The sequence below is a fragment of the Sphingobium trunci genome (genome assembly GCF_022664535.1).
In the GTDB taxonomy this organism is placed as follows: Bacteria; Pseudomonadota; Alphaproteobacteria; order Sphingomonadales; family Sphingomonadaceae; genus Sphingobium.
This window is the reverse complement of sequence record NZ_JAKUJY010000011.1, coordinates 57,672-115,342: the sequence shown is the minus strand read 5'-3', so window position 1 is coordinate 115,342 and position 57,671 is coordinate 57,672. Positions and strand designations below refer to the sequence as shown.

At 65.3% G+C, this 57,671-nt stretch carries 48 protein-coding genes and 1 riboswitch (2 of these 49 cut by a window edge); of the genes, 21 read left to right on the top strand and 27 right to left on the bottom strand.

Annotation, left to right across the window (positions count from 1 at the left end):
* Positions 1-821 carry the 3' portion of an NAD(P)/FAD-dependent oxidoreductase gene (locus tag MJ601_RS11980; protein WP_242126661.1) on the top strand. 493 nt of this gene lie to the left of the window's left edge, so only the last 821 of its 1,314 coding nucleotides appear in the window; its start codon lies off the left edge, out of view; its stop codon occupies positions 819-821.
* A gap of 82 nt (positions 822-903) precedes the next feature.
* Here the strand turns inward: MJ601_RS11980 and MJ601_RS11975 are convergent, their stop codons facing one another.
* Genes MJ601_RS11975 through MJ601_RS11965 form a run of 3 tightly spaced genes read right to left on the bottom strand, consistent with a single transcriptional unit; the run spans position 904 to position 3,331 of the window.
* Complete coding sequence (locus tag MJ601_RS11975) at positions 904-1,488, bottom strand: HutD/Ves family protein (RefSeq protein ID WP_242126659.1); 585 nt, start codon at positions 1,486-1,488, stop codon at positions 904-906.
* On the bottom strand, positions 1,485-3,167 hold the full coding sequence (gene hutU, locus MJ601_RS11970) for a urocanate hydratase (protein ID WP_242126657.1): 1,683 nt from the start codon (positions 3,165-3,167) through the stop codon (positions 1,485-1,487). Before hutU (MJ601_RS11970) ends, MJ601_RS11975 begins: the two co-directional genes overlap by 4 nt.
* On the bottom strand, positions 3,164-3,331 hold the full coding sequence (locus MJ601_RS11965) for a hypothetical protein (RefSeq protein WP_242126655.1): 168 nt from the start codon (positions 3,329-3,331) through the stop codon (positions 3,164-3,166). Before MJ601_RS11965 ends, hutU (MJ601_RS11970) begins: the two co-directional genes overlap by 4 nt.
* Before the next feature lie 261 nt (positions 3,332-3,592).
* On the opposite strand from MJ601_RS11965, the gene hutC (MJ601_RS11960) reads away from it, so the two are divergent.
* From hutC (MJ601_RS11960) to MJ601_RS11940, 5 genes are all read left to right on the top strand, one after another.
* Positions 3,593-4,309: a histidine utilization transcriptional repressor HutC gene (gene hutC / locus MJ601_RS11960; RefSeq protein WP_242126652.1), complete on the top strand. Its 717-nt coding sequence runs from the start codon at positions 3,593-3,595 to the stop codon at positions 4,307-4,309.
* 130 nt (positions 4,310-4,439) lie between these two features.
* The gene (locus MJ601_RS11955) at positions 4,440-4,952 is read left to right on the top strand and encodes a thioredoxin family protein (RefSeq protein WP_242126651.1); all 513 of its coding nucleotides are present in this window, start codon (positions 4,440-4,442) and stop codon (positions 4,950-4,952) included.
* 74 nt (positions 4,953-5,026) lie between these two features.
* Positions 5,027-5,212: a hypothetical protein gene (locus tag MJ601_RS11950; RefSeq protein WP_242126648.1), complete on the top strand. Its 186-nt coding sequence runs from the start codon at positions 5,027-5,029 to the stop codon at positions 5,210-5,212.
* A 33-nt stretch (positions 5,213-5,245) separates the two neighbouring features.
* On the top strand, positions 5,246-6,643 hold the full coding sequence (locus MJ601_RS11945; RefSeq protein WP_242126645.1) for an FAD-binding oxidoreductase: 1,398 nt from the start codon (positions 5,246-5,248) through the stop codon (positions 6,641-6,643).
* Positions 6,644-7,091: 448 nt separating this feature from the next.
* Positions 7,092-10,658, top strand: coding sequence for a cadherin domain-containing protein (locus MJ601_RS11940; protein ID WP_242126643.1), 3,567 nt, complete (start codon positions 7,092-7,094; stop codon positions 10,656-10,658).
* Positions 10,659-10,837: 179 nt separating this feature from the next.
* Here MJ601_RS11940 and MJ601_RS11935 read toward each other — a convergent pair whose 3' ends face one another.
* The 8 genes from MJ601_RS11935 to MJ601_RS11900 form a co-directional block, all read right to left on the bottom strand.
* Entirely contained in the window at positions 10,838-11,872 is a 1,035-nt protein-coding gene (locus MJ601_RS11935) for a GNAT family N-acetyltransferase (protein WP_242126641.1), read from the bottom strand.
* Positions 11,869-12,471 carry a nucleotidyltransferase family protein gene (locus MJ601_RS11930; protein ID WP_242126639.1) on the bottom strand — a complete coding sequence of 201 codons (603 nt, stop codon included), beginning with the start codon at positions 12,469-12,471 and terminating at the stop codon, positions 11,869-11,871. Before MJ601_RS11930 ends, MJ601_RS11935 begins: the two co-directional genes overlap by 4 nt.
* Complete coding sequence (locus MJ601_RS11925; RefSeq protein ID WP_242126637.1) at positions 12,468-13,190, bottom strand: 2-phosphosulfolactate phosphatase; 723 nt, start codon at positions 13,188-13,190, stop codon at positions 12,468-12,470. Before MJ601_RS11925 ends, MJ601_RS11930 begins: the two co-directional genes overlap by 4 nt.
* A 5-nt stretch (positions 13,191-13,195) precedes the next feature.
* Positions 13,196-13,969, bottom strand: coding sequence for a class I SAM-dependent methyltransferase (locus MJ601_RS11920; protein ID WP_242126635.1), 774 nt, complete (start codon positions 13,967-13,969; stop codon positions 13,196-13,198).
* Positions 13,966-14,727, bottom strand: a complete 762-nt coding sequence (locus MJ601_RS11915) for a tyrosine-protein phosphatase (protein WP_281061276.1) — start codon at positions 14,725-14,727, stop codon at positions 13,966-13,968. The genes MJ601_RS11920 and MJ601_RS11915 overlap by 4 nt, the downstream gene beginning before the upstream one ends.
* Before the next feature lie 120 nt (positions 14,728-14,847).
* Entirely contained in the window at positions 14,848-17,373 is a 2,526-nt protein-coding gene (locus tag MJ601_RS11910) for a TonB-dependent receptor plug domain-containing protein (protein ID WP_242126631.1), read from the bottom strand.
* 87 nt (positions 17,374-17,460) lie between these two features.
* Positions 17,461-18,471, bottom strand: coding sequence for an ABC transporter substrate-binding protein (locus MJ601_RS11905; RefSeq protein ID WP_242126629.1), 1,011 nt, complete (start codon positions 18,469-18,471; stop codon positions 17,461-17,463).
* 60 nt (positions 18,472-18,531) lie between these two features.
* The gene (locus MJ601_RS11900; RefSeq protein ID WP_242126627.1) at positions 18,532-19,395 is read right to left on the bottom strand and encodes a TauD/TfdA dioxygenase family protein; all 864 of its coding nucleotides are present in this window, start codon (positions 19,393-19,395) and stop codon (positions 18,532-18,534) included.
* A 256-nt stretch (positions 19,396-19,651) separates the two neighbouring features.
* Here MJ601_RS11900 and MJ601_RS11895 point away from each other — a divergent pair, with 256 nt between their 5' ends.
* Both MJ601_RS11895 and MJ601_RS11890 read left to right on the top strand, forming a co-directional pair.
* Positions 19,652-21,082 carry a DUF1800 domain-containing protein gene (locus MJ601_RS11895; RefSeq protein WP_242126625.1) on the top strand — a complete coding sequence of 477 codons (1,431 nt, stop codon included), beginning with the start codon at positions 19,652-19,654 and terminating at the stop codon, positions 21,080-21,082.
* A gap of 2 nt (positions 21,083-21,084) precedes the next feature.
* The gene (locus MJ601_RS11890; RefSeq protein ID WP_242126623.1) at positions 21,085-22,239 is read left to right on the top strand and encodes a DUF1501 domain-containing protein; all 1,155 of its coding nucleotides are present in this window, start codon (positions 21,085-21,087) and stop codon (positions 22,237-22,239) included.
* Between the two features lie 49 nt (positions 22,240-22,288).
* Here MJ601_RS11890 and MJ601_RS11885 read toward each other — a convergent pair whose 3' ends face one another.
* Positions 22,289-23,863, bottom strand: coding sequence for an ABC-F family ATP-binding cassette domain-containing protein (locus MJ601_RS11885; protein WP_242126620.1), 1,575 nt, complete (start codon positions 23,861-23,863; stop codon positions 22,289-22,291).
* A gap of 327 nt (positions 23,864-24,190) precedes the next feature.
* Between MJ601_RS11885 and MJ601_RS11880 the strand changes: the two genes are divergently transcribed.
* Positions 24,191-25,846 carry a class I adenylate-forming enzyme family protein gene (locus MJ601_RS11880; protein WP_242126618.1) on the top strand — a complete coding sequence of 552 codons (1,656 nt, stop codon included), beginning with the start codon at positions 24,191-24,193 and terminating at the stop codon, positions 25,844-25,846.
* Between the two features lie 147 nt (positions 25,847-25,993).
* A complete protein-coding gene (locus tag MJ601_RS11875) occupies positions 25,994-26,734 on the top strand; it encodes a dienelactone hydrolase family protein (protein ID WP_242126616.1) in 741 nt (246 codons plus the stop codon).
* Positions 26,735-26,801: 67 nt separating this feature from the next.
* On the opposite strand, the gene MJ601_RS11870 is transcribed toward MJ601_RS11875, so the two are convergent.
* Both MJ601_RS11870 and MJ601_RS11865 read right to left on the bottom strand, forming a co-directional pair.
* Positions 26,802-28,397 (bottom strand): ShlB/FhaC/HecB family hemolysin secretion/activation protein, encoded by a 1,596-nt coding sequence (locus MJ601_RS11870; protein ID WP_242126614.1) that lies wholly within the window; start codon positions 28,395-28,397, stop codon positions 26,802-26,804.
* Positions 28,398-28,472: 75 nt separating this feature from the next.
* Positions 28,473-29,597, bottom strand: coding sequence for a hypothetical protein (locus MJ601_RS11865; protein WP_242126612.1), 1,125 nt, complete (start codon positions 29,595-29,597; stop codon positions 28,473-28,475).
* 146 nt (positions 29,598-29,743) lie between these two features.
* A riboswitch (cyclic di-GMP riboswitch) is annotated at positions 29,744-29,821 on the bottom strand.
* Between the two features lie 561 nt (positions 29,822-30,382).
* On the opposite strand from MJ601_RS11865, the gene MJ601_RS11860 reads away from it, so the two are divergent.
* Both MJ601_RS11860 and MJ601_RS11855 read left to right on the top strand, forming a co-directional pair.
* Positions 30,383-31,285 (top strand): metallophosphoesterase, encoded by a 903-nt coding sequence (locus MJ601_RS11860; protein WP_242126610.1) that lies wholly within the window; start codon positions 30,383-30,385, stop codon positions 31,283-31,285.
* Positions 31,286-31,385: 100 nt separating this feature from the next.
* A complete protein-coding gene (locus MJ601_RS11855; protein WP_242126608.1) occupies positions 31,386-31,859 on the top strand; it encodes a CYTH domain-containing protein in 474 nt (157 codons plus the stop codon).
* A 66-nt stretch (positions 31,860-31,925) separates the two neighbouring features.
* On the opposite strand, the gene MJ601_RS11850 is transcribed toward MJ601_RS11855, so the two are convergent.
* Genes MJ601_RS11850 through MJ601_RS11835 form a run of 4 tightly spaced genes read right to left on the bottom strand, consistent with a single transcriptional unit; the run spans position 31,926 to position 34,707 of the window.
* Positions 31,926-32,303: a VOC family protein gene (locus tag MJ601_RS11850; protein WP_242126606.1), complete on the bottom strand. Its 378-nt coding sequence runs from the start codon at positions 32,301-32,303 to the stop codon at positions 31,926-31,928.
* Positions 32,304-32,355: 52 nt separating this feature from the next.
* On the bottom strand, positions 32,356-32,997 hold the full coding sequence (locus tag MJ601_RS11845) for a glutathione S-transferase family protein (RefSeq protein WP_242126604.1): 642 nt from the start codon (positions 32,995-32,997) through the stop codon (positions 32,356-32,358).
* Between the two features lie 25 nt (positions 32,998-33,022).
* Entirely contained in the window at positions 33,023-34,057 is a 1,035-nt protein-coding gene (locus tag MJ601_RS11840) for an aldo/keto reductase (protein WP_242126602.1), read from the bottom strand.
* Positions 34,054-34,707, bottom strand: coding sequence for a TetR/AcrR family transcriptional regulator (locus MJ601_RS11835; RefSeq protein ID WP_242126600.1), 654 nt, complete (start codon positions 34,705-34,707; stop codon positions 34,054-34,056). The genes MJ601_RS11840 and MJ601_RS11835 overlap by 4 nt, the downstream gene beginning before the upstream one ends.
* A 192-nt stretch (positions 34,708-34,899) precedes the next feature.
* Between MJ601_RS11835 and MJ601_RS11830 the strand changes: the two genes are divergently transcribed.
* The 4 genes from MJ601_RS11830 (at position 34,900) to MJ601_RS11815 (ending at position 38,752) form a co-directional block, all read left to right on the top strand.
* Positions 34,900-35,925: a zinc-dependent alcohol dehydrogenase gene (locus MJ601_RS11830; protein ID WP_242126598.1), complete on the top strand. Its 1,026-nt coding sequence runs from the start codon at positions 34,900-34,902 to the stop codon at positions 35,923-35,925.
* A 167-nt stretch (positions 35,926-36,092) separates the two neighbouring features.
* Positions 36,093-36,839 (top strand): FadR/GntR family transcriptional regulator, encoded by a 747-nt coding sequence (locus tag MJ601_RS11825; protein ID WP_348635579.1) that lies wholly within the window; start codon positions 36,093-36,095, stop codon positions 36,837-36,839.
* Positions 36,840-36,963: 124 nt separating this feature from the next.
* Entirely contained in the window at positions 36,964-37,911 is a 948-nt protein-coding gene (locus tag MJ601_RS11820; RefSeq protein ID WP_348635576.1) for a 2-hydroxyacid dehydrogenase, read from the top strand.
* The gene (locus MJ601_RS11815; protein ID WP_348635575.1) at positions 37,901-38,752 is read left to right on the top strand and encodes a kinase; all 852 of its coding nucleotides are present in this window, start codon (positions 37,901-37,903) and stop codon (positions 38,750-38,752) included. The genes MJ601_RS11820 and MJ601_RS11815 overlap by 11 nt, the downstream gene beginning before the upstream one ends.
* 55 nt (positions 38,753-38,807) lie before the next feature.
* Here MJ601_RS11815 and hppD read toward each other — a convergent pair whose 3' ends face one another.
* From hppD to hutI, 6 genes are all read right to left on the bottom strand, one after another.
* The gene (gene hppD, locus MJ601_RS11810; protein ID WP_242126594.1) at positions 38,808-39,842 is read right to left on the bottom strand and encodes a 4-hydroxyphenylpyruvate dioxygenase; all 1,035 of its coding nucleotides are present in this window, start codon (positions 39,840-39,842) and stop codon (positions 38,808-38,810) included.
* Positions 39,843-39,890: 48 nt separating this feature from the next.
* On the bottom strand, positions 39,891-40,754 hold the full coding sequence (gene phhA, locus MJ601_RS11805) for a phenylalanine 4-monooxygenase (RefSeq protein WP_242126592.1): 864 nt from the start codon (positions 40,752-40,754) through the stop codon (positions 39,891-39,893).
* A 106-nt stretch (positions 40,755-40,860) separates the two neighbouring features.
* Complete coding sequence (gene hutU / locus MJ601_RS11800) at positions 40,861-42,528, bottom strand: urocanate hydratase (RefSeq protein ID WP_242126590.1); 1,668 nt, start codon at positions 42,526-42,528, stop codon at positions 40,861-40,863.
* Positions 42,529-42,633: 105 nt separating this feature from the next.
* Positions 42,634-43,443 carry an N-formylglutamate deformylase gene (gene hutG / locus MJ601_RS11795; protein ID WP_242126589.1) on the bottom strand — a complete coding sequence of 270 codons (810 nt, stop codon included), beginning with the start codon at positions 43,441-43,443 and terminating at the stop codon, positions 42,634-42,636.
* Complete coding sequence (gene hutH, locus MJ601_RS11790; RefSeq protein ID WP_242126588.1) at positions 43,440-44,972, bottom strand: histidine ammonia-lyase; 1,533 nt, start codon at positions 44,970-44,972, stop codon at positions 43,440-43,442. The genes hutG and hutH overlap by 4 nt, the downstream gene beginning before the upstream one ends.
* Entirely contained in the window at positions 44,969-46,174 is a 1,206-nt protein-coding gene (gene hutI, locus MJ601_RS11785) for an imidazolonepropionase (protein ID WP_491572912.1), read from the bottom strand. The genes hutH and hutI overlap by 4 nt, the downstream gene beginning before the upstream one ends.
* Positions 46,175-46,253: 79 nt before the next feature.
* Between hutI and MJ601_RS11780 the strand changes: the two genes are divergently transcribed.
* The 4 genes from MJ601_RS11780 (at position 46,254) to MJ601_RS11765 (ending at position 48,912) form a co-directional block, all read left to right on the top strand.
* Positions 46,254-47,588, top strand: a complete 1,335-nt coding sequence (locus tag MJ601_RS11780) for a formimidoylglutamate deiminase (protein ID WP_242126586.1) — start codon at positions 46,254-46,256, stop codon at positions 47,586-47,588.
* Positions 47,585-48,298 (top strand): histidine utilization transcriptional repressor HutC, encoded by a 714-nt coding sequence (gene hutC / locus MJ601_RS11775; RefSeq protein WP_281061274.1) that lies wholly within the window; start codon positions 47,585-47,587, stop codon positions 48,296-48,298. Before MJ601_RS11780 ends, hutC (MJ601_RS11775) begins: the two co-directional genes overlap by 4 nt.
* Positions 48,299-48,383: 85 nt before the next feature.
* Entirely contained in the window at positions 48,384-48,629 is a 246-nt protein-coding gene (locus MJ601_RS11770) for a type II toxin-antitoxin system ParD family antitoxin (RefSeq protein WP_242126585.1), read from the top strand.
* Positions 48,622-48,912 (top strand): type II toxin-antitoxin system RelE/ParE family toxin, encoded by a 291-nt coding sequence (locus MJ601_RS11765; protein WP_242126584.1) that lies wholly within the window; start codon positions 48,622-48,624, stop codon positions 48,910-48,912. The genes MJ601_RS11770 and MJ601_RS11765 overlap by 8 nt, the downstream gene beginning before the upstream one ends.
* Before the next feature lie 184 nt (positions 48,913-49,096).
* Here MJ601_RS11765 and MJ601_RS11760 read toward each other — a convergent pair whose 3' ends face one another.
* From MJ601_RS11760 to MJ601_RS11750, 3 genes are all read right to left on the bottom strand, one after another.
* Positions 49,097-50,374 carry a chloride channel protein gene (locus MJ601_RS11760; protein WP_491572911.1) on the bottom strand — a complete coding sequence of 426 codons (1,278 nt, stop codon included), beginning with the start codon at positions 50,372-50,374 and terminating at the stop codon, positions 49,097-49,099.
* A 241-nt stretch (positions 50,375-50,615) separates the two neighbouring features.
* On the bottom strand, positions 50,616-54,011 hold the full coding sequence (locus MJ601_RS11755; protein ID WP_242126582.1) for an acyl-[ACP]--phospholipid O-acyltransferase: 3,396 nt from the start codon (positions 54,009-54,011) through the stop codon (positions 50,616-50,618).
* Positions 54,012-54,053: 42 nt separating this feature from the next.
* Positions 54,054-57,005, bottom strand: coding sequence for a DUF2339 domain-containing protein (locus MJ601_RS11750; protein WP_242126581.1), 2,952 nt, complete (start codon positions 57,003-57,005; stop codon positions 54,054-54,056).
* A 108-nt stretch (positions 57,006-57,113) separates the two neighbouring features.
* Between MJ601_RS11750 and MJ601_RS11745 the strand changes: the two genes are divergently transcribed.
* Positions 57,114-57,671 carry the 5' portion of a TetR/AcrR family transcriptional regulator gene (locus MJ601_RS11745; RefSeq protein ID WP_242126580.1) on the top strand. The gene runs 42 nt beyond the window's last position, so the window shows 558 of its 600 coding nt (coding positions 1-558); its start codon is at positions 57,114-57,116; the stop codon falls past the right edge of the window.

Below are 57,671 nucleotides of genomic sequence, written 5' to 3'. Positions count from 1 at the left end.
CCATGGCGGCGCGCAAACGGGGGGCGCGGATCTTCACGGGCTGCGCGGCACGCGGGATCGAGACGGGCGGCGGCCGCGTCCTGACGGTGGTGACGGAACGGGGGGCCATCGCCTGTAACAATGTGGTCGTCGCTGGTGGCGCATGGACCCGGTTGCTGCTGCGCGATCTGGGCATCGACATTCCGCAGCTTCAGGTCCGGGCGACCGTTGCACGGACGCAGGCGTTGGCTGGCGGGCCAGAATGCTGCTTCTGGGACAATGTCATCGGTCTGCGCAAGCGCGCGGACGGGGGTTACACGCTGGCCAACGGTCTGGCCAATGTCGCGCCGGTCACGCCGGATTCCTTTCGTTTCTTCCGGGAATATTGGCCTTTGCTGGCAATGGAATGGCGCCATCTGCGCCTGCGGCCCGACCCGCGCCTGCTGACCGGCTGGACTCGTGGCCCGGTCCCGCTCGACCGGCCTTCGCCCTATGAGGCGTGCCGGGTGCTCGACCCCAAGCCCGATCTCCGCTTCGTCCGGGCCAGCCTGGCGGAATTGCGCCGCCGCTTTCCTGCGCTGGCCAAGGCGCGGCTGGAGCAGGTCTGGGCGGGCATGATCGATGCCATGCCGGATACCGTGCCGGTCATTTCGCCGGTGCCGGGTCTCTCCGGCCTGATCGTCGCCACGGGCTTTTCCGGGCATGGTTTCGGCATCGGGCCAGGCGCGGGCTGGCTCGTGGCCGATCTGTTGTGCGGGGCACGGCCGCTGGTCGATCCCGCCCCGTTTCGCATCGGCCGCTATACCGACGGCTCCAATCCGCGCCCGCTGTTCGGGGTGTGACGGAATCCCGGCGTCAGGCCGGGCGATCTAGAGCGATTTCCAGTCAGATGGCATCATCTGACGGTTCAGAAATCGCGGCAAATCAAAAGAATAGAGCGACAAGGACCAGCCGGGCGATATCGGTGCCCGCTGTCACAGTGCAGCACAGGCCGCCGTCGGTCATCACCGCGTCCAGGGGCGCAAGAACGCGGTCTTCGCCCGATGTCACAATCGTCAGGCCGTCCAGCGCGATCAGGACGACGACCCCCGCATGGTCCGGTTCCAGCGAAGTTCCCGGCCTGGCAAGGACCCGTTCGACCGTCGCGCGCGCCTTGCCGCGCCGGACCATGACGTTAAGGTCTCGCACCGGCCCGTCCAGCGGTGCACCGGAAACGGGCGCGTCCGCCGCGAAGGCGAAAGGTCGGCTGCGGTCGTCCAGAATGACCGGGGCGGCCTGTGCCTCGAAGGCCAGGGCCAGTTCGCCCTCGATCACGGTCAGCACCCGGTCCACCCCGTCGAAGCGCGAGAATGGTCCCGCTTCGGCGACTTCGGCGATACTGATTCGCCAGTCGAAGTCTTCCATGCCGGCACCGGGCGGGAAGGCGACGACTTCGCTGGTGACGCCGCCTCCATTCTTCCAGCGCTGGGGACGGCGGTCGGCCGCCCTCAGCACGGCGATCGCGCTCATCCGAGGATGCCGGGCAGGTCCAGGCCCTTTTCGCGAGCGCAATCGAGGGCGATCTCATAGCCCGCATCGGCATGGCGCATGACGCCCGTGGCGGGATCGTTCCACAGCACGCGTTCCAGCCGCGCCGCCGCGTCGGGCGTGCCGTCGGCGACGATGACCATGCCCGAATGCTGCGAATAGCCCATGCCGACGCCGCCACCATGATGCAGCGATACCCAGGTCGCGCCGCTGGCCGTATTGAGCAGGGCATTGAGCAGCGGCCAGTCGGACACGGCGTCCGATCCGTCCTTCATCGCCTCGGTCTCGCGGTTGGGGCTGGCGACCGAGCCGGAATCGAGATGGTCGCGGCCGATCACGACCGGAGCCTTGAGCTCTCCCGAAGCGACCATCGCGTTGAAGGCGAGGCCCAGCCGGTGGCGGTCGCCCAGGCCCACCCAGCAGATGCGCGCGGGCAGGCCCTGGAAATGGATGCGCTCGCGCGCCATGTCGAGCCAGCGGTGCAGGTGCGGATCGTCCGGAATCAGTTCCTTGACCTTCGCGTCGGTCCGGTAGATGTCCTCCGGATCGCCCGACAGCGCGGCCCAGCGGAACGGCCCGATGCCCCGGCAGAATAGCGGGCGGATATAGGCGGGCACGAAGCCGGGGAACGCGAAGGCATCGCTCACGTCTTCATCGAAGGCCATCTGGCGGATATTGTTGCCATAGTCGGTGGTCGGCACGCCCATTTTCTGGAAATCGAGCATGGCCTGCACATGCACGGCCATGCTGGCCTTGGCGGCCCTGCTGACGGCATCGGGCTCCCGCTCGCGCCGGTCCATCCATTCGGCGACGCTCCAGCCGATGGGGAGATAGCCGTTGACCGGATCGTGCGCGCTCGTCTGGTCGGTCAGCAGGTCCGGCCTGATGCCACGCCGGACCATTTCCGGCAGGATTTCGGCGGCATTGCCGAGCAGGCCGACGGAAATGACCTTTTTCGCGGCGCAGGCCTCTTCGATCATGGCCATCGCCTCGTCGAGCGTTTCGGCGGCATGATCCAGATAGCCGGTACGCAGGCGCATCTCGATGCGGCTGCGCTGGCATTCGATGGCCAGGCAGGCGGCGCCCGCCATCACGCTGGCCAGCGGCTGCGCGCCGCCCATGCCGCCAAGTCCGGCGGTCAGCAGCCACCTGCCCGAAAGGTCGCCGCCATAATGCTGGCGGCCCATCTCGACGAAGGTTTCATAGGTGCCCTGAACGATGCCCTGGCTGCCGATGTAGATCCATGAACCGGCCGTCATCTGGCCGTACATGGCCAGACCCTTCCGATCGAGTTCGTTGAAATGTTCCCAGGTCGCCCACCTGGGTACAAGGTTGGAGTTTGCGATCAATACGCGCGGAGCGTCTGCGTGGGTGCGAAACACGCCCACGGGCTTGCCCGACTGGACCAGTAGCGTCTGGTCCGCCTCCAGCCGTTCCAGCACCTCGACGATCCTGTCGTAGCTCTTCCAGTCGCGCGCGGCGCGACCGATGCCGCCATATACTACCAGCTCCTCGGGGCGCTCGGCGACGTCGGGGTGCAGATTGTTCATCAGCATCCGGAGCGGCGCCTCGGTCAGCCAGCTCTTCGCGCTCAGTTCAGTGCCGATCAAGGGCTTCGTAACCCGGCTGTTGTCGATACGGGGATTGTCGATCGTGATCATGGCTGTCCTTCCGCAAAGTCGAGGCGTGTAGAGAAAATGTCGCGCAGGACGACTTGCAGGGGCGAGGCCAAGACCGGGTTGAATGCACTGTCGCTTCCCTCTGCCGTCAACAGGCGGGCGTCGGTCCACATCGTATCAAGGTGCAAGGCCGGCGCCGGGTTCATGACCACATCATTGCATCGATGGGCAATTATGTATAGACATTTATTGCTGTTCTGTCGCTGCCTGGGGGAACGCCATGCCTCCCGCCATGGCCGCGCTGCATTTCCGGGCCGCCTTGCCGGCCGACGTCTGGATATCCGCGGCGAGGTCCAGTGGGATCGATTGTGTCTGGCGGCGCGCGGGAAGGGGCGTTAGCAGGGACGCCATCATACGCGCGAAGACATTCTGGCGCGTTATCACCGCATTATACCAGGGTTGTTCTGATGACCTCTTTGCCGCTGCATGAGCGTATTCGAACCGATATCGAGTCACGCATTCTTTCCGGAGAGCTCAAGCCCGGCGACAAGATACCGTCGGAAAAGGAATTGATGAGCCGGTACGGCTGCGCGCGGATGACCGTGAACAAGGCCTTGTCGGCTTTGAACGCCGCTGGCCTGCTAGACCGGCGCAAGCGTGCCGGCTCCTACGTCGCGCGCCCGCGCACGGTGGCCATGATGCTCGACGTGCCCGACTTGCCGACCGAACTGGCACGGCGTGGACAGATCTACGGCTTCCGGCTCCTGGACCGCCGCATTTCCGACACCCGTCGGTGGCGGGAGATCGGCAAGAAGATCGGGTGCGAAGGCCGCGTTCTCGTCACCCACGGTGTTCATTTCGCCGACGATGTTCCCGTCGCCTATGAAGAACGACTTGTCAGCCTTGCAGCCGTGCCGGAAATCGAATCGCAGGACTTTGCCAACGAGCCTCCTGGTTCGTGGCTGCTGCGCCACATTCCCTGGACGGAAGCAGAAAATTGCATCGGCGCCACCGGCGCCAATGCCGTAACCGCGCGGGCACTGAAAGTCTCGATCGGCACTCCCTGCCTGAGCGTCGAACGACGCACTTGGCGCGCGGCCGAATGCATTACCTTCGTGCGGCAGTTATACATCGCAGGTAGCTACGAGTTGATAGCGCGCTTCGGTTCGACCGGGAGAGGTTGAGATCCCTGTGCATGTCCGGGCGGCGACGCAGCAGAATGGCTTATGAGTGCGGCGCTGCGATCATGCAGGGGAACTCATAACCGCCGTCCCGCCCTTTCCTTTAAGCTCTGGAAAATATCGGGAGTTTCGGATGAGAATTGCTGCTGTTCTGGGCGCGGGCCTGACCATGGCGCTGTTGGCCGCCTCTCCCTTGTCTGGCGCCCGCGCGCCGCGCGTCTCGGTCGCCACCCTCGATCAGCTTCGTCAGCCTTTACCCCTGCCCTATGATGCGAATGCGGATGCGGATCGTCAAATCGCGGCGGCCAGGGCGCGGGCAAAGGCTGCGGGCAAGAAGCTGTTGATCGATCTGGGCGGCAACTGGTGTCCCGATTGCCGCGTACTCGCCGGCATCTTCGCCTTGCCGGAGGTGGAGGCCTTTCTGCGGCGCCATTATGTGGTCGTCACCGTGGATATCGGCCGCTTCGACAAGAACCAGCAGATTCCGCGGCGATATGGGATAGAGAGGCTGAAAGGCGTTCCGGCCGTTCTGGTGGTCGATCCGAACAGCGACCGCCTGCTGAATGACGGTCATCTGTTCGCTTTGGCCGATGCACGCCACATGACGCCGCAGGCGCTGGCGGACTGGCTGGCGCAATGGGTCTGACCAGGCGGATCGCCTATTGCCCTGTCTGGTCGCGATGATAGCCTTGTCGGGCGATTCTCCATGGAGGCCAGGCCATGACCATCGACGAACGACTGAATGCCTTGAAGCGTGGAATGAAGGCGGCGCTGAATGACGATGTCCGCTATGCCGTGGCGGAAAAGATCCGCGACCTTGGCTATATTGATTTTCAGGACTTCTTCCGCGCACGCCCCGTTCCGGCGCATGTGGACGTGGTCGAGCAGGCGCTCGGGCTGCGCTGATACCGGCGGCTTGCGAGGCTGGGGGCGCTGCTGATGGCGTCGATCGGGGTCGATGGAACAGGGTTCGCGCCAACGGCGACGCGCGCGTTGGAAATCCTGCTGGGCGATCGCTTCACGACGGCCCGCGCGGTGCGCGACCAATATGGGCGCGGCGAATCCTATCCGCATCTGCTATCCCCCGACGCGGCGGCCTTTCCCGTTTCGACGGAGGAGGTGGGCAGGATTGCCGCCATATGTCACGCCCATCGCATCCCGATGGTACCGAGCGGGGCGGGCACCTCGCTGGAAGGTCACATCACCGCGCCGCTGGGCGGTCTCGGCATCAACCTGTCCCGGATGGATCGCATCGTGGCGGTCAACGAGGCGGATCTGGACTGCGTGGTCGAAGCGGGCGTGACGCGCGAGCAGCTCAACCAGCATCTGCGCGCCTCCGGGCTCTTCTTCCCGATTGATCCCGGGGCGAATGCCAGCCTTGGCGGCATGGCCTCCACCCGGGCGTCGGGCACCAATGCCGTGCGTTATGGCACGATGGCGCATAATGTGCTGGGCCTGACCGTAATCCAGCCTGACGGGAGGATGATCCGCACTGGCGGCCGGGCGCGCAAATCCGCCGCGGGTTATGATCTCACCCGCCTTTATGTAGGGTCGGAGGGAACGCTGGGAATCATTACCGAGGTCCGGCTCCGGCTTTATGGCATGGCCGAGACCATGGTGGCGGCGACCTGCGCCTTCGACACGCTGGCAGGGGCGGTGGAAAGCGTCATCCAACTGGTCCAGATCGGCGTCCCGGTAGCACGGGTGGAATTGCTGGACGACGCGCAGGTGAGGGCGTGCAACCTTTATTCGGGTCTGGCGATGCCGGAAAAGCCCCACCTCTTCTTTGAGTTTCACGGGAGCAAACTGGCGACGCAGGAACAGGCGGAAACGGCCCAGGCGATCGCCAGCGAGCATGGCGGGTCGGGCTTTGAATGGGCAGTGGCGACGGAAGATCGCAATCGCCTGTGGAAGGCGCGGCACAATGCCTATTTCGCGTCGGTCGCGTTGCGGCCGGGGGCGGAGGTCTGGACCTCCGACGTCTGCGTTCCCGTCTCTCACCTGGCCGATGCGGTGCTGGCGGTGCGCGCCGACATCGACCGTAACGGCCTTGTGGCGCCCATCGTCGGCCATGTGGGCGATGGTAATTTCCACGTCCTCTTCGCGATCGACCCGGCCGATCCGTCCGAGCGGGATCGGGCCGAAACAGTCTATGCCGCGATGATCGATCGGGCGATCGCGGTTGGTGGCAGTTGTACCGGGGAACATGGTATCGGCATGGTCAAGCGCAAGCATCTGATAGCCGAACATGGTGCGGATGCGGTGGAGACCATGCGCCTTCTCAAGCAGGCGCTCGATCCGCTGGCTCTCATGAACCCTGGCAAGATATTTCTCTGAGCCGATATTGGGACTTTTGTTCCGAAAGTTCTGTATATATACTTCGGTATAGAACATTTGATTATGTTCGCTTGCCAATTGTTAATTATTTTTAATGATAACCCTTGATTCAAAGCCTACCAATTTTTCCGGATTCATGTGATCACTATAAAGCTGAGTCCGGATAAACTGAAAGAGCCGGAGTCGTTCTGCAGAGGGCCGGGACGGCATCCCTGCAGGCATGAAACCGGTCTTTTGGATTGTCCGTGATGTCCACCAAGGCAAATATCATGCTGTAATGTTCAGTGTGAAATTTCCTTCGCGGCATTAGTGGAAACATGGCTCATTCCATATCAAATCGATCCCGGTCGTTTGGTTATAAATAAAAAATCATATCTGCCGTTCCAATGGCAGGCCGGTCGCAAGCTTATGATGTGCATTTTCATGTTCATAAGTTTGGGGAAGTGCCATGTACATTGGACACGCGATCACACTGGACGGTTCTCTCAACGACTGGCTCAGCTCTGACAGGATAGATGACGGCAGTGTTGCCGGATACCAGGTCTATTCCACGGTCAATAATGGGGATTTCGTCTTTGCCCTGAGCTCTCCAGTGGCGATGGGCGCCGGCACGACCATCTGGCTCAATACGGATGGAAAGGCGTCCACCGGCTTCCAGGTCTTCGGAGCACCCACCGGTGCCGAATATAATATCAGCGTCGATGCGAACGGCCAACTCAGCCTCTATACGGGCGCGCAGGCGCAAACCCTGGTGCAGGCCAATTTGCAGGAAGTCTGGTCCGCCGACAGGACGGTGGTGGAATTCCGCCTGCCAGCCTCGCTGGTGGGCAATCCCCAAGTCATGTACACCGCCTATGACTTCAACAATCAGACATATCTGCCGACCAATTATTTTTCGGGACAGGAATTCGCCGTTTTCAACGCGAGCACGGCCCCGTCCGCTTCGACACAGCGCATCGGCATCGTCTATTCGGCCACGACCGCGGCCAATTATTTCAGCACGACGGCCTATTCCCAGCTTTTCATGTCGGCGCAGGAACAGGCGCAGCAGGCCGGCGTCGCCTATGACATATTGACGGAATCCGACCTGACCAACCTCAGCAAGCTGGCGCAGTACAAGGCGCTGGTTTTCCCTGATTTTCGCAATGTTCAGGCGTCCCAGGTGGAGTCCATCACCCACACATTGCAGGCCGCGAGCAAGCTTTACGGCGTCAGCCTGATCGCCTCTGGCGAGTTCATGACGGACGATGCCAATAATCAGCCGCTGACGGGCGATCCCTATCTCCAGATGAAGACGCTGTTCGATGCGACGCGCGTGACCGGCGGCACCGGCAATGTCACGATCACGGCGACGGACCCCAACCAGACGGTTCTGACCGGCTATGGCAATGGACAACTGATCAACAGCTATACCAATGTGGGCTGGAACGCCTTTGCCAGCGTCAGCGGCACCGGACAGCAGATCGCCACCGAAACCATCAACGGCACCAGCTATGCGGCGGCGCTCGCGACCCAGACCGGGGCGCGCAATGTGCTGTTTTCCAGCGACGGCGTCATGGCGGACGCCAATATGCTGCAAAAGGCGATCGATTATGCGGTCAACGGCACCGGCATGTCGGTGGGCCTGCACCTGACGCGCGACAGGGGCATCGTCGCCGCGCGCGTCGACATGGACCAGAGCCAGGAAGTCGCCGACGTCAGCCCCGGCAACGGCCAACCGGGCATCTACGACAAGCTGGTGCCGATATTGAGCCAATGGAAGGCCCAATATGATTTCGTCGGCACTTTCTTCGTCAACATCGGCAATAATCCGCCCGACCAAAAGACGAACTGGAACGTCTCGCTGCCCTATTACAAGGCGATCGCCGCGATGGGCAGCGAGATCGGCAACCACAGCTATACCCATCCGGAAGATACCAATACGCTGACGGCTTCCCAGCTTCAGTTCGAATTCGGCCAGAGTACGGCGTTGCTCAACCAGAAACTGGCGACCGTCGGCGTCGGCCCGATCCAGGGCATCGCGGTGCCCGGCGCGCCGGAAACATTGGCTACCGCCGAAGCGATCATGCAATATGCGCCCAGCTATTTGACCGGCGGCTATGCGGGCCAGGGAGCGGGCTATCCCAATGCGTTCGGTTATCTGACGCCAGCCGATCAGAGCAAAGTCTATTTCGCGCCCAATACCGTTTTCGATTTCACGCTGATCGAATTCCAGAAATTGACGGTTGCCCAGGCGGAGGCGGAATGGGCAGCGGAATATAACAAGCTCATCACCAATGCGGGCACGCCCGTGATCGTGTGGCCCTGGCATGATTATGGCGCGGCGGCGTGGGACACGAGCGGAACCGGCCAGCCCAGCCCCTATACGACGGACATGTACACGCAATGGATCGCCCGGTCGGCCAATGACGGCATGGAATTCGCCACGATGGGCGACCTGGCGCAGCGGATCACCGCGCTGAATGCGGCGAATGTGACGCAATCGGTCAATGGCAACATCATCACCGCCACCGTCACCGGCAGCAATCTCGGCAATCTTTCGCTCGACGTCGACCGGCAGGGATCGTTGGTGATCCAGAAGGTCAATGGCTGGTACGCCTATGACAGCAGCAAGGTGTTCATGCCCCAGAATGGCGGCATCTTTACGATCACCATGGGCGCGGCGCCGGACGATGTGACACACATTACCGAACTGCCGATGCGCGCCGTGCTGATGAGTCTCGCCGGGGACGGCCATAATCTCAGCTTCTCGGTGCAGGGCGAAGGGGATGTGGTCGTCGATCTCGCCTCTACGGACATGAACGGTGTCGTCGTCAGCGGCGCCAGCGTCGTCAGCCAGGTCGGCGACGTCATGACCCTGGACCTTGGCGCCAACGGGCTGCACAATGTGACGCTGACCTATTCGCATGGCCTGGCCATCACGTCCAATGGCGGCGGCGACAGCGCCGCGATTGCCGTGCCGGAAAACAGCACTGCCGTCACGACGGTCACCGCGGTCGATACCGTTGCCAACGCCGTTCTGTCCTATTCCATCACGGGCGGCGCGGATGGGGCCAAATTCGCCATCGACAGCCATAGCGGCGTCCTGACCTTCCTTGCGGCGCCCAATTATGAAGCGCCGACCGATGTGGGCACGAACAATGTCTATGACGTGATCGTGGCGGCTTCCGACGGGACCGCGACCGACAGCCAGGCGATCGCGGTGACGGTCACCAATGTCAATGAGCCACCGGTCATCACGTCCAACGGCGGGGGAGCGACGGCGCAGATCCAGATGAACGAGAATCTGAGCAGCGTCACCACCGTCAAGGCGACGGACCCGGATGCGGGGGATCATGTCGTCTATTCCATCGGCAGCTCCCCTGATGGAGCTCTTTTCTCCATCGATGCCGCAACCGGCGCGCTCGCCTTCATTACGCCGCCGGACTATGAGAATCCGACCGACTCCAATCACGATAATGTCTATCAGCTGCGGGTCTACGCCACCGATGCGTCCGGCCTTCAGGATTACCAGGATATCTCGGTTTCGATCCTGAATGTGAAAGGCATCACCCTCACCGCCGGCAAGTACGGCTCCACCCTCACCGGAACGAACGAGGAGGATGTGTTGAAAGGGGGCGCGGGGGTCGACACGATCAACGGACTGGGCGGCAACGACCTGATTACCGGGGGAGGCTCCGGCGATATTCTGACCGGCGGACTGGGCGCCGACAGCTTCATCTACAATGCCATCAGCGACAGCACGCCAAGGGCGATGGACCTCATCACGGATTTCCAGGACGGCATCGACAGGATCAACCTGTCAGCCGTCGATGCCAATTCCACATTGCGCGGCTTGCAGCACTTTACCTTTATCGACCAGGCGAACTTCACCGCTCCGGGACAGCTTCATTTCCATAGCGACGGCATCAACACGTTCATCGAAGGGAACACCGACAGCAATCCGCTCACCACCGAATTCAGGATCGAACTCCTGGGGGTCCATATGTTGAGCGCGAGCGACTTCATTCTTTAGGACGTAAATTCATGAAGGGCGCGTTCGCGTTTCTGGAGCAAGAAGACGACCCCCCTGTGAGGGTTTTTTGAATATCCGTATGATCCTTTGCTCCGTTTCCTGCTGGGCATCTTTGGCCAAATCCGCAGGGCGCAGCCGGGACATGAGCAATCAAGGCAAGGGTTGGCGCAAATATCTGGTCAAACGGACAAGCTCTGCAGCCGTCCGCTCGCCAAGTGCCAGATCACATTCTGAGCCACAGGAAGCGCAAGCGCCTCATTCTTCGGCAGACCAAGATATTCCCCTCTTATGATCCTGCTCAACAGGCCATGCGAAATGACAACCACTCTTCCCTCAATTTCGGAAAGCCAGCTTCGTACACGGTTGACGACGGCGTCATATGATTCGCCATCGGGAGAACGGAAAAACCAGTCGAACGCCGATGTGCCATCAAGCAGGCCCGGCCAACCCTCCTCGATGTCGATCTCCGTCAGTCCGTTCCATGAACCGATGGAAACTTCCTGCAACCGGGTGTCCCAGCGCGTCTGCGGGTAGGTGGCGAACGATGTCACGTGCAAGCATGTCTCGCGGGCGCGACCCAACGGACTGGCATATACCGCATCTGCATATGGGATCAGGCTGGCCAGTCGCCGCCCTGCGGCCTTGGCCTGCTCAATGCCTCTCGCCGTCAAGGCGGAGTCCAATAGGCCCTGGAAACGTCCGCTGGCATTCCATTCCGTCTCGCCATGCCTCAGCAAGTAGATTTGCGGGCGACTGTCTCGCATGACATGTTGTCGTGGCGTCGCGGCATAATATTTGACCGGCATGCCATTCACCGGGTGGAGGTCGTCCCCCAGAAATCTCAATCCTCGCGCTTCGTAGAAGCGCTGTGCCCTCCGGTTGTGTGCAGGGGTGCGCAAGGTGAAGCCGGCAGGCATCTCTGCCATGACAGAAGCGAGCAGCGCGCTGCCAATGCCGCGCCCTCGGCTGTGGGGTGCGGTGAAGAGCTGGTCCAATATGCCCCGGGTGGGAATGATGGCTGCAAAGCCCAGGATATGCGATTCATCGCTCGCGACGGAGACATTCCATCCATTCCGCACTTGCTGCCTGATTCTTTCAAGCAAAGCCTCGACGGATGGAAGATCGGTCACACCGCCATCCATCATGCGCGCGCTTTCGTGCCACAACGAAGCAAGTTCGGGATATTCTGCGGCATTGACGGGGCGGATCTTCATGGCTTCCCACTTTGAAGCGGGCCATTGTCGTCATCCCACGGCACAATGGTCAACTCCGGCCAGAAAGCCCGCCAACGCGCGACTTTCGCTTCGTAAATGCTGCGCGTGATCTGGGCCTTGTTCGGGCGCACTGTGCAACCCAGCATGTCAGCCAAGCCAAAAGGCGCGAATATCTCCAGACCCGCTGGAGAAGGCCGGACCGCGACAGCCCCGGCCGTCGTGGGAAAGGTCGCTATCGCTTGCTCCACAGACATATATGGAGGGATTTCATAACCGAATTTATCCGCATACCACAGATGAACACGCGCTTCGTTCTTGGCATCTATCCACACGGGCAAGCCGGGGACGAGGGAGCGGACGCGCTGTGCCAGCATTTCTTCGCGTCTCGCCGAAAGGTCGCTATCGTCGAAATAGACAAGATCGATGTCGACCAAGCCATGGTCAGCCGGAAACCCATAGCTGGCATTCCATACTGTCTGAGCGATGGCGCTGCCCGACACCCAGCAGTTGGGCAAGGCAATGGAAGACCAGCGGTTCAGAACAAGATGCAGGATCGGGCTGCGCCGGATAATGGAAGTCAGATAATGGCTGCTTGTCATGCGGGGTGGATCACATCATTGCGGTAGGCACCGTCCCGCAGGACTGGGGCGGCACTGCTGCAACCCAGGTCGAGCGCCAATGCCACGTCCTCACAATAGCCTTCATCGATAAGCTCGCGACCGGAAATGGATTGCTGAACCAGATCGTGGAGGGAAGGGATAGCAGTTCGGAAGGCATCCCGTGCCAACCGGGCTTCCGAAGACATGGGCATATGCAGGGAGTCCAATATCGCGCCGGCTCCCAGCCAATCCTCTATTGCGGGACGAAGACTGCCATCGGGCCATCTCTCTCCAGCAGGAACGACAGCGACATCGCCATCGCCTGCTAGGAGACGAGCATGTTTCGCCACGGCCTTCGCATTACGCAGACATCCTGCCATCACCTGGGTATTGCCACCTGCGAGGGATATTCGCGAGCCATTGGGCGACGGAAGCATGAGCCGGGTGTCCGGCGGGAGCGCGGCAAGAGTCCTGGGCGAGAGGCTGAACTGTCCCCCACCGGCTTGTCGCGGCGCTGCCAGTTGAGCTTGTGCTTTCTCAGCCGCCGCTTGTGCTGCCGCACGATCACCCGACGGGAATGGCAGGATCGCCGCGCCCTGGTTTACCGCAATGTCTACGGCGGTTGAGAAAGACAGCACATCAACGATCACGAGCACAGCCACCCGCTCTCGCATCGTCTCGACTCCCATCAATCCCCATTCACAATGCGCGAATGCCATAGCGGCTACTTCGCCACGATCAGGCGGAGCGGACCGTCGAACTCGGCTTGCGTCCGGAAATGACCGAAGCGCGCATCCCAGACACCATTCTCCAGATCACGCTCCAACGTTGCGACGAATCTCTCCACGACTTCCGGCTCGACGAAGCTCCAGCCGGAACAGGCTGAACGCGCACCTGCATCCAGCAGCATTTCTGGTCGCCCATAATAGGCTTCGTTAAACCCGTCCCGGCAGTCCAGCGGAATGGGTACCGGCCTTATGTCGACATCGCCGCCCAATGCAGCGGCGATACGGTCCAGGGCGGGATAACGCGCTCCTTCGATGGCAATCACCTCCGGCGCATATTCATGGAGCCAGAATCGATCGAGTGCGGCGGGATCGCAACTCAGTATCACCACTGTTCCCCGCGTTACCCGTCGCATCTCGGCGAGACCTTGAGCAAGATCGGACCATTGATGGACGGTGAAAGTCGCCATGCTGGCGTCGAAATGGCCATCGGGGAAAGGCAGCATTTCCGCCACCGCATCTATCGCGACCGGTAAATGGGTTGGACGTTGCTTGCGCATGGAGGCAGAAGGCTCCACGGCGGTGACGTCGCGATCCAGCGGTTCATAGGAACCCGCGCCCGCGCCGACGTTGAGAACAGAGCGCGCATCTTCCAAAGCCCCCACGATGCGCGCGGCAATTCTGGGATCGGGCTGGCGATAGCTTGGATAGGGGAAGGCGATCCCGCTATAATCGACATCGCCCGCACTTCCGTCCGGATGGCGGTCGCTCATGGCTGATGTTCAACCAATCGGGCAATGATGGCACGTTGGCGGTCTCCGGTAATGCCAACGACCTCATCGAGATAGCGCGCAACCGATCCGGCGCGCGCGGCGATCACATCAAACGCGGCGTCCAGATATTCAGCTTCCACCTCGATCGCGGCGCGAACGGCGGCGGGATCGACCGGCCTGCCAGCTTCCTCTCGCATGGCTTCGGCAACGGCCGCACCGTGGGTTTCATAGTTCCAATGGCGATTTGTGAGCAGATAGTCGTGCACCATGTCCTCGCGAGGCACGCCCAATAGAGCATGGGTCAAGGCTATCACGATACCGGTCCGATCCTTGCCGCCGGAGCAATGCACCAGAAGCGGGCCGCGACCCTCCGCAAGCGCCGAGAAATAGCGCGAGAACAGGCCGATATGCCGCTCCTCGAAAGGCACGGAGCGATAGAAAGCGAGAATATAGTCGCGAACAGCAGCGGCACTTGGCTCAACCGAGCGAAGGAATGTTACCCAAGGGTCTGCGTGGCCACCGACGTCGCTGGAAATCGCTTCGCATTTCGCCGCCCACGCGCCGGTCGGAAAGGCATGGCGTTCCGCGCCGCGCCGCAGGTCCACAATCGTCTGGAAGTCAATCCTGCCCAGAATAGCTTCGTCTTCCCTCGTCGCGGCCGTCAGGCGCCCGGAGCGGAACAGCAGGTTCCGGCGCAACGTACCTGCCGCTGTCCTGTATCCGCCCGCATCCCGGAAATTATGAACCCCGCTCAACATCGCTTACCTTCCTCTGCCCGTCTCTACCGCAGGCACGATATCGGGACAGTTGAGTTTTGCTGAAGTCGACCCCCATCCATTCAATATCGGTCTTTGTCCGAGCCGTGGCGGCGGCATGGTTCAGAAGCGCGCCGACACGCGGCCATAATAAAAGCCGCCACTGAGGCCGAAGGGCGCGAAACTGCCATAGGCGCCTGAACCGTCCGCCGCGATCGTGCCGTTGCGGTCGGGATAGGTGTCGAACAGATTGTTCGCCCCGACCGACAGCGTCACGCGTTCGCTCACGTCATAGCCGATGTCGAGGTCAGCAATCCACTTTGCGCCGAAGCGCCGGTCGCCGGTCGCGACATTGCTCGATTCCACATAGCTGCCATAGCGGGTCGCGCGGGCGAGTATGTGAAGGCGCTCAAGCGACCAGTCGCTCGTCAGCACCAGCTTGGTCCGGGGTGTCGCGGCGACAAGGTCGCGCTGCGCCTGGCGCCCGAACAGGGTGACGTTGAGTGAGGCGAGCTGGGCTGGGTTGTCGATGACTTTGGTGATCCTGGTCTTGTTGTAGCTGAAGGCCGCGTTCAGCCGGAAACTTCCGGCCGCGGCGGTGCGCAGCATATATTCGGCGACGGCGTCGACACCCCTTGTCCTCGTGTCGATGGCGTTGGTGAAGAATTGGGCGCTGTCGACACCCGTGATCCCGTTGGCGAGCAGAATGGCGCGAATGGCGGAGCCGCCATTGGATGAGGTGCCAAGGAACTCCGTCTTTACGATCCGGTCGTCGACGTTGATCTGGTAGGCGTCGACCGTCAGCCGGACGCCGCCCCGTTCGAAAGCCAGCCCCGCAGTGTAGTTGAGCGATTTTTCCGGCTTGAGCGGGGTGGCGCCCAGCGCAAGCGCGGCAACGCTGTTGACAGGCAGGAATTTGGACGTGGTATTGACCCGGTTGTTGCCGATGACGGTCACGGTGTTCTGCGTCGTGGAAAAGCCGGTCTGCGCGAGCGAGGGCGCGCGGAAGCCCGTGTTGATGCCACCGCGCAGGGCCAGGCCGGGCAATATTTCGTACCGGGTCGAGAATTTGCCCGACACCGTGTTGCCGGCGCTGTCGTCATAATGTTCGAACCGTCCGGCGACGCCCACGTACCAGCCTTTGACGATGTCGGCCGACAGGTCGACATAGGCCGCCAGATTGTTGCGGCTGAGCGATGTGGCGTCGGCCGGCGAGGTGCCGGTGAAGGATACCAGGCCCGGTGACGGCGCCCGGCCGCCATAGGCATTGCCGAAAGCGGTGCCGTCCGAGGGAATGACATAACCCCCGTCGCGATAGCTGTCCGGCTCGCCCGCGCGGTTCTGGAACCGTTCCCAGCGATGCTCGAAGCCGATCGCCACGTCGAGCGGCTTTGCAAAGCCCATATCGTAGCTGCGCGTCAGTTCCAGATTGTTGACCCACAGATCCTGGATCTGCTTGCCCATGAAGAAGCTGGTCTTGCTGGACGGCCCGATCGACGGGTTGAGCGTTCCCACCGCGCCCAGCCAGACATCGTCCCGGCCATAAGTGGTGGAAAGATCGAAAGACCACCCCGCGCCCAGCGCACCGCGCAATCCGGCCGCCGCCTGTCCGTCCCATTCCTTGATTCGCCGCCGCGCCTGAAAGCCGGACGGGTAGATTTGCGGCAAGGCGGTGAGGCCCGAAACATTGGCCTGTCCGCCATAGCCGGTGGTCGCGGGAAAGACGGCCCCGCGATTGTCGTCGATATCGCGATAGCTGAGCGTCGAGAAACTATAGACCGTCAACCCCTCTCCCACGGGCAGTTCAGTGTTGACCGATCCGTTGATGATCTTGTCCCGATTGGATCGGCCATAGCCGCCCGCGATCAGATGGTTGGCGGTTGCCTCGCGCGGATCGGGCGCGCCGTTCACGAAGGGGTAGATGTAGGGCACCGGCTCGGCCGAACTGTCGGCGCGGTCGTGATATTTCCCTTCGATCGCCACGCGGATGAAGCCGTCGCCGCCGATGCGCGTACCATAGCTGAGGCCCTGCTGGACCAGGGCGCCACCCTTTTCATAAAGCTGGCCCGCGGTCGTCGAGAACTCGCCGCCTTCCGGCGCGTCGTCGAGCAGAATGTTGATGACCCCCGAAATCGCGTCCGATCCATATTGGGCCGCCGCCCCGTCGCGCAGCACCTCTATGCGGCCGACGGCATTGGTGGGGATAAGGTCGATGTCCACCGGGGTGGAGCCGCCCGAGATGCGCGAAAGATTGTTGATGAGCGCCGTCGTATGCCGCCGCTTGCCGTTGACCAGCACCAGCAGATAGTCGCCCGAAAGGCCCCGGATGGATATGGGCCGCACGCTTGCGGAAGTGCCGCCGCCGCCGAGCGCGGGCATGGTGAGCGAGGGAATGATGTTCCCCAATATCTCCTTGAGGCCGGATCGTCCCGTGGAGCCGAGTTCCCGGGGGCTGATGACGTCGATCGGCACCGGGCTGTCGGCGACCGTCCGTCCCTCCCCCTTGCGCGTGCCGGTGACGACGATCGTCGATCCGCTCCGGCCATCGTCGGCGCCCGACGCCGCCTCGCCCGCGTCCTGTGCGAAAGCTGTGGGTATGAGCGCTGCGCCCAGCAATGCGGCTACGCCCGCGGCAGGCAGGTTTTTCATGATGGTCCCCTATGATGTTGTGGTGGAGCGGCGCCCGATTCCGGATCGCCGCGTGACGGACAGCCGGAGCGCGCCAGCCTGGAAAGGTCAGCTTCTCCCGGCGAAGGTCGTCGCATTGAAGGACGGGTCGTAACCCGCGCGAATGTCCGGCAGCGCCGGGATGATGTTGGCACGGCGATAGCGCGCGAAAATCTCCGCCTGCTCGGCGATCAACGCGTCGTTGATGGGCAGGGCCGAGCCGAGATAGGCCGAGATGGAGAAGCGCGCGACCTTGAGCGGAAGCCCGGTGTCCTTCGCCAGCGTCTGCGCGAAGCCGTCGGGGTGCGCGATCGCCCAGCGTCGCGCCCGGTTCAGCCGCGCCAGGAAGTCGCTCAACATCTCCCGCTTGTCCGTGATGGCGGTATCCGACGCGGCGAAGAAGCCAAGGCCGGTCGGCAGGCCGCTCCCGTCGGCCAGCACCCGATCTCCATTTTCGATGACGGCGATGCCGACATAGCTGCCCCATGTCGACCAGGCGTCGATCGATCCGCTTTCCAGCGCCGCCTTGGCTTCTGCGTTGTTGAGGTAGGACCAGTGAATATCCGATGCCGCCAGTCCCGCTTTCTCGATCAGGCGGAGCGCCAGATCCTGCCCTGCCGAACCGCGCACCGTCGCCAGCTTCTTGCCCTTGAGGTCGGCAAGCCTGTGGATGGGCGATCCCTTGGCCACGATGATGGCCGATGCGCGGCCGATATTGGCGCCTTCCGGGCGGTAGGCGAACACGGCCTTGATCTTCGCGCCACCGGCATAGGCGAAGGCGAAGGGCGCGCCGCCGACACCGCCGACGTCGATGGCGTTTGCCGCCAGCGCTTCGAGCAGCGGGGAGGCAGCCGGAAATTGACCCCATTCGATCCGGTAGGGAAGATTGTCGAGCTCGCCGGCGGCCTGCATCAAGGCCCGCGCCCCTCCGCGCTGATCGCCGACCTTGAGGACGCGCTCATCCTGTGGCTTGGCTCCGCTACGCAGGGCGATCGCGATGCCGATCAGGATCAACGCCGCCACGAAGGCCGCCAGCAGCCAGGGCAGGGACTTGCGCCGCGAAACAGGAGGGGAGGTCATTCCATTTCCAGACGTGGTTGGCCAGTGCCCGGCCCTCTTGCGAACCGGGCACGGCAGGCATCACAGGTCGGTGTAGAGCGGTTCGTCCGCAATCAGGATGCGTTCGAGTACCCGCGGGAAATCACCGTAATTCCTGACGGCGTAATGGACCGCGGCGCGATTGTCCCAGAAAGCGACCGAATGGGGCCGCCAGGAAAAGCGGACCTGGAATTCGGGCCGTTTATACTGGCGCAGGATTTCATCCAGCAACGCGCGGCTTTCCGACAGTTCCACACCCAATATCTGCGGCTTTTGCGTCAGATTGACCCAGAGGATCTTCTGCCCCGTCTCGCGATGGGTCCGCACGACCGGATGGGCGACGATCGGATAGTCATGGCCGGCGCCGACCAGCGCATCGCGGAAATCATGGGTGACATGGAGCCCTTCGAGCCGCGCCTTCACCTCGTCGGACAAGCCCTCATAGGCCAGATTGGCATCGACCCAGATGGTGTCTCCCCCGACATCGGGCAGGGTGACCGCGCGCAGGACGGCGCCCCAGGTCGGCACCAGGCGCCAGCTCGTATCGCTATGATAGCCGTCCCCGGCCTTCACATCGCGATGGACACGCTGTTCATATTTGGCGGCGTCGGCAGCCGCGATCTTGTGGATCGGGGATATTTTCGGGTCATGCGTGGTGCTGGGGTGCGTGTAGAGCGGGCCGAATTCGGCGGCGAAGGCGGCGTGCTGGTCGTTGGTAAGCGGCTGGTCGCGAAAGAATATGACCTTGTATCGCAACACGGCGGCGCGGATGGCGTCACGTTGTTCGGGCGAAATCGGCTTGCTCAGATCGACGCCCTCGATCTCCGCTCCGATGGTGGGCTGCAGGGGACGAATGCCGATGACCTGATCGGCATCGCCGAGACTTTGTGCGGCGGCTTTGGACATAACATCACCTCTCATCTAGCATGATGGATCATGCGAGAGAGAGGTTATGGATTAAAATCGCTCGCGGTTATGATGATCGGACCATCCCGCTTTGAATATCCAAATAATATTGCCCATGCTCATCGATGAGAAATATTCATGCCTTAACGGCATGAGGCAAATAAGAGCAGGCTATCTGCCATTTCGGAAGCAGGAATGAACGGATCGGCGGATTCCGGTCAGCTTCTGTAAATCGGATGCGCCATAGGAAGCGTCAATGGTCGTCGGTTCCGTCACCCCTGCCGCGGTCGCGCTCAACCGTTTCGGGCTTGGAGCGCGACCAGGCGATTCCGTGACGGGGGACCCGCAGCGCTATCTGCTGGCCCAGTTCGAGCGTTATGATCCGGCGCCTGCTGCGTTCATGCAATTGCCCGAGGCCGGCCTTCTCGTGCAGAACTACCAGGCCGAACAGCGCGCCATGCGCCAGGCGGCACCCCCTCCAACCGACGGAAAGGATGGCGCCACGCCGGCACGTACGCCTGAGCAGCAGGCCGCGCGCAGGGATTATGTGCAGGAGGTTCGCGGCTTGTACCGCCAGGCGGTTCAGGCCCGCACGCTCAGCGCGCTGGCGACGGAAGCGCCCTTTGTCGAACGGATGGTCCATTTCTGGTCGAATCATTTCTGCGTCTCGGCCGACAATCCCCAGGTCACCGCCTTTGCCGGAGCCTTCGAGCGCGATGCGATCCGCCCGCATGTGCTTGGCCGGTTCGAGGACATGCTGTTCGCGGTCGAACAACATCCCGCGATGCTCGTCTATCTCAACCAGAGCCAGTCGATCGGTCCCGACAGTCCCGCCGGACAGCGCGCCGCCGGCAATGGCAAGACCCGCGGCCTCAACGAGAATCTGGCCCGCGAGATCATGGAATTGCACACGCTCGGGGTACGATCGGGCTACAGCCAGGCCGACGTCACCGAATTTGCGAAGGCCCTGACCGGCTGGTCCGTCGATGGCCTGGGCCTCCGGGGAACGCGGGAGGGCGATGACAGCGTCGGCTTCCTGTTCCGCGCGCAGGCGCACGAACCCGGCGCGCGAACCATTCTGGGCAAGCGCTACCATCAGCCGGGCGCCGAGCAGGCCCGCGCCGCCCTCACGGATTTCGCCCATGCGCCGCAGACCGCGCGCCACGTCGCGACCAAGCTTGCCCGGCATTTTGCCGGTGACAATCCGCCGCCCGCTCTGATCGATCGGCTTGCAGGCAGTTTCGCGCAATCGCGGGGCGACCTCAGGGCACTCTATGCGACCCTGATCGCAAGCCCCGAAACCTGGTCGCCGCAGCCGCTCAAGTTCAAGACGCCGTGGGAATGGACGGTTTCGGCGCTGCGCGGGATCGGCCTGGAAGATCCCGGAACGATCCAGGTGCAGGGCATCCAGCAGCAACTCGGACAGCCGGTCTGGAAGCCGGGATCGCCTGCCGGATGGGACGATCTCGCCGCCAGCTGGGCTGCGCCCGACGCGCTGCTGCGCCGGGTCGAGATCGCGCAGCGCTTCGCGGCCCAGCGTGCGTCCAGCCTGGATGCTCGGGCTCTTGGCCCCCGGATCCTCCCCGGATCGCTGTCGGCGGCAACGGCACAGCAGGTCGCCCGCGCCGAAAGCCCGGCGGTGGCGCTCGCCCTGCTGCTCGTCTCACCCGATTTCCTCAGGAGGTAGCCATGGACCGAACCCCGGTTGCACGTCGCCGCTTTCTCACCCTGTCGGCAGCCGGTGCGGGATCGTTGCTGGTTGCGCCGCATATGGCGTTCGCCACCGTTCCGACCGATCGCCGCTTCGTCTTCATCATCCAGCGGGGCGCGGCCGACGGTCTCAACATTGTCGTGCCCTATGCCGATCCCGGCTACGCCCGGCTGCGCGGCGCGCTGGCGATCGATCCGGCCGCTGCGATCAAGCTGGATGGCCAGTTCGCGCTTCATCCCGCGCTCGTCCGGCTGGGGGAGATGTATCGTGAGAACCAGGCGCTCTTCGTTCACGCCGTCGCTTCCCCCTATCGCGACCGCTCCCATTTCGACGGGCAGAACATGCTCGAAACCGGCGGCCTGCAACCCTATGCGGTGCGCGACGGCTGGATGAACCGCCTCGTCGGCTTGATGCCCCATGCCGGGGATCAGGCGATCGCTTTGGCCGCGACGGTGCCGCCTGCGCTCCGGGGACCGGTCTCGGTCGAATCCTACATGCCATCGGCCCTGCCCGCGCCCTCGGACGACCTGATCGAGCGGGTCGGCACGCTCTACGCCGCAGACTCGCAGCTGCATCCTCTGTGGGCGGCAGCGCTCGATGCGAAGGCCGCCGCGGACCGTTCGGCGACCAAATCCGACCCGGCAGGGCTTGGTCACCTCGCCGCCGCCTTCCTCACCAAGCCGGAAGGCCCGCGGATCGCCATGCTCGAAACATCGGGCTGGGATACGCACACCGCCCAGGAGGGCAGGCTGGCCAGCCAGTTGAAGGGCCTGGACTTGTTGCTCGCCGCGCTGAAGGAGGGAATGGGGGCGGCATGGGCCAGCACCACCGTGCTGATCGCCACGGAGTTCGGCCGCACCGCCGCGGCCAACGGCACGGGGGGCACCGATCATGGCACCGGTGCTGTGGCAATGCTGGTGGGCGGGGCCGTGAGAGGCGGACGCATCGTCGCCGAATGGCCCGGCCTTGCGCCATCGCAGCTATATGAGAGCCGCGACCTCAGGCCGACGCTGGAGCTCGACTCGCTGATCGCCGGTACGGCGGCGGCCAGTCTGGGATTGGACCCGGAACAGGTTTCCCGGACCTTGTTCCGCGACAGGGTTGTAAGGCCGCTCACCGGGTTGGTCGCCTGAAGCGGCGCCATGCACGGCCGCCCTGTCACCGAAGCGCCGGAGGGGGCGATTACAAGCGGATTTCCCTGCCAACACCCAGCGCCTCCAGGAACCGGCGGTCGTGGCTGACGACCAGGAGCGCGCCGTCATAGGCGCGCAGTGCCTGCTCGATCAGTTCGATCGATTCCAGGTCGAGATGATTGGTCGGCTCGTCCAGCATCAGCAGTTGCGGTGTGGGCTGGGCTGACAGCAGGCAGGCCAGACCGGCGCGCAGGCATTCTCCACCGCTGATGGTCCGCGTGAGCCTGTCTGCCCCCACATTGCGGAAGGCGAAGCGGGCAAGAGCGGCTCGTGCCGCATTGTCATCGAGCGCCGGATTGAAGCGCCGCATATTGTCGATCAGCGTCGCGTCGCGGTCCAGCAGGGCAACGCTTTGATCGAGAAACGCACTCGGCCCGGATCGGGCCACGCTGCCGGACGTGGGAACGGCGAGTCCGGCGGCCAGCCGCAGGACCGTCGTCTTGCCCGCGCCATTGCGTCCCGTCACCGCCACGCGTTCCGGCCCCTGCAACTCGAACGAGAGACGGTCGATCACCGTGCGTTCGCCCGCACTCCAGGACACGGCATCGAAAGAGAGAAGCCGCCGATGCGACGAGAGTCCGCAGGAGGGGATGGCGATGTTGAGCGGCGTAGCGATCTCCACCTGTGCCCGCGCAGCAGCCAGTGAGGCAATGCTGGCCTCAAGCCGCTGCTCCACCAGCATCTGGCCGCGTCCGCCGCTATTCTCCGCTCGTTCCCGCTGCCTCCCCATCAGGATTTTCGGCGCGCTGCCGCTTGCGGCATAGGCCTGGCCCGAACGGTCCCGGCGCGCCTGGCGCTCGCGCACGTCTTGCGCCTGGCGCCGCGCTGCCCGCATCTGTCGCCCGGCGCTCTCCAGCTCCGCCTCCGATCGCGCCCTGGCGGCATCGCGCTGCGCGACCCAGGAAGACCAGCCGCCGCCATGAATTGCGACCGCGACAGGCGAAAGCGAGACGATCCGGTCCATCTGCTCCAGCAGCATCCGGTCATGGCTGACGACCAGCGCCCCGCCGCGCCAACCGGCCAGCAAGGCGGCGATCGCCGCCCGGCCGTCCTCGTCCAGATTGTTGGTGGGCTCGTCCAGCAGCAGCAGGTTCGGCGGATCGATCAGCAGACCCGCGATCGCGATGCGGGTCCGCTCGCCGCCGCTGAAACTCGCCAGCGGCCGTTCCGGGTCGATGGGGCGCAGGCCGGCGGATGCCAGCGCCTCTTCGAGCCGCTGCGGCAGGGACCAATCCGCCTCCGCAAAGTCCGCTTCGCTTCCCTTGCCCGCCTCGATCCGGCGCGGCAAGGCAAGCGGTTCGGCAACGCCCAGCAGCTTGGCCGCGGTTTCGCGGCCGGGCTCCAGCATCTGATGGAGGACGCCGACCGTGCCGTTGAGCGAAATGCTGCCGGACCGCGGCGCTATCTCACCCAGGATCGCCCGCAGCAGCGATGATTTTCCCGCGCCGTTCCGGCCGACAAGGCCAATGCATTCGCACCCGACATGGAGCGACAGGCCGGAAAACAACGGGCGACCGGAAGGCGCGGCAAGGGCCACGGCGTGGAGGGTAAGGAAAGAGGACATGGGGGTACCGGAAACAACTGATGACGCGGGCGAATTCAGCGCGTCTTCCGGTCCATTCCATCCTCCTGCAGTCTGTCTGGCGTCATCGCCGGACGTGCCTGATCTACCTTCTCCACGCGCGACTTGCAAATACGAATTGCCGGCCTTTTCTGCTCCCCATGATGGCTTTCCGGCGGCCGGATCGCACGGAGGAATGGCGGCGGCAGGTCCTTTGATGTCTCCAGCTAATCACAGGCCGCGACAATCATATTGGTATTTTCCCCGCCATGGGTCCATCCCTGCGCCAGGCACGGTGACACAGCCCGGCAAAAGGATGGAACAGAGAGGATGATGACGCAGGCAGCCGCCCCCGCCGGACTCGAAGCCGGGCAGATCGATGCAAGACTGGCCCGCTATTACGCGCATCTCGACTGGACCAAGGTCGCGCCTGTCGAACCGACGATCCCGGCGCTGCTGGCCTACGGCACCGCGCATCATGGAGATCGGGACCTTTTGGTGCGGGACGACGACCGTATCACCTATGCGCAGGCGGATGCGCGGTCGGCTTCCCTTGCCGCGCGCCTGCTGCGGCACGGCATCGGACGCGGCAGCCGGGTCGCCATGCTGATGCCGGACGGGGTCGATTTCCTGGTGACCTGGCTGGCGGTCACTCGGATCGGCGCGCTCGCCGCACCGCTCAGCACGCTGGCCGCGCCTCCGGAACTGGCGAAACTGCTGCGCATGGGCGGCGCGCCGTTGCTGATCGCCAGCGACAGGGTCCGCAATGTGAACCTGATCGCGCGGATCGCCGAGGCGCTGGCGCTGGACGGGACCGACAAGGGCGTGGCGAGCGAACGCGCGCCCCATCTGCGTCATATCTGGTTGTGGCACGGCGAAGCACCCTGGGCGGAGCCTGTGCGGGACCGGCCCCAAATGCCCCAACCCTTGGTCGCCGCGGCCGAGCGCGAGGTGTGCCCCGCCGATCCGGTCACCATCGTCTATACGTCGGGATCGACCGCCGATCCCAAGGGCGTGCTGCACAGCCACGGCAATTTCCTGCGCTCCTCGCGGCGCTGGGCGGCGTCCATGCCCTTCCACGCCGAAGACCGGCTGTTCGCGGATTCTCCCATGTTCTGGGTGGGCGGGCTGATCACGACGCTGCTGGCCATGATGCACGTCGGCGGAACGCTGGTGGGCACGGCGGAAAGGGGGAGCAGGCTGGTCGACATGATCGAACAGGAGAGGTGCACGATCGTCCATGTCTGGCCGTTCCTGGGGCGGCAGATCGCTGCCGATCCCCATTTGGCGAACCGCGATTTCAGCGCCATCCACTCCGGCTCGGTACCCGAACTCCTCGCTTTCCCGCCGCCTCCCGATGCCGCGCCGTTCGGTTATGCGATGGGCATGACGGAAAGCGCGGGGCCGCACAGCAGCCACATCCTCACGAGCGATCCCGATCATCGAGGCGCGATGGGCCTTGGCGCGCCGGGAATGGAACATCGCATCGTCGACCCGGAGACCGGGCGCGTGCTGGCGGAGGGCGAGCGGGGCGAGCTTCATCTGCGCGGCGATACGCTGATGCTGGGCTATGAAGGGCGCGAGCGCCATGAGGTGTTCGACCGCGACGGCTGGTTCGCGACCGGTGACATCTGCACCATCCGCGACGGCCATCTGTTCTTCCACGGCCGCCGCAGCGCGATGATCAAGACTTCAGGCGCCAATGTCGCCCCGGCGGAGGTGGAACAGGCCCTGCTGGCGCTGGACGGCGTCGCGGAGGCGCATGTGCTGGGCCTGCCGGACGTGGAACGCGGCGAGATCGTCGGCGCGCTGATCGTGGCGGAGCAGGATAGGGAGATCGACATTCCCGCGTTGCTTGGCGAACTGCGCCACCAGATCGCCTCCTACAAGGTGCCGCGCAAGCTGAAGGTCGTGACGGCCGTCCCCACCACCGCCACCAACAAGCTCGACCGGCGCGCGGCCACCGCCCTGCTCATGGCGTCATAGGATGGTGGTGCGGCGCATGCCCCCGCCGGAGTTCGCATTCGTGGGTCATGTCCGGTGCCATGCGGCTGATGACCCCGGAGATCATGGCCGCCGGGCATCGCGAGCCTGTAGCGCGTCCGCAGTGAACCCGGCGAGAGAGGAGAGGCAATGCAGGAAAGAACGATAGATGTCGCGGTCGGCGAGGGGGTGATGACGACCTTCATCACTCATCCGGACCGCGAAGGCCCTCATCCCCTCGTGCTATTCCAGATGGACGCGGCGGGTATCCGGGAAGAATTGCGCGACATGGCGCGCCGGCTGGCGACGTCGGGCTATTATGTGATGCTCCCCAACCTCTTTCACCGCAGCGGCGTGCTGGAGATACCCGATGCGGGCATGGACGAGATGGCGGCGTTGCTGGCGGCGGTGAACAGGGCGGGCGTTCTGGAGGACTGCGCCGCGCTGCTCGCCGTGGCGGAAGGCGATGATGCGGCGGATTGCCGAAGGATCGGCACGGTCGGCTATTGCATGACGGGCCAATATGCGGTGCAACTCGCCGCCGCCTGGCCGGACCGGGTGGCGGCCGCCGCATCCTTTCACGGCGTCGCGCTGGCGACGGACGCGCCGGACAGCCCGCACCGCGTCATGCGCCGCGCCACGGCCGAATTCTATTTCGGCCATGCCGAGCTGGACGGCCATGCCCCGATGGAGATGGCGCTGGCCGTCCGTGACGCGATCGCGACGGACGGCATCCAGGGCGAGATGGAAATCTATCCGGGGCTCGACCATGGCTTCGTCTTTCCGGAGCGCAAGGCCGGCCTCGGGGCGCCGAGACCCCCCTATGACCGCGACGGCGATCTGCGCCATTGGGAAAGGTTGATTGCCCTGTTCCGGCGCACGATCGGATGACGGACAGATTCTTCCGCCCGCCGCACCTGCGCTGACCCCTCGCCACCATCGCGACGACGGGCGGCGATCAGCGTCGCATCTTCACATGCCAGTTGATGTTGAACCGCCATCCACCGTCAGCTCCGGCGTAAGGCCTCTCGATCACCCTTGCGCCCTCAAGTCCCAGCGAGGCATGGGGATTATAGGAGATCCTGAGGCCACCGCCGGCGGATGCCAGCCCATAATCGGCGGCTGCCAGGCTCAATCGTTCCTTCACATGGATCTTTGCGCCATCGACGAAGCCATAGAGTTCGCTGCCCTTGAACTTTTCCGGCAGGTTCGGCCGGAGCGCCAGTTCGAACGATCCCGCCATGCCCCGGTCGCCGCTCAACAGGGCCGTGTCGAAGGCCCGGCCAAATTCCGGTCCGCCAATGGCAAGGCGCTCGTTACCCGAAAGCCTGTCGCCGCTATATTGTCCCATCAGACGCAAACGGCCGACGAAGCGCTTGCCCAGCATGCGGTCATAGCCCGCCCGCCCCGTCCATTTCGTGAAGATCCGGTCGGTAAAGCCCTCCGTGCCACGGGCGCCGAAAATATCGAGGCCCCGGCTGAGCGTGGCGGATGCGTTGAGCACGCTTTTCCGGCCGATCATGCCATAGCCTATGGCGGCGCGCGCGGTGCGGATATGGTCCGACGAAAGCACCGCGCCCAACAAGGCCGCGTCGCTGTTCAACCCGTCCAGCCCGGCACTGACGGTCAGATTCTTCTTGTAGCTGCGGATCACCGGATAGCTGAGGGTCAGCCCCAGCGTCTGCGCGTCGCCCGTTACCGGATAATTTTTCAGCTGGGTGCGCAAGGTGGAAGCGGAAAGGCCCAGCACCAATCCATCCGAACCCAGCGGCGTCTGATGGCTGAAGCCGAAATAGCGATAGCGTTTGAAATCGAGGGCGCTCAGAAAGACCAGGTCGGTGCGGTCGCCGTCGCGCAGCAAGCTGTTCCCCTGCGCGCTCGCGCGAAACTGGCCGCTGCCCAGGCCGTTCTGGCGCCGGTTGTCGATCCCCATGCTGAAATCGGTCTTCTTGCGGCTGGGGGTGATCGACAGCCTGACGCCGCCCGGGCGGGCACCGCGCAGCAGGGCCACGTCGACCTTCGCGCCTGGAATGTCGCGCATGAGCGACAGATAGCGTTCCAGCGCCCGGCGGGAGAGCGGCTTTTCCGCGCGCAGTCTTTCAGCATAGGCGCGTATGAGCGGACTGGCGCCTTGGGGATAGACGATCTCCTCGACAAAGCCTTCGGCCAGAAGGACCCTGACATGGCCGTCCGAGAGACGCTGTTGGGGAATGGCCACGGTGTAGAGCGCGATCCCGCTCTTTCCATAAGCGGTCGCTATCGCCTTGGCCAAGGCCGTCAGCGTCGCGCGCGATGCCGGTTTCCCCAGAAAATGGCGGGCCGCGTCCGCCACGGCTTCGGGCGCTTCCACGCCCTCGAAATTGACGCTTTTGATCTGGACGGCCGCCGCATCGGCATCGACGGCGATGGCCTGTTCGGGCGTGGATGGAACGGTGGCATGGTCCGGGGGAGCGGCGGGGGGCGGTTCGGTCTGCTGATCGATCAGCGGGGGCGCCAGAGTGGCGGGCGGTTGCACGGCCAGCAACAGCGGCAGCGCGGCGGCGGTCGAGATCATGGCGGAAGGTTTCCGGGGAGGAGGGGGCGCCGGATACGCCCCCGGGAGCGCGCCCCGCGCCCCGGGGGGTACGGATCAGCGGTTGAGGTTGAGCGCGCCGCCGACCGTGTTGAGCGTGCCGGTGACGGTGTTGGTAACCGTTCCCGTGACCGGCGCCAGTACGCCGCCGGGGCTCACCGCCGCGCCAGCGCCCGCCTCCGCGGTGCCGCCCGCGCCTGCTCCCGCGGCGACGCCGATCGGACCCAGCGCCGTCGACGTCACATTTTCCACAGCGGGGGTCGCGCCCGCGACGAGATTGCCCGCCGTACCGACGACGGAGCTGACCGTCGATGTGACCGGCGCGAGCGCGCCGCCACTCACCCCACCGGCCCCGCCGGGCAGCACATTCGCGTTGATGAGCGCCGGATCGCCATTGCCGATCAACGAATTGCCCCCGAGCGCCACATTGAGCAGATTGCTGGCGATGCCCCCGGTCGGAGAGGTGATGTTGGTGATGCGGACATCGGCCACGCCGTTTACGGTCGCCAGCGCGGTATTGCCTGCATTGAGTACACCGGCCGAAGCCAGCGTGCCGGTGGGTTGCGTATCGCCCAGCACGCCCAGGCCGATGGCGCCGCTCGTCCCGTCAAGACCGGTCGTCACCGTCCGCCCTCCGACATCGATGGACAACACGTCCCCGACCACGCCCTGCGCGCCCTGAAGCAGCAGGGTGCGCCCCTGTCCGGCATCCACCAGCACGGTTCCGGCATCATCCAATATGCGGGTGATGGTGCCCGTCACAGGCTGCGTGATCGGAAGAGCGGTCGCGACGGGGGTCGTCACATTGCCCTGGGCGTCGGATACTGCGAGCACGGCATTTCCCGCTGTCGTGAGAACGGGCGAGAGCTGGCCGAGCGCCCCGGATGCGCCCGACGAACCGCCGCCCGACCCGCCGCCCGATCCCGAACCCGCGCCGCCTCCGGAACCGCTGCCTGAACCGCCGCTGCCCGAGCCCCCTGTGCCCGAGCCGCCGCCCGTCTCGCTTCCCGTGCCGCCGCTTTGTCCCCCGGACCCGCCGCCGCTTCCCGCACCGGGCGACCCGACGCTGGCAAAACGCGCGCCGCCGGTGCTTTCGCAGGCGCTCAACATGAGGGAGGCGGCGGAGCAGGCCGTCACCGCCAGAATGGCCGCAAGGGATGATTTCCGATCAGCAAATATCATGGACTTTCTCCTAAAATGCCTGCGTGCTCAGGTCGCAGGCAGCGGAAAGCCACGCGAATGGTGTCGATATTGGGGAGGCGCGCGAAACAGGCCAGAACAATATGGCGGCAAGGGCGACCGGCGCGCGTCACTTCAACCTCGGCTCCTTCGGTAGCCCCGCTACCTTGCGATCAAGGCCGGAGGCTTTGCGTCCCGGCGTCGCCGCCGGTTTGCCTTTGTCTGGATCGGGGATCCTCTGGCGGTAACAATCCAGATGAGAATTGGTTCTCCCAATTCTTCGATGAAAACAGAAAATCATGCTTAATTCATAAATAGTTAGATTTGGGTACAAGGCTTGATGCCGCGTGGGCGGCGGCATCGCCCGTTCGATGGAGCAGAATGGAACATCGTCTGGGGGTTCGCGCCCGATCCCTTTTTTGACGGCCCGCCCTTGACCGGGCACGAGGCCGACCACATCTGGCGGTCTTCTGGGCGCGATTGGAGCCAATGTCATTATCCACCTGATTTTCGCGCTCCCCTCCATCCTTGTCATCACGCGCTTCCTTTGGCCCCTGCCGTGGCCGGTCGCGATCAAGCTGGCAATCGCGCTGGGGCTGCTTATCGCGTCGCAATTCCAATATTGGAGCAAGCTGTCGTCGGGGTCGATCTTTGCCCCGGAGTTTCCACGCCCGATCGTCCTTCTCTTCAACTGGGCCAGCGGCGCGATCCTGTTTCTGGCGTTGATTCAATTGCTCGCCGATGCGGCGATGCTCCTCATATGGCTCCTATCCGGAAACCCGGCCATCATGCCGGTCGATCTGCGCTATGGCCTAGCCGCCGGCGCCGCGCTCCTCGCCACCCTCGCGGTGTATAACGCCACGCGCATTCCCGGGCTGAAGGCGATCGAGATCGGCATTGAAGGACTGCCGCCGCAATGGGATGGCTATACGCTGGTGCAATTGACCGACCTGCATGTCAGCCGCCTGTTCTCCGCTGCCTGGACACGCGCCGTCGTGGATCGCGTCAACGCTCTTGACGTGGACCTGATCGTGATCACCGGGGATGTCATCGACGGCAGCCTCGCCATGCGCCGCGCGGACGTCGAGCCTCTGCGCGACCTGCGCGCGCGCGATGGCGTCCATATGAGCCCGGGCAACCACGAATATTTCCTGGGTTACAAGCAATGGATGCAGCATTTCGCGGGAATGGGCATGCATGTGCTGGAGAACAGGCATGCGATTCTGGAGCGCGCGGGCGAACGCATGGTCATCGCCGGCGTCACGGACAGGACCGCGCGGGCGACGGGCATGCCCCAGCCGGATCTGGCCGCGGCCGTCGCTGGCGCACCGGCGGCGGTGCCGGTGCTCCTTCTGGACCATCAGCCCGGATCGGCACGCAATTCGGCCGCGCACGGCATTGCGCTCCAGCTTTCCGGTCACACGCATGGGGGGATGATGCCCGGCCTCGACCGCCTGGTTGCGCGGGGAAACGGCGGATTTGTGTCAGGTGCCTACGATGTCGATGGCATGACGCTCTACGTGAACAACGGCACGGGAATCTGGCCGGGTTTCGCGCTCCGGCTCGGTCGCCCCGCCGAACTGACCCGGATCACGCTCCGCGCGAGGGGCGGGGGGCGCAATGCCAGCTCGCCGGTAGGCTCCCAGCCAAAAACCAACGAACCGGCCCTGTCGCGCGGCGGGATGCCATGATCCTGGCATCGGCCGATGAAAGGGGACTCGCCTTCGCGCCCGGCCGGGGTTAGTCTCCATCCGTTCGCCCCTCTCCCGGCGATCCCATGTCAGGGCATGTATGGCGGTAGAGATTGAGCGCAAATTCCTGGTCGTGGATGATGGTTGGCGGCGGACGGCCGATGGCGGGCGCGTCCTTCGCCAGGCCTATGTCACGCACGACCCCCGTGCCAGCGTCCGGGTCCGCCTCTCCGATGACCGGGCCTGGCTCACATTGAAGAGCGGGCGGGCCGGCATCGTCCGGGACGAGTTCGAATATGAGATCTCGCTCGCCGATGCGGAAGACATGCTAGACAGGCTGTGCACCGGGCCGGTGATCGAAAAGACGCGCTATCGCGTTCCGCACGGGGGCCGGATCTGGGAGGTCGATGTCTTCGCAGGCCGGGCCAACGGACTGGTCCTTGCCGAAATCGAACTGCGTGCGCCGGATGAAGCCTTCGACCTGCCCGACTGGGTGGGCAGGGAAGTGACCGCCGATCCCCGCTTCCGCAATTCGGCCATCGCCCTGGTGTCGATGCCCGACCTCGTCGCCTGAGCCGCCGGGCGGAAGATCAGGGGGCGGAGAGGGCCGCAAGCAGTCCGGTCACGCCAGGGCGCCCATTCAGCTTGCGGCGAATGTGACGGCCTCGATCTTGTTGCCGTCCGGATCGCGAACGAAGGCGGCATAATAATGGGCGTCATATTCCGGTCTCAGGCCGGGCGGGCCGTCGTCCACGCCGCCATGGGCCATCGCCGCCCGGAAGAAGGCATCGACCGCCGCCCGCTTTTCCACCTCGAACGCCACATGCACCCCGTTGCCGGAAGAAGCCGCGCCCCCGTCCGCCGGAAGATTGAGGCTGAACGCAGTGATGCCCGCGCCATATCCCACCGCGTCCGCGACGTCGTACGTCCGTCCCATGCCCAGTTCGCGCATCACCGGGTCATAGAAGGCGCGTGCCCGATCCAGGTCGGACGTTCCGAGCGAAACATGGTGCAGCATCCTGCACGAATGTGCGCAGGCGGTCGAAAGTTCCCAGTCCCAATAGGGAGACCTAAACCTCTTCCCCCGGCACCACCGAAAAGCCGCCGCCCCGCGCGACGGCGCGCGCCCATGCCGGACGTGCATGGATGCCCTCGACGAACGCCGCCAGCCGCGGCCGGTTGGCGGCCAATCCCATACGCACCGCGATTTCCGCCGGATAGCTCATCATCACGTCCACGCCGGTCAGGGATTCGCCGACGAAGAATCCCGCCGGGCCGATCTGCGCCTCCAGATAGTCGAGCGTCTGCTCCACCTGCGTGGCGAAGCGCGCCGCGGCGGGCGCTGCCGCCTCCCCCAATGCGCCGAGGGTGAAACGAAGCATGATGGGAGGCATGACCGATCCCTCCGCCAGATGCATCAGTTCCAGATGGCGCGCGCCGCCGGGCGTGCCCTCCGCCGGCAGGAAGCGGCCCTTGCCTTGGGTTTCGCACAGATATTGCACGATCGCGCCCGATTCCGCGAGGATGATGTCCCCATCCTCGATCACCGGAGCCTTGCCCAGCGGATGCGCCGCCTCCAGTTCCGGCGGCGCGAAAAAGGTGACGGGATCGCGGCGGTGGATGCGTAGGTCGTAATCGACCCCCAATTCCTCCAGCAGCCAGAGGATACGGTGCGAGCGGCTGTTGTTGAGATGGTGCAGGACCAGCGTCATGGCGGATTCCGATCGGATTGCAGGTTCAGGACGGCCGGAACGGCGCGGGTCTGCGGCTGGCCGGACCGCGAACGCCGCCCCAGTTGGGATATTCGCGTGGCAGGGGGCAGGCGGCGGCAAGCTGCTGCAGGTCCTCGGCGGACAGTTCGACCTGCGTCGCGGCAAGATTGTCGTCCAGCTGCTCCAGCCGCGTCGCCCCCACGATCACGCTCGACACCTGCGCCTGGTGGAGCAGCCAGGCGAGCGCGACGGCGGCGACGCTGCATCCGCGCTCCTGCGCCATCGGCCGCATCGCCGCCAGCGCCGCGTCCAGTCGCGCGGGCTCGACCGGCGGAAAATTCAGCCGCGCCCGGCGGCCCTGCTCGCTCGTGCCGTCATATTTGCCCGACAGCAGCCCGCCCGCCAGCGGCGACCAGACCAGCAGGCCCAGCCCCTCTTCCTGCGCCATCGGCACGATTTCGCGTTCGACATCGCGTCCGGCCACGCTGTAATAGGCCTGCACCGTTTCGAATGTGGACCAGCCCTTGGCCCGCGCCACGCCCTGCGCCCTGGCGATGCGCCAGGCGGGCCAGTTGGACACGCCGATATAGCGGACCTTGCCCGCGCGCACCACGTCGTCCAGCGCACGCAGCGTCTCTTCCAGCGGCGTGTCGGCGTCTTCCGCATGCAGCTGGTAGAGGTCGATATGGTCGGTGCCCAGCCGCTTCAGGCTGGCGTCCACCTGGTCCAGTATGTGATGGCGCGAAATGCCCCGGTCGTTCGGCCCCGTGCCCATGTCGCGGCAGACCTTCGTCGCCAGTACCACGTCGATCCGGCGCGTGCCGGTCTGCCGCAGCGCCTCCGCCAATATCTCCTCCGAACGCCCGCCATGATAGGCATTGGCCGTGTCGAAGAAATTGACACCGGCCTCCAGCGCGCGGGCCGTCATCGCGGTCGCGGCCTCCTGCGTCAGCGACCCCATCACCTGCCACTGGCTGGCCTCGCCGCCGCCGAAGGTCATGGTGCCAAGGCAGATTTCCGAGACATAGAGTCCGGTCGAACCCAGCCGATTATATTTCATGTCGCATCCTCCGTTGCGCTTGTCGTCATTCCATCATGGATCGGGCCATCCAGGATCAGGCCGCCCAGGATCAGCCGCACGATTCCGGGCAATGCCGCGCGGAAGCCCGCCAGCGTCGCATCCGTCGCATGTTTCGCGCCATAGGCCGCGAACAGCAGCACCCGCGCCACCTCCTGCGGGGAACGGCCGACGGCGGGGGGACGAAGCTCCCCGGCGTCCTCGGCGCGCTCGATCATCCGCGCCAGCCGGCGACCGAGCTGCCGCGCCGATTCGTCGACCGGCAGGGCGATCTCCTGCACCGCGACCGTCCGCAATTCCTCGATATGCGCCGTATTCTCGAACCATTCGAGCGTCGTGCCATAGGCGGCGTCGATCAGGGCGATCACCCGCGCCTCGACCGGCGCGTCCATCGCCTCGGCGGCGGCGCAGCGTTCCTCCTGAAAGCGCTGGAACCGCGCGATCATCTCGCGGAACATCTCCTCCTTGCCGGAAAAATGCAGGTAGAGCGTGGCCTTGGCGACGCCTGCCTCACGTGCGATATCGTCCACCGACGTGCGGCGATAGCCATATCGCACGAAGAGGGCGCGCGTGGCGGCAATGATCTGGTCCGCCCTGGAGGAAGCGGGCACAAGGGGCGCGGTAACTGCCATGAAGCGACATTAGCATGAAAGGCATATGGACCGAAACAACCAAATCGGTATAGATGGTCTATACCCGTGAGCATTTTCGAAACAGGTGGCATCACCTGCCGGCACGGAAATGCGGAAAACAAGGACAGATAGAGCGTGATCCGATTCAACCGGATCGGATCATGCCCCAGAGTTTTAGCAGGAGGATCACCCATGCGCGCTGCCGTCTTCTCTTCCGCGACACGCAAGCTTGCGGTGACCGAGGTCGCCGATCCGGTGCCGGGCGAGGGGCAGGTCGTCATCAAGGTCCACCGTTGCGGCATTTGCGGCAGCGACCTGCACATGGCCGAGGATCATCGCTTTCGCTTCGACGATGGGGCGATTCCCGGGCATGAAGTGTCCGGGGAGGTCGTCGCGCTCGGCCCCGGCGTGGAACGGGTGAGGGTAGGCGATCATGTCGCCGTGATGCCGTTCCTCAGTTGCGGGCAATGCCTCGCCTGCCTCGGCGGCGATCCCATGGGGTGCCGGCGGGCCACCATCTTCGGATCGGGCGGGGCGACGGGCGGCTATGCGGAATATCTGCTGACCAATGATCTGTGGTGCGTCGGTCTGCCCCGTTCGCTGAGTTTCGAGGACGGCGCCCTTATCGAACCCATGGCGGTGTCGCTTCGCGCCGCGCGGGTTTCGGGCATCAGGACGGGCGACAGGGTGCTGGTGCTGGGCGCGGGCGCGATCGGCCTTGCCGCCGCCTACTGGGCCAGGCGGGCGGGCGCGGGCAGCATCGCGGTCAGCGCCACGTCGCGGCGGCGCGAGTCGATGGCGATGGCGATCGGCGCCGACACCTTCCTCGTTCCGGAGGAAGGCCGACGCCTGTCCCAGCAGGCCACCGAAGCGCTGGGCGGACCGGCGGACATCGTCTTCGAATGCGCGGGCATGCCCGGATCGCTCGACCAGGCGGTTTCGGCGGTGCGCCGCAAGGGCGCGGTCGTGGCGCCGGGCTTCTGCTGGTCGCCCGACCAGTTTTCCCCGATGAAGGCGGCGATGAAGGAAGCGACGATCACCTTCACCAACGTCTATGACACGCGCGAATTCGAAATAGCGGTCAAATCCTTCGATCAGGGCCATGTGGAACCCCGCGCGATGGTGACCAAGGTGGTCGATCTCGACAGCGCGCCCGAAGCCTTCGAGGAACTGCGCGGCCGCAACGAGCAGTGCAAGGTCCAGATCAGCCCCTTCTGACCGGGACGGGGATGGGTGGCTGAACCGCCTCCCGGATTTTCTCGCCTTTATGGGACCGGCGAATCGGCCTAGGCCGTTCCCATCGAGCCGGCGCTGCGAAAAGCCTTTCGAACCTGCGACGAAATGGTCCACAAGCAGCCGCATGGGGGACGAGGAAGGATAGAGATATTTCGGACCGGATTGCGCCCAGAATCGGGGTTGAACGCCTGCCCGTCACGATTGCGAAGGAACTGGGCCGGTCGATCGTATCCGGGCAGATGGCGCCGGGGACATTGCTGGGCGGCGAGGTCGAGGCCAGCCGCCACTATGGCGTGTCGCGCACCGTTTACCGGGAGGCGGTGCGGATCCTGGGCGCAAAAGGCCTGGTCGATGCGCGGCCGCGCTTCGGCACGCGCATTTCGGACCCGTCGAAATGGGAATTGCTGGACACCGATGTCCTGTCCTGGATCTTTTCCGACACGCCGGACCCCGCGCTGATCGCGGGCATCTTCGAACTGCGCCGGATCATCGAACCGGCGGCCGCGGCCCTGGCCGCCACGCGCAGGACATTCACCCAGCTCGGCATGATGGAGACGGCGCTCGGCAGCATGGAGGCGCTGACCCTGGCGACGGAAGCGGGACGGGCGGCCGATGCCCGCTTCCATTCGACGATGATCGACGCATGCGGAAATCCGTTCCTCTCATCCCTGAGCGAAGGCATCTGCGCGGCCGTAAGCCTGGCCACGATCTTCCGCCTCCAACAGGCGGCCGCGACGCGCGATCCGGTGCCCGATCACTGGCGGGTCTTTCGGGCGATCGCGGCCAGCGACGCCGACGCAGCGCGCGAAGCGATGCTGGCGCTGATCGACAATACGCTCATGGATACCACGATGGTTTCGGCGCGCAGTTCCAGGGGTGTCGCGCCCGCGGAATGAGCACCACGCCCTCGCCAGGGAAGCTTCTTCAATTCTTGTCATACAAAAATCTTGATAACTTAGACAAAATAATTGTATCGAGCATGCGACGACCGGAGTGGTAGCGATGCGCAGGAAGATATTGGTGACCCGGCTGTGGCCGCAGTCCGTGCTGGAAAAGATGGCCCAACTGCATGACATGACGTTCGACCCTGCGGACCGCCCGCTCGAACCCACGGAGATCGCGCAGGCCATGCGGGATTTCGACATTCTCTGCCCCACCATCACGGACCGGATCACCGCCGGCATGTTTTCGGTGGACGGCCTCAGGGTGCGCATGATCGCGAATTTCGGCGCCGGCCATGAGCATATCGACCTGGAAGCGGCGAAGGCCGCGGGCGTGACCGTCACCAACACGCCCGATGTCCTCACCCAGTCGACGGCCGAACTGGGCATCCTGCTGATGCTGATGGCGGCGCGGCGGGCCGGTGAGGGCGAACGGCAATTGCGGGCGCGCGGCTGGCCCGGCTGGCATCCGACCCATATGATGGGCCGCAGCCTGCATGGCGCCCATCTGGGGCTGATCGGCTATGGACGGATCGCTCAGGCGACCGCGCGAATGGCCAGTGACCTGTGGGACATGAAGATCAGCTATCATTCCCGCCGCCCGGTTCCCGATGGCTCCGATCCCCTCCATGCGACCTATGTCGAATCCCTGCCGATGCTGCTCCGGAGCGTGGATGTCCTGTCGCTGCAATGTCCCGGCGGTCCGGCGACCCATCATCTTCTGAACGCGGAGATGATCGCCCTGCTCAAGCGGGATGCCATCCTCATCAATACGGCGAGAGGGTCGGTGGTCGATGAAGCCGCCCTTGCCGACGCCCTTGGCGAAGGACGGCTGGCGGGGGCTGGGCTGGACGTCTATGAACGCGAGCCTGCGGTGCATCCGGGCCTCAGGGCGCTCGATAATGTCGTGCTGCTGCCCCATCTCGGCAGCGCCACGATCGAGACGCGCACGGCCATGGGATTGCGCGCGCTGGCCAATATCGATGCCTTCGTCTCCGGCCGGGAGCCGGCCGACCGTGTCGCCTGAACAGCCGGCCGGTGCTCATCCCGGCGACCTGATCGCCGGTTTCATCGACCGGCGCATCGCCATGAGCCCGCAGGCGCGGCAAGGCCCGGTCATTGCCGGCCTGTGCGGCGCGCAGGGCATAGGCAAATCGACGATCTCGCGCCGGCTCGTGGGGGAACTGGCCGCCAGGGGATATCGCGCTCTGGTGATCGGGCTCGATGACCTCTATCTGCCAAGGCGCGCGCGGGAGGAACTGGCCGCAACGGTGCATCCGCTGCTCCGGATTCGCGGCGTGCCGGGCACGCACGATGTCGGGCTCGGCCTGTCGCTGCTGCAGGCTGCGGCCGCGGGCGATCCGATCGCGCTGCCCCTCTTCGACAAGGCGACGGACGACCGCCTTCCGCGCGAGCGCTGGAAGATCGCCGAACCCCGGCCCGACATCATCCTGCTGGAGGGCTGGTGTGTCGGCGCCCTGCCGCAGGCGCCAGCGGACCTGCGGGAACCCGTCAACGCGCTGGAACGGCGGGAGGACCCGGACGGGACATGGCGGCATTTCGTCAACGACCAGCTCGCCGGACCCTATCAGCGATTGTTCGGTACACTCGACATGCTGATCCTCCTCGCCGCTCCCGATTTCGAGATCGTCGCCACCTGGCGCGGCCAGCAGGAGCAGCAACTGCTCGATGAAGTCGGCAGCGGCGGCCATGCCCCCCATGTCATGAACCAGGCGGAGATCGCGCGGTTCGTTCTGCATTATGAGCGGATTACGCGGCACATCCTGGCGGAAATGCCCGAAAGGGCCGATCTGGTCCTGCGGCTGGACCGGGACCGGCAGGTGATCGGGATCGAACAACGGCCCTGAAATCGCTTCCAGCCCGACCCCACCAACCGCGCGTGATCAGCGAGTTCCGCCCCCGTCAGGCGTCGACGGAAATGACCCCGCGCCGGATCTGGTCCAGCTCGATACTTTCGAACAGCGCCTGGAAATTGCCGTTGCCAAAACCCTCATTGCCCTTGCGCTGGATGATCTCGAAAAAGATCGGCCCGAACATATTTTCGGTGAAGATCTGGAGCAGAATGCCCTCATCCCCGACATTGCCGTCGATCAGGATGCGATTCTTCCTCAGCCGCTCCAGATCCTCGCCATGGCCGGGCACGCGCTTGTCGACCAATTCATAATAGGTCTCGATCGTGTCCTGCAACTTCACGCCGCGCGCGCGCAGCTTCTCCACCGTCTCGTAGATATTGCCGGTGGTCAGCGCCAGATGCTGGATACCCTCGCCATGATATTGGCGGATGAATTCCTCGATCTGGCTCTTGTCGTCCTGGCTTTCGTTCAGCGGGATACGGATGGCATGGTCGGGCGCGATCATCGCCTGGCTGAACAGGCCGGTCGCCTGCCCCTTGATGTCGAAATATTTCTGCTCCTCGAAACGGAAGAGCGTGCGGTAGAATTCGCTCCACACCCGCATCTGCCCGCGCCGGACATTGTGGGTGAGGTGGTCAAGCAGATCCAGCCCGACATTGGTCTTCGCCTCCGCCTCGCGCCAGCCGGGAAACTCCGCCCAGTCGGCATAGAGATCCTCGCCATCCTGGATGAAATAGAGATAGGAGCCGCCAATCCCCTGGATGACGGTGTCGTCCTCCTCGGTCCTCTTGGCGCCATGGTCCAGCGCCCAGCGCATCGCGGCTTCGGGATCGGCCACGCGGAACGCCATGGCGCTCGCCGAAGGACCATGCTCGCCCCGGAACGCCGCCACCCGCCCGGCATCGTCGCGGTTCAGCATCAGGTTGATGCGGCCCTGCTTGTAGCGGGTGATGTTCTTGGTCGGATGCCGGTGCGACGCCACAAAGCCCAATTGTTCGAACTGCGCGCCCATGGCTTCGGGATCGGGGGATGTGAATTCGACGAACTCGAAACCGTTGAGGCCCAGCGGATTATTGTCAGCCATGAAAGCGATCCTCTTCAATATTATCGACAGGGCGCGAAAACCGTGACGTCAGCATGCCAGCTTCGCCCGCGCATAGTCCTGCGTGCCGCGATGATAGATGCGGTCCTCCGGCAGCACCGCGTCGGGCGCCAGATCGCTTGACTGTTCCAGTTCGCGGTAAACAGGTCCGAAATCCGCGTCGGAAGTCTTGCGCAACAGATCCTCGAAACTGTCGATGACGAAATAGCTCTGCTGATAGTCATCGATGCGATATTCCGTCCGCATCAGCCGCTTGAGATCGAAGCCGATCCGGTTGGGCGAAGCATCGTCCAGCGCGAATAGCGACTCCCCATAGGAAGAGACGATGCCCGCCCCATAAAGCCGGAAGCCATCGTCCCGCCGCATCAGCCCGAACTCCACCGTATACCAGTAAAGCCGCGCCAGATGGTCGATCGCGCCCATATGATCGGCGCGCAGCCCGCCCTCGCCATAGGCCTGCATGTAATCGGCAAAGGCCGGGTCGGTCAGCAGCGGCACATGGCCGAACACATCGTGGAACACGTCCGGCTCCTGCAGATAGTCGATCTGTTCGGGCCTGCGGATGAAACGCCCGGCAACGAAGCGCCGGTTGGCGAGATGATCGAAAAACACCCGGTCGGGCACCAGCCCCGGCACCGCCACCACCTGCCATCCGGTCGCCTTCATCAGCCGGTCGGACAGTTCGGCAAAGTCGGGGATGCCGGGCCGGGTCATGCGGAGGATATCCAGCCCCTGCAGAAATTCCGGCACCACCCGGCCCGGCAGCATCGCCGCCTGCCGCTCGAACAGCCGGTCCCACATCGCATGTTCCGCCGGGCCATAGGCAGCCCAGTCCTGCGGAACCGTCCAGTCCGCAGCCGCGCCGTCGGGCAATGTCAGTTCCGCATGGGCCATGGAAAGCCTTATCGCACGCCCGGGCGGAAAACGGGTTTCAATATCGCGCCATTACCCCCTGTTCGTGAAACAGCCTCATCATGTCATGCGATAATATGAAACAGCCTCACCCGATGATGCCCGGCAGGTCCAGCCCCTTCTCCCGCGCGCAGTCCCGCGCGATGTCGTAACCCGCATCGGCATGGCGCATCACGCCGGTGGCGGGGTCGTTCCACAGCACCCGCTCCAGCCGCCGCGCCGCCGCCTCGCTGCCGTCCGCGACGATCACCATGCCACTATGCTGCGAATAGCCCATGCCGACGCCCCCGCCATGATGCAGCGACACCCATGTCGCGCCCGAAGCGGTATTGAGCAGCGCGTTGAGCAAGGGCCAGTCGGACACGGCATCGCTGCCGTCCTTCATCGCCTCCGTCTCGCGATTGGGGGAGGCGACGGAACCGCTGTCCAGATGATCGCGCCCGATCACCACCGGCGCCTTCAGTTCGCCCTTCGCCACCATTTCGTTGAAGGCCAGCCCCAGCCGGTGCCGGTCGCCCAGCCCGACCCAGCAGATCCGTGCCGGCAGCCCCTGAAAATGTATCTTCTCGCGCGCCATGTCGAGCCAGTGATGAAGATGCGCGTCGTCCGGCAGCAACTCCTTCACCCTGGCATCGGTGCGATAGATATCCTCCGGATCGCCCGACAGCGCCGCCCAGCGGAACGGCCCGACGCCCCGGCAGAAAAGCGGCCGGATATAGGCGGGCACGAAGCCCGGAAAGTCGAAGGCGTTTTCGACCCCCTCATCCTTCGCCATCTGCCGGATATTATTGCCATAGTCGGTGGTCGGCACGCCCGCCGCCTGAAAATCCAGCATCGCGCGTACATGCACCGCCATGCTGGCCTTCGCGGCCTTCGCGACCGCTTCGGGCTCCCGCTCGCGCCGCTCCGTCCACTCGGCGACGGTCCAGCCGATGGGCAGATAGCCGTTCACCGGATCATGCGCGCTGGTCTGGTCCGTCAGCAGGTCCGGCCGCACCCCGCGCCGGTACAGTTCCGGCACAATCTCCGCCGCATTGCCCAGCAGGCCCACCGAAACCGGCTTCCGCTCGGCGCAACTCTCCTCGATCACCGCCAGAGCCTCCTCGATCGAGGAGGCCGCCACATCCAGATAGCCGGTGCGCAACCGCATCTCGATCCGGCTCGGCTGACATTCGATGGCGAGGCAGGACGCCCCCGCCATCACCGCCGCCAGCGGCTGTGCCCCGCCCATGCCGCCCAGCCCTGCGGTCAGCAGCCATTTGCCCGAAAGGTCGCCGCCATGATGCTGCCGCCCCATCTCGACGAACGTTTCATAGGTGCCCTGCACGATGCCCTGGGTGCCGATATAGATCCACGACCCCGCCGTCATCTGCCCGTACATGGCGAGCCCGCGCTTATCGAGTTCGTTGAAATGGTCCCAGGTCGCCCAATGCGGCACCAGGTTGCTGTTGGCGATCAGCACGCGCGGCGCGTCCGCATGGGTGCGAAACACGCCGACGGGCTTGCCCGACTGGACCAGCAGCGTCTGGTCGTCCTCCAGCCGCTTCAGCGTCTCGACGATCCGGTCATAGCTTTCCCAGTCCCGCGCCGCCCGCCCGATCCCGCCATAGACGACCAGCTCCTCCGGCCGCTCGGCCACGTCGGGGTGCAGATTGTTCATCAGCATGCGCAGCGGCGCCTCGGTCAGCCAGCTTTTCGCGCTGAGTTCCGTGCCGGTCGCGGGACGGATGATGCGGCTATTGTCGATACGGGTCATGGAATTTCCTTTCTTCGTCCCTCCCGCGGACGGCATGGGCAGGGGCAGGGGCAGGGGCAGGGGCAGGGGGTGGAGGCGAGCGCCGCGAACATCTGTCCCGGCCGTTCAGCCGCCATCCTCCGCAAACCCGATGCAGCACTCCAGAATCTCGCGAAGCACGGCCACCGTCGCCGCCGCCCGCCCGGCATCGAATTCCGGCGGCCAATTTTCCTCATCGGGCACGTCCGGTTCGTCCAGATAGCCGCGCATCGCCAATTCCATCTGGATCGCATGCACGCCCTTGTCCGGCTCGCCATAGTTGCGCGTCGTCCAGCCGCCCTTGAAGCGCCCGTTCAGCACATGGCTCGGTCCAGTGCGGGCGCAGATCGCCTGCACCGCCGCCGCCAGGGCAGGGGCGCAGCTGACGCCACCGAAAGTGCCGATATTGAACAGCGGCAGTTCGCCGTCGAACAGGCGGGGCACATGGCTGCGGATCGAATGGGCGTCATACAGCACCACCCGTTCATGCCGCACGCGCAGCCGCGCAATCTCCCCGGTCAGTGCCGCATGATAGGGCACGAACCAGCGCTGCGTGCGCCGCGCGATCTCGGCTTCGTCCGGCCCCGGACCCGCATAGAGCTGCTCCCCGTCGAAGGTCGTGGTCGGGCAAAGCTCCGTCGTCGCCATCCCCGGGTAAAGGGATGCGCCGGACGGATCGCGGTTCACATCGATGACGCTGCGGGAGATGCCGGTGCGCACGACGGTCGCGCCCGACAGACGGGCAAAGCCGTACAGCCGGTCCACCCACCAGTCCGCATCGCGCCGCGCCAGCCAGGCGGATCGAAAGCCGCCTTCGGCATCGGCCAGTTCGGTCCCCGTATGCGGCATCGCCACGATCAGCGGCGCCTCGCCCGGAATGACCTCCAGCCAGCTCATGACAGCACGCCCGGCAGGGCCAGCCCCGCCGCCTCGATCACCGCGCCCGACCGGACCAGCCGGTTGGCCGCCTCCATGTCGGGATGGAAATGCCGGTCCTCCTCCAGATGCGGAACGTCGGCCCGCAGCCGCGCCCTGACCCGCTCCAGCGCTTCGGAAGAGGTCAGCGGCGCATGGAAATCGCACCCCTGCGCCGCCGCCAGATATTCGATGCCGACGACCGCCTCGGCATTGGCGACCATCTCCGCCAGCCGCCGCGCGCCATGGGCCGCCATCGACACATGATCCTCCTGATTGGCGGAGGTCGGGATGGAATCGACGCTGGCGGGAAAGGCGCGCTGCTTGTTTTCGCTCACCAGCGCCGCCGCCGTCACCTGCGGGATCATGAAACCGCTGTTGAGGCCGGGCCGAGGCGTCAGGAAGGCGGGCAGACCCGACAGCGCCGGATCGACCAGCATGGCGATGCGCCGCTCGGCGATCGATCCGATCTCGCACACCGCCATGGCGATCATGTCGGCGGCGAAGGCCACCGGCTCGGCATGGAAATTGCCGCCCGACAAGGCCTCGTCGGTATCGGCAAAGATCAGCGGATTGTCCGAAACCCCATCGGCCTCCGTCTCCAGCATCGCGGCGGCCGATCGCATCACGTCCAGCGCCGCGCCCATCACCTGCGGCTGGCAGCGCAGGCAATAGGGGTCCTGCACGCGAGGGTCATGCTCCTTGTGCGAGGCGCGGATGGCCGACCCCGCCATCAGGCTGGCCAGCGCCTCTCCCACGGCGATCTGCCCGGCATGGCGCCGCAGCCTGTGGATGCGCGGATCGAAGGGGGCGTCGGTGCCCTTGGCCGCCTCGGTGGAGAGCGCGCCCGTCACCAGCGCCGTGCGGAACAGCCGGTCCGCCCCGAACAATCCCGCCAGCGCATTGGCGGTCGAAAACTGCGTGCCGTTGAGCAGCGCCAGCCCTTCCTTGGGGCCCAGCTCCACCGGCGCCAGCCCCGCCTGCGCCAGCGCGTCCATGGCGGGCAGGCGCTTTTCACCCACGGATATTGCGCCGACGCCGATCATCGCCGCCGTCATATGCGCCAGCGGGGCAAGGTCCCCGCTCGCGCCCACGGAGCCTTGCGCCGGCACCACCGGCGTCAGCCCCCGCGCCAGCATCGCCTCCAGCAGCGCCACCGTCTGCGGCCGGATGCCCGAGGCCCCCTGCGCCAGGCTGGCAAGCTTCAGCGCCATCATCAGCCGCACCACCGGCACCGGCGAGGGCGTTCCCGTCCCCGCCGCATGACTGAGCACGATATTGCGCTGGAGCGTCGCCAGATCCTCGTCGCCGATCCTGACGCTCGCCAGCTTTCCAAAGCCGGTGTTGATGCCATAGACCGGCTCGTGCCGCGCCAGGATGCGCTCGACCGCCGCCGCGCCCGCCGCGATGCGCGGCGCCGACGCCGGGTCCAGCTTGACCGCCGCGCCCTCGTAAATCGTCCGCCATTGCTCCAGCGAAACCGCGCCCGGAACGAGCGTCACCTGCATCATGATCCTCTCCACACACGTGCATGGAGCGGGTTCAGCCCCATGCGATACACCAGCTGCGCGGGCCGCTCGATGTCCCAGATGGCAAGGTCGCAACGCTTGCCGGCCTCCAGCGTGCCCACCCGGTCCTGCAGCCCCAGCGCCCGCGCCGCATGGCGGGTGACGCCCGCCAGACATTCCTCCACCGTCAGCCCGAACAGCGTCGCGCCCATGTTCATCGCCAGCAGCAGCGAGGTCAGCGGCGACGTCCCCGGATTGCAGTCGGTCGCCAGCGCCATCGGCACGCCCGCCCGGCGCAGCGCCTCGATCGGCGGAACCTTCGTATCGCGCATGAAGTAGAAGGCGCCCGGCAACAGCACCGCCGCCGTGCCCGCGCCCGCCATGGCGGCGACGCCCGCCTCGTCCAGATGCTCCAGATGATCGGCCGACAGCGCCCCGAACCGCGCCGCCAGTGCCGCCCCATGCAGGTTGGACAATTGCTCGGCATGCAGCTTGACCGGCAGCCCCGATCTTTTGGCCGCCACGAACAGCCGCTCGATCTGCGCAGGCGAAAAGCCGATCCCCTCGCAAAAGCCGTCCACCGCATCGGCCAGCGAAGCGACCCGCGGCAGGACCTCCCCGATCAGATGGTCGATATAGCCGTCCGCATCGCCCGCAAATTCCGGCGGCAGCGCATGGGCACCCAGAAAGCTGGTGGCGACGGACACCGGCCGTTCTCCGCCCAGCCGCCGCGCCGCGCGCAGCATCTTGACTTCATTCTCCAGGTCCAGCCCATAGCCCGATTTCACCTCGACCGTGGTGACGCCCTCGGCGATCAGCGCGTCCAGCCGGGGCAGGGCGGCCGCAACCAGTTCCTCCTCGCTCGCCGCCCGCGTCGCCCGCATGGTGGAGACGATCCCGCCGCCCGCCCGCGCGATCTCCTCATAGCTGGCGCCCGCCAGCCGCATCTCGAACTCGGCCGCCCGATCGCCGCCATGGACCAGATGGGTGTGGCAATCGATCAGCCCCGGCGTGATCCAGCGCCCGGCGCAGTCGATCACTTGCTCCGCATCGGGCGCCTCCGCCATCGGCCCCACATAGGCGATCACGCCCCCGCGCATGCCGATCGCGCCGCGCTCGATCAGGTCCAGCCCCGTCCCCAGCCCCGTCCCCAGCCCCGTCCAGAGCCGCGCATCGGTCCATAATCTCTCGCAGCGCTCGCGCATCGTCATTTCCCTCTGGCGCCGACTCAATAATGTATATACTTAAATGACCCATCCGACCATTGTCCAGAGGAAGGGCGAAATGGCGCTCTGGTTCCAACAAGCCCTGCTGCCCGACGGCTGGCACGATCATGTCCGCATCACCCTGTCGGGCGGCCTGGTTGCCGACGTCGTTCCCGGAGTTGCCCCCCAACCCGGCGACGAACGCCACGGCCCTGCCTTTCCGGGCCTGCCCAATGTCCACAGCCACGCCTTCCAGCGCGGCATGGCGGGCCTCGCGGAACAGGCGGGAGAGGGCAGCGACAGCTTCTGGACCTGGCGCGAGGTGATGTACCGCTTCGTCGACCGCCTCGACCCGGAGGGCCTCCACGCCATCGCCGCGCTCGCCTATGCCGAAATGCTGGAAAGCGGCTTCACCAGCGTGGGGGAGTTCCATTATCTCCACCACGCGCCCGACGGCACGTCCTATGCCGACCCCGCCGCCATGGCGCAGGCCATCGTACAGGCGGCCGAGGATACGGGCATCGCCCTGACGCTGCTCCCCGTCTTCTACGCCCATGCGGGCTTCGGCGGCGCGGCGCCCGCCCACGGCCAGCGCCGTTTCCTCCACAGCCCGGACAGCTTCGCCCGTTTGCTGGAAGCCCTGTCCACCCTTGAGGGCCTGACCCTGGGCATCGCCCCCCACAGCCTGCGCGCCGTCACACCCCAGCAGCTGGCCGCCATCACCGCGCTCGCGCCCGATGCTCCCGTCCATATCCATATCGCCGAGCAGATCCCGGAGGTCGAAGCCTGCCTCGCCTGGAGCGGCCAGCGTCCGGTCGAATGGCTGATGGACCATGCCGAAGTCGATCCGCGCTGGTGCCTGGTCCACGCCACCCATGTCACCCCCGCGGAGTGCGGCGCCATCGCCCGAAGTGGCGCCACCGTTGGCCTCTGTCCCATCACCGAAGCCAATCTGGGCGACGGCCTCTTCCCCGCCCGCGCGTTTCTGGCCCAGGGCGGCCGGATCGGCATCGGCTCGGACTCGAATGTTCAGATCGACGCAGCGGCCGAACTGCGCCTGCTCGAATATGGCCAGCGCCTCACGCACCATGGCCGCAACCTGCTGGCTTCGGCGCCGGGCCGGTCCACTGGCGCCAGCCTCACCCTGGCGGCGCAGCAGGGCGCCCGCGCGCTTGGCCAGGCCCCGGCGCAACTCGCCCCCGGCGCCCCTGCCGACATCGTCACGCTGCGGTCCGATCATCCCGCGATCGCGGCCCGCTCCGGCGATCGCCTGCTCGACGGCTGGATCTTCGCGGGCGCGCGGATCGATAGCGTCTGGCGCGGCGGCCGGAAGCGCGTTAGCGCGGGCGTCCACCACGCCCGCCCGCAGATCGAGGCGCGCTATGTCCCATTGCTGAAAGCCCTGCTCGATTGACCCGCCCGCCCGAAAGCACCGCACTCCACAACCGCATCCGCCGCGACATGGAAAGCCGCATCATGTCGGGGCAATGGCGCCCCGGAGAGCGCATTCCGACCGAACAGGAATGGATGGAAAGCTATGGCTGCTCGCGCATGACCGTGAACAAGGCGCTGCGCGCGCTGGTCCAGTCGGGCCTGCTCGAAAGCCGCAAGCGCGCGGGCACCTTCGTCGCCGCTCCCCGCTTCCACCGCGCCGCGCTGGAAATCCCCGACATCCGCGCCGAGGTGGAAGGGCAGGGGCTTGCCTATCGCCTCGAACTCATCGGCCGCGACCGCCGCAAGGCCACGGCGGAAGACAAGGTGCTGCTGCGCGTCTCAAGCGGCGAACTGCTGGCCCTGGAGTGCCGCCATTTCGCGCGCGACCTGCCCTATGCGCTGGAACATCGCCTGATCAACCTCGCCGCCGTTCCGGAGGCGGCGACAGTGGATTTCTCCGCCGAACCGCCCGGTTCCTGGCTGCTCGGCCATGTCCCCTGGACCGAAGCGGAACATCGCATCACCGCCGTCAACGCCGATCCTGCCATGGCGAAAGGCCTTGGCATCTCCGAAAACGCCGCCTGCGTTGCGCTGGAACGCTGGACGTGGCGGGGGAACGAACGCATCACCTATGCGCGCCAGCTCTACCCTGGCGACCGCTACGCGCTGGTCGCGCATTTCCACGCCTGACGCCTGACTTGCGCTCGCGCGCGCAATCGCTAAATTGCACCGATAGTATGATTTTATCTGCCGTTACAGCGATGTGGAGGAGGCGATGGCCGCCGTTCGAAAGACTATAACCCTTACCGAACAGCAGGATGCGTGGATCGCTGCGCAGATCGCGGCGGGCCATTACACGAATGACAGCGAGGCGATCCGCGACCTGATCCGGCGCGAACAGGAACGCAGCTTCGAGGTCGAGACGATTCGCCAGGCGCTGATCGAGGGCGAGTTGAGTGGCGAACCGGAAGCTTTTGATTTTGCCGCCTTCAAGCAGCGCAAAATCGCCCGGCATGGCTGAATTTCGTCTCAGCCCGAGAGCCCAACGCGACATTGAAGGAATATTCGATTATACGGTGAAACATTGGGGCCTGCCTCAGGCGCTCCGCTATATCGACCTGATCGAAGCGGCTTGCGCCAGCCTTGCCGCAGCGCCGCGGCAAGCGCAGGATTGTTCTATCATCCGCCCGGGTTATCATCGCCGCGGTGTAGAGTTGCACAACATCTATTTTCGCCAGACCCGCTATGGGATCGCCGTCATTCGCATCCTGCATCAACGCATGGATCCCGGCCGTCATCTCTGAGACCAGGTCAACGGTTAGCCGGCAGTGGGCAGAAATTTTCAGGCGGAATAACGGTGTTGGGACGTTGGCCGTCAAAACACCGTCATCTTCGCGAAGACGAGGATCCATCTCCGGCCATCCCGAAGTTTCGCCGTCGAGGGGATGGGTTACCGCCTTTGAGGGAGTGACGAAAGCCGGCGGTTATTCATGAAGGCGTGCTTGAACGGAATGGGCCGGAAAGAGCATGATAGAGCTTCTGCGGACAGATCAAGGCACTGACCGCATCGGCGATCAGCGCCGTAGCGAACAGTGGCAGAATCATCGTGCGGTCGGCCGTCATTTCCATCATGATGATGACGGCGGTCATGGGCGCGCGCACGACCCCGGTGAAATACCCGACCATGCCGAGCAGGATTATGGCCCCAGCCGGATCGTGCGGAAACAGGATCGAGATTGACTGCCCCAGCCCGGCTCCGACCGACAGGGACGGCGCGAATATGCCGCCCGGCGCGCCGCTTAGCGCCGTCGCCAGCGTCGCGATGAATTTGGCCGGTCCGAAACTCAAGGATGAGCCATGCCCCGCCAGAAGATGCTTGCTGGTATCGTAACCGGTGCCCCAACTTAACCCGCCAGTGAACCAGCCGGTTGCCGCCACGATGAGCCCGCATCCCGCCGCGAACAGCACCGGGCGTTTCCGGGCAGGGGCGAGCCACGGATGATCCGGCCGTGAAAATGCCATGAGCGTGCGCGCAAAAAGGCCCCCCAACAGGCCTCCTGCGATCCCGGCCAGAGGGGAGAAAAGCAGCATGGCGGCGATGGGCAAGGCCCCGTTCACAGCGCCGAAATAGACATAGTCGCCGGAAATGCCGAGGCTCACCAGCCCCGCGATCATCACCGTTGCCATGACCAGCACGGCGACGCGCTGTTCAAAGGCGGAAGCCAGTTCCTCGATGGCGAAAGCAACGCCCGCAAGCGGGGTGTTGAACGCTGCGGCAACGCCGGCCGCACCCCCGGCAATGATGATTCCGGCTGATACGGGAACGCGCAGCCAGCGATGGACGGCAACCATCAGCGCGGCGCTGATTTGCACCGTGGGTCCTTCGCGTCCCACCGAACCGCCGGCAAGAAGCATCGCGATCGTTCCGGCCAGCTTGGCCCAGGCCGTTCGGATCGACAGCAAATCTCCCTGGGCGCTGCTCTCCGGCTTATGGCTGGCGGCCATCACCTGGGGAATGCCGGACCCACGGGCTGCGGGAAAGAACCGTCGCGTCAGGAACGTGACGGCGGCAAATGTGAGAGGCGTGATGACAAACGGGGCCGAGGGAAAAGCTGCAACGAACCGCGAAAAGAGTTGCTGAGCGACATCGCCCATCCGGGCAAAGGAGATGGCAACCAGCCCCAGGGCGACAGCACCGGCAAAGGCGGCGGAGCGGGTGTGCAATGCGGCCACATGCTTGCGTGTCAAACGGTTCAACGACGGCATAAGGGAGCCTTAGAGCATCGTGCCCAAAAGTGGGAACCGGTTTTGCGCTTGAAACGATGCGAAGACAAAAAATAGAGCGCGCGACTTGCGTCCGATTTAACGCGGCGCGCTCTAGTCCACGGCCAGCCGGCTTGGCAACCACATGATCCCCGGGGGTTGACGACTTATCCTCTGGAATTCCGCCCCTGCTGGTTCAAAATCGATGTCGCAACGCCTGGAGTCGCTCCCCTCCAGACCGTCCCTAACCGGCCGCCATCTGCGTCATCGACGCATAGTCCGTCTTCCCGGTTCCCAGCAGCGGCAACGCATCCAGCACCCTGATCTCCCTCGGCAACGCCAGTTCGGTCACGCCATTGGCCTTGCCCCATGCCGCCAGCGCCGCCGCCTTGGCATCCCTCGCGGTCGTGAACAGCACCAGTTGCTCGCCCTTGCGTGCGTCGGGCCGCGTCACCACCGCATGTTCCGCCTCCGGCCAGACCGCCGAGGCATAGCCTTCCACCGCGGGCAGGGAGATCATCTCGCCCCCGATCTTGGCAAAGCGCTTCGCTCGCCCCCGGATCGTGACGAAACCCTGATCGTCGATGGTCACGATGTCGCCGGTGTCATGCCAGCCCCCCTCGGGCGGTTGCAGCACACCGGGCGCATCGGCCTTCATATAGCCCGCCATGATGTTCGGCCCACGGATGGAGAGCCGCCCGCCCTCGCTGATGCCCGGCACGTCGTCCAGCCGCGCCTCGATCCCCGGCAGCAGCAGCCCGACCGAACCGGCGCGGAAATGCATCGGCGTGTTGACCGCGATCACCGGCCCCGCCTCGGTCGCGCCATAGCCCTCCAGGATGCGCAGCCCGAACTTCTCGGCATAGATTTTCCGCGTCTCGTCCCGCACCCGCTCGGCGCCCGCGAAGATGTAGCGCAGCGAATAAAAGTCATAGCCATGCGCCATCCGCGCATAGCCGGACAGGAAGGTATCGGTCCCGAACAGGATCGTCGCATTGGCATCATAGGCCAAAGCAGGCACGATCCGGTAATGCAGCGGGCTGGGATAGAGCAAAGTCCTCACCCCATGAAAGATCGGCAGCAACGTGCCTCCGGTCAGCCCGAAACTGTGGAACACCGGCAGCGCGTTCAGCACCACGTCGGAGGAATTGAAATCGATCCGCGCCGCCAGCTGGCGACAGTTGGACAGCAGGTTGCGATGGCTCAGCACCACGCCCTTGGGCAGCCCCTCCGACCCGCTGGTGAAGAGAATGACCGCCGCATCATCGGGCGAAATCTTCAGCCGCTTGTGCGCCCGCCCGGCAAAGCGGCTTGTTACCAGCCCGCGCAATTTCGCGCCCATGCCGATCCCCGCCGCCACATCCTCCAACCAGAGAAAGCCGATCCCCTCGGCCTCCAGCCCCGCCACGACATCGCCGAGTTTGCCCTGATCGACAAAGGCGCGCGCGGTGATGATCGTCCGGATCTGCGCGGCGGCGCACGCCGCCTTCAGATTGGCCAGCCCGGCGGTGAAGTTCAGCATCGCGGGCACGCGCCCGCCCGCCTGCAAGGCAAAGAAGGCCACGGCCACCCCCGCCACATTGGGCAGCAGCACGCCGACCGCTTCCCCCTGCCGTGTCGAGCGGTTCAAGGCCCGGCCCAGCACCAGCGCGCCCGTCACCAGCCGCCCATAGCTCAAAGGCTCGCGCTTCACATCCTCGACGATCGGCGCATCGCGGCCATGGACATGGCCTGCCTCCAGCAGCGCCTCGAACAGGGTGCGATCCGTGTCCGACGTGGCGAACATCATCTGGCTCATTTCGTCATAGAGCCGCCGTCCGGCAATCGCCCGCCGCGCCCGCGCCGTCATCTCGCCCTCTATGGTGAAGCGGCGCGGTGGCAATACGGTGAGCGTGATCTTGGGGAAGCGCCGCAGCCTGACCTTGCCCTTGAGGCGCGAGAAGGGCGTGAACTGCGCCCCGTCGATCCGGACCGGGATGATCGGCGCATCGGCCTTGTCCGCAACCATGCCGGGGCCGTCAAATACCTTCATCAGCGCGCCGGTGACCGTGATCCGCCCTTCCGGGAAGATCACCAGGGTCCGCCCCTCGCGCACCGCCTTCACCATCGCCTTGGCCGCCAGCGGATTGGTGGGATCGACCGGAAAGGCATCGAACAGCGCCAGAAAAGGCTTCACCCACCAGGCCTTCGCGATGCGCGTATGCACGGCGAAGGTCGGCTTGCCCGGCAGGAAGGCGGCGAGCAGCAGCCCGTCCAGGAAGGAGACATGGTTGACCACGACCACCGCCGGTTCGCCGGCGGCGGGCATATTCTCCGGTCCCATGACCTCGACCCGGTAGCAGAGCCGCAGCAACCCGCGCACGATCGCCTTGATGACGGTTTCCGGCAGCAGCCAGCAACTGATCAGCGCCACCGCCAGCGTCGCAAAGCCCATCGCCCCGATCACGCCTGGCACGCTCGTCCCGCGCGCCAGCATCGCCGTCACCGCGCCCACCAGCAGCACGGCGACCGCGGCATTGACGATATTGTTGGCGGCGATGGTGCGCGACCGTTCCTCGCGCGGGCTGTGGGTCTGGAGGATGGCATAGAGCGGCACGACGAACATGCCGCCCGCAAAGGCGATGCCGAACAGATCGACCATGATGCGCATGCTCCCCGGCGACCCGGCGAACTGCGCGATCCCGGACCCCTGATGCACCGGTACATAGGAACTGGTCGACAGCCACAGGTCGATCATGAAGCCCGCCAGCGCCAGCGCCGAAACCGGCACGAAGCGCGCCGACACCGCGCCGCCGAGCAGCCGGTTGACCAGCATCGCCCCGAACGCCACGCTGATCGAGAAGATCAGCAGGAAGAGGGTCGCGACCTCCTGCTTCGCCTTCAGCACGCCGCTCACCAGCGGCGCGAATTCGGCGAGCAGCACCGCGCCCACGGCGAAGAACCAGCTTATCCCCAGGATCGACAGCCACACGCCCCGTCCATGCCGCGCCGCCTTCAGGATCGCCCAGGTGCTCTTCAGCACATTGCGCTCGATCCGAAGGCCCGGCACCACCGTGGGCGCGGGCGGCACGGCAAGGCTGACCAGGAAGCCCAGCGTCGCAAGGCCGACGGCGACCAGCCCCGCTTCCCATGGCGGAATGACGCCCGCCAGCAACTGCCCGCTCAGGATCGCAAGGAAGGTGCCCGCCTCGATCAGCCCGGTCCCGCCCATGATCTCGTGCGCGCCCAGATGCTGCGGCAGGATCGAGAATTTGACCGGCCCGAAGATCGTCGAATGCAGCCCCATCAGGAACAGGCAGGACAGCAGCAGCGGCACCGATTGCAGCCAGAATCCGGTGACGGCGAGGGTCATGATGACGACCTCCGCCGCCTTGACCACGCGCACCAGCTTCGCCTTGTCCCACGCGTCGGCCAGCTGTCCCGCCAGCGCGGAGAAGAGGAAATAGGGCAGGATGAACAGCCCCGTGGCGATGGTCGCCAGCATCTCCGCCTTGTTGGGCTGCGCATGATAGAGGCCGAAATTGGCGAGGAACAGCAGCGCGAACTTCAACAGATTGTCGTTGAACGCGCCCAGGAACTGCACCACGAACAGCGGTGCGAAACGGCGTTTACTCAGCAAAGACAGATCAGGTGCGGACATTTTCTTACCCCCGTCCTTCACGCATTATGCGGCAATTGTAGCTCAGTCGTTAACCGGATCGCGCAGCACGCGATTATAAAGCCAGCCGATCCCGATCAGGCTGAAGCCCAAGGCAAGGAACGACCCGATCCGCAGCAGCCCGGAAAGGCCCGAAGCGTCGAGCAGGAACACCTTGGCCACCGCTGCCAGCATCAGCAGCAGGGACGCAATGCGCCAGTCCCGTGCCTGTGTGCGGATGCCCCAGAGCAGGAACCCGATCGCCAGCCCGAGCGCGAGCACGGAGCGCAAGATATCCTCGGCCTGGGAGACGCCCGGCACCGTCAGCACCGGTCCCACGAACATCTGCCGCAGGCTCGCCAGCGCAAACAGCGCGATCAGCACCATCCGCGCGATATCGGCGGGCCGCCGCATCCAACGCCATTCCGGCACGATCCTCTCGACCAGCCAAAGCGCGCCCAAAGCCAAGGCAAAGGCAGGCAGCAGCAGATTCGCCAAAGGCAACGCACCCACCGCCTGCGGATACCAGAGCGGATCATGCAGCAGCACGGAATAGACCAGCAAATGCCCAAGGCCGAGGAGTATCAACGCCGCTCCCGCAAGCGGGAGGGGTCGAGGGAGGGCATGCCGGGCCTTTCGCCAGACCGCAAATCCGGCCCCGATCAGCAGCCCTTCCCAAAGCGTCCTCTCGGCAAAGGCCAGCCGCGTCACGTCCCCAACATTCGCCAGTCCGAAGACCTGCTTATAGGCTATATGCACCCCAACCCCGCCCAGCATTGCGGCCAGTCCCCAGCCAAGCCGCCGTGCCCAAGGCCCCACCACGCCCCCGGCCCGCCACAGGGCCACCGCCAGCAACCCGGAAGGCACCGCCAGCCGCCGCCCGCTTTCGCCCAGCGGAGGCAAATCCTGCACCAGCATCGGCTCCCCGACCAGCGACAGCAGCGCATGGGCCAGCCAGACCGCCAGCGGCCACACCGCCCAAAACCCCACCAGCGCCGCTCCCACGCCAAGCCCCGCCAGCATTCGTCCGGCTTCGAGGCGCCCGGCATCCAGCCTTCTGGCACCCTCCGCCACCAGCGCCAGCATCAGGGCCGCCCCCACCGGCATCCAGATCGGCGGAACGACCTGCGCCATCGCCCCATAGCCCAGCAGCACCGCCGCGCCCTGCGCCACGATCCGCCCTTCCGCGAACGCCGCCCGCCAGGCGAACAGCCCCGCCATCGCCGCCACCGCGACCCAGCGCAGCGGCATTCCCGCCGCCGCCTCGCCCCAAAGCCGCACGACATCGTCCGACCCGGCCACCGCCACCAGCGCCGCAAAGGCAAAGCCCCAGCCGCTCCATTCGACCCGCCGGTCCCCGGCCTTTTCCGCCAGCATCAGCAGGCCCGCCGCCACGGCCGCGATCACCGCTGCCAGGGCCCAGCCCGCCAGCCCCAGCGCCCCGGCCGCCACCAGCAATAATCCCACCGCCGTCGCCAGCGTCACGAAGCGTGCATCCTCCCGCGGCTTGCGCCACCCCAGTGCCAGCGCCACCCCGGGCAAGGCCGCCGCGCCCAGCGCCAGCCCCGCAAATCCCTGATCCAGCCCCGCCCGGTAAAAGTGCAGGAAAGCCACGGCAAAGCCGCCCAGCGCCAGCCCGGCGACCTGCCCCGCCTCGATCAGTCCGCCGCCAGCACGCCACAGCCGCCGCAGCGCCGTCCCGCCATAGATCGCGACCATGCCCGCCAGAACCAGCGCGAACCGCCCCATCTCCGGATCGGGCCAAATCCCGGCCAGCAACAGCGCCACGGCCAGTCCGACCGCCGCCAGCGGCCGCAGGCCCGCCTCACGCCCCAGCCAGACCAAAGCGACGGAAAGCAGCCCGAACAGCCCCCAATGCAGCAAGGCAAAGCCGCCGGTCGCGACCAGCGCCGCCATCTGCCCCGCCGCGACCACCGCAGCGCCGGTCCGCGGAAGCACGGCCCGCGCGCCCGAAAAGGCGAGCAGAGGCAGCGCCACGCCCAGCATCAGCACCAGCAGCCCGACCGACAGCGAAGACGCCCGGTCCAGCGCCCCCATGGCCAGCAGCACGATGCCCCATCCCGCGCCGCCGACCAGCGCGCTGACGCCCAGCCACATCCAGCGCTGCGTCCGCGACAGCGCGCACAGCCCGCCGACCGCCAGCGCCAGATAGCAACTGAGCAGCGGCACATTGGGCTGCCCCGCCTCGACCAGCGCGGGCGCGGCCAGGCCGCCGACCAGCCCCAGCAGCGCACTGGGCGCCCCGAAGCGCAGCGACAGCCCCATGGCCAGCGCCGTCACCCCGGCCAGCCCGGCAAAGGCCGTCACCGGTCCCACCAGCCCGTAAAGCCCATGCGCCGCCAATATGCTGAAATAAAGCGTCGCCAGCCCCGCCCCGGCGAGCGCCTGCCGCACCCGGAAGTCGCGCACCCGCTCCTCCTGCCGCAGCGCGAACTCCGCCCCGCCGATCAGCGCTCCGCCGAAGAGCAGCCCCAGCACGACCCGCACCAGCGGCGAGAGCAATCCCGCGTCGATCGAATATTTGACCAGCAGCACGCCCGCGACGGCCAGCGTCACGCCGCCCGCCCAGATCGGCAAACGCCGCCCGAACAGCTCCTCAAAGCCGAAGGAAGGCCGGGCGGGTTCGGCCGGGGGAGGGGTGGGTTCCGCCACCATTTCGACAGGGGCTTGCGCGACCGGCTCAACCGGTGCCGGGGGAGAGGCTTCGACGGTTTCCGCCGTCCGCACCACCGCCCGCGCAGCCTGTGGCACCCGCTTTTCACCACCGTCTTCCCCGCGCAGGCGGCGATCCATCTCCCGCAAGTCACCAGAGGCGGAACGGTCGGGATATGGCTCTCCACCCGCGCCGGAACGGCGGGCATCTGGAACGGCCGCCGCATCCTCCAGCAATGCCAGCCGCATTTCCGCGATCTTCAACCGCTTGCGCATGTCGAAGATCAGTACCCCGAAAACCAGCAGAACCAGCATCACAAACATGAGTCGCGCCCCTGAATCCCTGCGAACCATGCCATGGCTAGCGTAAAATTACACAGTGTTCAATAAATTTATTAGACAGCGTTCAATTCTTTCGTTATCGCTCTCCCCATGGGAAGACGCTCCGACCACAGCCGCGAGGAACTGGCCGCGATGATCGTGGCGCAGGGCCACCGCCACATGGCGGAGGTCGGCTTCGCCCGTTTCTCCTCGCGGGAAGTGGCCAAGCGGATCGGCTATTCGGTCGGCACGCTCTACAATGTGTTCGGCAGCTACGACCGGCTGGTCGTCGCGATCAACACGCGCACCTTCGACCTCTGGGCCGCCTTTCTGGAGGCGCGCCTCGCCGGCAATCCGAAGGACCGGATCGCCGCGCTGGTGGAGGGCTATTTCGCCTTCGCCCGCGACAATCTCAACATCTGGATGGCAATCTACGACCATCGCCTGCCGCTGGGCGTCCCCATGCCGGAGGATTATGCGGCGCAGCGGGCGGGCCTCACCGAAGTCGTCGTGCGTGAAGTCGCCGCCGTCCTCCCGCCCGAAGCCGCGACCATCGCGCCGCGCCTCGCCCGTTCGCTGGTGGCCACGGTCCACGGCCATTGCACCTTCGCCCTCAACGGCAGCTTCGCCCTTCTGGGGGAGACCGACCCGCTCGAAATGGCCATCGCC

Excerpts from the sequence above, each read along its gene's own strand:
- MJ601_RS11975 (WP_242126659.1), bottom strand. The coding sequence starts at position 1,488 with ATGAGCGCGATCGCCGTGCTGAGGGCGGCCGACCGCCGTCCCCAGCGC.
- hutU (WP_242126657.1), bottom strand. The coding sequence starts at position 3,167 with ATGATCACGATCGACAATCCCCGTATCGACAACAGCCGGGTTACGAAG.
- MJ601_RS11965 (WP_242126655.1), bottom strand. The coding sequence starts at position 3,331 with ATGAACCCGGCGCCGGCCTTGCACCTTGATACGATGTGGACCGACGCC.
- hutC (WP_242126652.1), top strand. The coding sequence starts at position 3,593 with ATGACCTCTTTGCCGCTGCATGAGCGTATTCGAACCGATATCGAGTCA.
- MJ601_RS11955 (WP_242126651.1), top strand. The coding sequence starts at position 4,440 with ATGAGAATTGCTGCTGTTCTGGGCGCGGGCCTGACCATGGCGCTGTTG.
- MJ601_RS11950 (WP_242126648.1), top strand. The coding sequence starts at position 5,027 with ATGACCATCGACGAACGACTGAATGCCTTGAAGCGTGGAATGAAGGCG.
- MJ601_RS11945 (WP_242126645.1), top strand. The coding sequence starts at position 5,246 with ATGGCGTCGATCGGGGTCGATGGAACAGGGTTCGCGCCAACGGCGACG.
- MJ601_RS11940 (WP_242126643.1), top strand. The coding sequence starts at position 7,092 with ATGTACATTGGACACGCGATCACACTGGACGGTTCTCTCAACGACTGG.
- MJ601_RS11935 (WP_242126641.1), bottom strand. The coding sequence starts at position 11,872 with ATGAAGATCCGCCCCGTCAATGCCGCAGAATATCCCGAACTTGCTTCG.
- MJ601_RS11930 (WP_242126639.1), bottom strand. The coding sequence starts at position 12,471 with ATGACAAGCAGCCATTATCTGACTTCCATTATCCGGCGCAGCCCGATC.
- MJ601_RS11925 (WP_242126637.1), bottom strand. The coding sequence starts at position 13,190 with ATGGCATTCGCGCATTGTGAATGGGGATTGATGGGAGTCGAGACGATG.
- MJ601_RS11920 (WP_242126635.1), bottom strand. The coding sequence starts at position 13,969 with ATGAGCGACCGCCATCCGGACGGAAGTGCGGGCGATGTCGATTATAGC.
- MJ601_RS11915 (WP_281061276.1), bottom strand. The coding sequence starts at position 14,727 with ATGTTGAGCGGGGTTCATAATTTCCGGGATGCGGGCGGATACAGGACA.
- MJ601_RS11910 (WP_242126631.1), bottom strand. The coding sequence starts at position 17,373 with ATGAAAAACCTGCCTGCCGCGGGCGTAGCCGCATTGCTGGGCGCAGCG.
- MJ601_RS11905 (WP_242126629.1), bottom strand. The coding sequence starts at position 18,471 with ATGACCTCCCCTCCTGTTTCGCGGCGCAAGTCCCTGCCCTGGCTGCTG.
- MJ601_RS11900 (WP_242126627.1), bottom strand. The coding sequence starts at position 19,395 with ATGTCCAAAGCCGCCGCACAAAGTCTCGGCGATGCCGATCAGGTCATC.
- MJ601_RS11895 (WP_242126625.1), top strand. The coding sequence starts at position 19,652 with ATGGTCGTCGGTTCCGTCACCCCTGCCGCGGTCGCGCTCAACCGTTTC.
- MJ601_RS11890 (WP_242126623.1), top strand. The coding sequence starts at position 21,085 with ATGGACCGAACCCCGGTTGCACGTCGCCGCTTTCTCACCCTGTCGGCA.
- MJ601_RS11885 (WP_242126620.1), bottom strand. The coding sequence starts at position 23,863 with ATGTCCTCTTTCCTTACCCTCCACGCCGTGGCCCTTGCCGCGCCTTCC.
- MJ601_RS11880 (WP_242126618.1), top strand. The coding sequence starts at position 24,191 with ATGATGACGCAGGCAGCCGCCCCCGCCGGACTCGAAGCCGGGCAGATC.
- MJ601_RS11875 (WP_242126616.1), top strand. The coding sequence starts at position 25,994 with ATGCAGGAAAGAACGATAGATGTCGCGGTCGGCGAGGGGGTGATGACG.
- MJ601_RS11870 (WP_242126614.1), bottom strand. The coding sequence starts at position 28,397 with ATGATCTCGACCGCCGCCGCGCTGCCGCTGTTGCTGGCCGTGCAACCG.
- MJ601_RS11865 (WP_242126612.1), bottom strand. The coding sequence starts at position 29,597 with ATGATATTTGCTGATCGGAAATCATCCCTTGCGGCCATTCTGGCGGTG.
- MJ601_RS11860 (WP_242126610.1), top strand. The coding sequence starts at position 30,383 with ATGCCGGTCGATCTGCGCTATGGCCTAGCCGCCGGCGCCGCGCTCCTC.
- MJ601_RS11855 (WP_242126608.1), top strand. The coding sequence starts at position 31,386 with ATGGCGGTAGAGATTGAGCGCAAATTCCTGGTCGTGGATGATGGTTGG.
- MJ601_RS11850 (WP_242126606.1), bottom strand. The coding sequence starts at position 32,303 with ATGCTGCACCATGTTTCGCTCGGAACGTCCGACCTGGATCGGGCACGC.
- MJ601_RS11845 (WP_242126604.1), bottom strand. The coding sequence starts at position 32,997 with ATGACGCTGGTCCTGCACCATCTCAACAACAGCCGCTCGCACCGTATC.
- MJ601_RS11840 (WP_242126602.1), bottom strand. The coding sequence starts at position 34,057 with ATGAAATATAATCGGCTGGGTTCGACCGGACTCTATGTCTCGGAAATC.
- MJ601_RS11835 (WP_242126600.1), bottom strand. The coding sequence starts at position 34,707 with ATGGCAGTTACCGCGCCCCTTGTGCCCGCTTCCTCCAGGGCGGACCAG.
- MJ601_RS11830 (WP_242126598.1), top strand. The coding sequence starts at position 34,900 with ATGCGCGCTGCCGTCTTCTCTTCCGCGACACGCAAGCTTGCGGTGACC.
- hppD (WP_242126594.1), bottom strand. The coding sequence starts at position 39,842 with ATGGCTGACAATAATCCGCTGGGCCTCAACGGTTTCGAGTTCGTCGAA.
- phhA (WP_242126592.1), bottom strand. The coding sequence starts at position 40,754 with ATGGCCCATGCGGAACTGACATTGCCCGACGGCGCGGCTGCGGACTGG.
- hutU (WP_242126590.1), bottom strand. The coding sequence starts at position 42,528 with ATGACCCGTATCGACAATAGCCGCATCATCCGTCCCGCGACCGGCACG.
- hutG (WP_242126589.1), bottom strand. The coding sequence starts at position 43,443 with ATGAGCTGGCTGGAGGTCATTCCGGGCGAGGCGCCGCTGATCGTGGCG.
- hutH (WP_242126588.1), bottom strand. The coding sequence starts at position 44,972 with ATGATGCAGGTGACGCTCGTTCCGGGCGCGGTTTCGCTGGAGCAATGG.
- hutI (WP_491572912.1), bottom strand. The coding sequence starts at position 46,174 with ATGCGCGAGCGCTGCGAGAGATTATGGACCGATGCGCGGCTCTGGACG.
- MJ601_RS11780 (WP_242126586.1), top strand. The coding sequence starts at position 46,254 with ATGGCGCTCTGGTTCCAACAAGCCCTGCTGCCCGACGGCTGGCACGAT.
- MJ601_RS11770 (WP_242126585.1), top strand. The coding sequence starts at position 48,384 with ATGGCCGCCGTTCGAAAGACTATAACCCTTACCGAACAGCAGGATGCG.
- MJ601_RS11765 (WP_242126584.1), top strand. The coding sequence starts at position 48,622 with ATGGCTGAATTTCGTCTCAGCCCGAGAGCCCAACGCGACATTGAAGGA.
- MJ601_RS11760 (WP_491572911.1), bottom strand. The coding sequence starts at position 50,374 with ATGCCGTCGTTGAACCGTTTGACACGCAAGCATGTGGCCGCATTGCAC.
- MJ601_RS11755 (WP_242126582.1), bottom strand. The coding sequence starts at position 54,011 with ATGTCCGCACCTGATCTGTCTTTGCTGAGTAAACGCCGTTTCGCACCG.
- MJ601_RS11750 (WP_242126581.1), bottom strand. The coding sequence starts at position 57,005 with ATGTTTGTGATGCTGGTTCTGCTGGTTTTCGGGGTACTGATCTTCGAC.